Annotated in this window: 49 protein-coding genes and 4 pseudogenes (2 of these 53 only partly in view); 27 read left to right on the top strand and 26 right to left on the bottom strand. The window is 59.5% G+C overall.

The genetic code is table 11. The features are described 5' to 3' along the window. On the bottom strand, nucleotides 1-67 hold the 5' portion of the coding sequence (locus P3T22_RS05300; protein ID WP_429324431.1) for a DUF4148 domain-containing protein. It extends 179 nt beyond the left edge of the window; the window shows 67 of its 246 coding nt (coding positions 1-67); its start codon is at nucleotides 65-67; its stop codon lies off the left edge, out of view. 203 nt (nucleotides 68-270) lie between these two features. On the opposite strand from P3T22_RS05300, the pseudogene P3T22_RS05295 reads away from it, so the two are divergent. The 3 genes and pseudogenes from P3T22_RS05295 to P3T22_RS05285 all read left to right on the top strand — a co-directional run bounded on the left by P3T22_RS05295 (nucleotide 271) and on the right by P3T22_RS05285 (nucleotide 3,209). After that, nucleotides 271-1,430: pseudogene (locus tag P3T22_RS05295) on the top strand (IS30 family transposase). Nucleotides 1,431-1,884: 454 nt separating this feature from the next. Further along, nucleotides 1,885-2,424 carry a sigma-70 family RNA polymerase sigma factor gene (locus tag P3T22_RS05290; protein WP_429324430.1) on the top strand — a complete coding sequence of 180 codons (540 nt, stop codon included), beginning with the start codon at nucleotides 1,885-1,887 and terminating at the stop codon, nucleotides 2,422-2,424. Next, entirely contained in the window at nucleotides 2,424-3,209 is a 786-nt protein-coding gene (locus tag P3T22_RS05285) for an anti-sigma factor family protein (RefSeq protein WP_429324429.1), read from the top strand. The genes P3T22_RS05290 and P3T22_RS05285 overlap by 1 nt, the downstream gene beginning before the upstream one ends. A gap of 6 nt (nucleotides 3,210-3,215) precedes the next feature. Here the strand turns inward: P3T22_RS05285 and P3T22_RS05280 are convergent, their stop codons facing one another. From P3T22_RS05280 to P3T22_RS05270, 3 genes are all read right to left on the bottom strand, one after another. After that, nucleotides 3,216-4,913: an adenylate/guanylate cyclase domain-containing protein gene (locus P3T22_RS05280; protein WP_429324428.1), complete on the bottom strand. Its 1,698-nt coding sequence runs from the start codon at nucleotides 4,911-4,913 to the stop codon at nucleotides 3,216-3,218. 265 nt (nucleotides 4,914-5,178) lie between these two features. Then, the gene (locus tag P3T22_RS05275; protein WP_429324427.1) at nucleotides 5,179-6,513 is read right to left on the bottom strand and encodes an MFS transporter; all 1,335 of its coding nucleotides are present in this window, start codon (nucleotides 6,511-6,513) and stop codon (nucleotides 5,179-5,181) included. 74 nt (nucleotides 6,514-6,587) lie between these two features. After that, nucleotides 6,588-7,694 (bottom strand): porin, encoded by a 1,107-nt coding sequence (locus tag P3T22_RS05270; protein WP_429324426.1) that lies wholly within the window; start codon nucleotides 7,692-7,694, stop codon nucleotides 6,588-6,590. A gap of 646 nt (nucleotides 7,695-8,340) precedes the next feature. Between P3T22_RS05270 and P3T22_RS05265 the strand changes: the two genes are divergently transcribed. Continuing rightward, a complete protein-coding gene (locus tag P3T22_RS05265) occupies nucleotides 8,341-9,366 on the top strand; it encodes an AraC family transcriptional regulator (protein ID WP_429324425.1) in 1,026 nt (341 codons plus the stop codon). Between the two features lie 19 nt (nucleotides 9,367-9,385). Here P3T22_RS05265 and P3T22_RS05260 read toward each other — a convergent pair whose 3' ends face one another. From P3T22_RS05260 to P3T22_RS05210, 11 genes and pseudogenes are all read right to left on the bottom strand, one after another. After that, nucleotides 9,386-10,312 carry a 3-hydroxyacyl-CoA dehydrogenase gene (locus tag P3T22_RS05260; protein ID WP_429324424.1) on the bottom strand — a complete coding sequence of 309 codons (927 nt, stop codon included), beginning with the start codon at nucleotides 10,310-10,312 and terminating at the stop codon, nucleotides 9,386-9,388. Nucleotides 10,313-10,374: 62 nt separating this feature from the next. After that, nucleotides 10,375-11,256 carry an alpha/beta fold hydrolase gene (locus tag P3T22_RS05255; protein WP_429324423.1) on the bottom strand — a complete coding sequence of 294 codons (882 nt, stop codon included), beginning with the start codon at nucleotides 11,254-11,256 and terminating at the stop codon, nucleotides 10,375-10,377. A gap of 50 nt (nucleotides 11,257-11,306) precedes the next feature. Further along, nucleotides 11,307-11,813, bottom strand: coding sequence for a 2,4'-dihydroxyacetophenone dioxygenase family protein (locus P3T22_RS05250; RefSeq protein ID WP_429324422.1), 507 nt, complete (start codon nucleotides 11,811-11,813; stop codon nucleotides 11,307-11,309). A 585-nt stretch (nucleotides 11,814-12,398) separates the two neighbouring features. Beyond that, nucleotides 12,399-13,334, bottom strand: coding sequence for an electron transfer flavoprotein subunit alpha/FixB family protein (locus tag P3T22_RS05245; protein ID WP_429324421.1), 936 nt, complete (start codon nucleotides 13,332-13,334; stop codon nucleotides 12,399-12,401). A 13-nt stretch (nucleotides 13,335-13,347) separates the two neighbouring features. Beyond that, nucleotides 13,348-14,097, bottom strand: coding sequence for an electron transfer flavoprotein subunit beta/FixA family protein (locus tag P3T22_RS05240; RefSeq protein WP_429324420.1), 750 nt, complete (start codon nucleotides 14,095-14,097; stop codon nucleotides 13,348-13,350). A gap of 264 nt (nucleotides 14,098-14,361) precedes the next feature. Continuing rightward, nucleotides 14,362-15,570 carry a CaiB/BaiF CoA transferase family protein gene (locus P3T22_RS05235; protein ID WP_429324419.1) on the bottom strand — a complete coding sequence of 403 codons (1,209 nt, stop codon included), beginning with the start codon at nucleotides 15,568-15,570 and terminating at the stop codon, nucleotides 14,362-14,364. Nucleotides 15,571-15,713: 143 nt separating this feature from the next. Next, nucleotides 15,714-16,844, bottom strand: coding sequence for an acyl-CoA dehydrogenase family protein (locus P3T22_RS05230; protein ID WP_429324418.1), 1,131 nt, complete (start codon nucleotides 16,842-16,844; stop codon nucleotides 15,714-15,716). Nucleotides 16,845-16,856: 12 nt separating this feature from the next. Beyond that, entirely contained in the window at nucleotides 16,857-18,065 is a 1,209-nt protein-coding gene (locus P3T22_RS05225) for an acyl-CoA dehydrogenase family protein (RefSeq protein WP_429324417.1), read from the bottom strand. 13 nt (nucleotides 18,066-18,078) lie between these two features. Next, nucleotides 18,079-19,260, bottom strand: a complete 1,182-nt coding sequence (locus P3T22_RS05220) for an acetyl-CoA C-acyltransferase (protein ID WP_429324416.1) — start codon at nucleotides 19,258-19,260, stop codon at nucleotides 18,079-18,081. A 28-nt stretch (nucleotides 19,261-19,288) separates the two neighbouring features. Further along, a pseudogene (locus tag P3T22_RS05215) lies at nucleotides 19,289-19,504 on the bottom strand (3-hydroxyacyl-CoA dehydrogenase); the annotation flags it as partial. 265 nt (nucleotides 19,505-19,769) lie between these two features. After that, on the bottom strand, nucleotides 19,770-20,681 hold the full coding sequence (locus tag P3T22_RS05210) for a LysR family transcriptional regulator (protein WP_429324415.1): 912 nt from the start codon (nucleotides 20,679-20,681) through the stop codon (nucleotides 19,770-19,772). A gap of 408 nt (nucleotides 20,682-21,089) precedes the next feature. Between P3T22_RS05210 and P3T22_RS05205 the strand changes: the two genes are divergently transcribed. From P3T22_RS05205 to P3T22_RS05170, 8 genes are all read left to right on the top strand, one after another. After that, a complete protein-coding gene (locus tag P3T22_RS05205; RefSeq protein WP_429324414.1) occupies nucleotides 21,090-23,243 on the top strand; it encodes a sigma 54-interacting transcriptional regulator in 2,154 nt (717 codons plus the stop codon). Nucleotides 23,244-23,473: 230 nt separating this feature from the next. Beyond that, nucleotides 23,474-24,889, top strand: a complete 1,416-nt coding sequence (locus tag P3T22_RS05200) for an aldehyde dehydrogenase family protein (RefSeq protein ID WP_429324413.1) — start codon at nucleotides 23,474-23,476, stop codon at nucleotides 24,887-24,889. Between the two features lie 44 nt (nucleotides 24,890-24,933). Next, nucleotides 24,934-25,398: a nuclear transport factor 2 family protein gene (locus P3T22_RS05195; RefSeq protein WP_429324412.1), complete on the top strand. Its 465-nt coding sequence runs from the start codon at nucleotides 24,934-24,936 to the stop codon at nucleotides 25,396-25,398. A 56-nt stretch (nucleotides 25,399-25,454) separates the two neighbouring features. Next, complete coding sequence (locus P3T22_RS05190; protein ID WP_429324411.1) at nucleotides 25,455-26,183, top strand: NAD-dependent epimerase/dehydratase family protein; 729 nt, start codon at nucleotides 25,455-25,457, stop codon at nucleotides 26,181-26,183. Between the two features lie 219 nt (nucleotides 26,184-26,402). After that, the gene (locus P3T22_RS05185; protein ID WP_429324410.1) at nucleotides 26,403-26,864 is read left to right on the top strand and encodes a (2Fe-2S)-binding protein; all 462 of its coding nucleotides are present in this window, start codon (nucleotides 26,403-26,405) and stop codon (nucleotides 26,862-26,864) included. A 1-nt stretch (nucleotide 26,865) separates the two neighbouring features. Further along, the gene (locus P3T22_RS05180; RefSeq protein WP_429324409.1) at nucleotides 26,866-29,100 is read left to right on the top strand and encodes a molybdopterin cofactor-binding domain-containing protein; all 2,235 of its coding nucleotides are present in this window, start codon (nucleotides 26,866-26,868) and stop codon (nucleotides 29,098-29,100) included. Nucleotides 29,101-29,113: 13 nt separating this feature from the next. Next, on the top strand, nucleotides 29,114-29,752 hold the full coding sequence (locus tag P3T22_RS05175) for a hypothetical protein (RefSeq protein WP_429324408.1): 639 nt from the start codon (nucleotides 29,114-29,116) through the stop codon (nucleotides 29,750-29,752). A gap of 647 nt (nucleotides 29,753-30,399) precedes the next feature. After that, entirely contained in the window at nucleotides 30,400-31,932 is a 1,533-nt protein-coding gene (locus tag P3T22_RS05170; RefSeq protein ID WP_429324407.1) for a mechanosensitive ion channel domain-containing protein, read from the top strand. Between the two features lie 392 nt (nucleotides 31,933-32,324). Here P3T22_RS05170 and P3T22_RS05165 read toward each other — a convergent pair whose 3' ends face one another. The 3 genes from P3T22_RS05165 to P3T22_RS05155 all read right to left on the bottom strand — a co-directional run bounded on the left by P3T22_RS05165 (nucleotide 32,325) and on the right by P3T22_RS05155 (nucleotide 35,663). Beyond that, on the bottom strand, nucleotides 32,325-32,687 hold the full coding sequence (locus P3T22_RS05165) for a hypothetical protein (protein ID WP_429324406.1): 363 nt from the start codon (nucleotides 32,685-32,687) through the stop codon (nucleotides 32,325-32,327). A gap of 540 nt (nucleotides 32,688-33,227) precedes the next feature. Then, nucleotides 33,228-34,979 (bottom strand): aldehyde dehydrogenase family protein, encoded by a 1,752-nt coding sequence (locus P3T22_RS05160; RefSeq protein WP_429324405.1) that lies wholly within the window; start codon nucleotides 34,977-34,979, stop codon nucleotides 33,228-33,230. A gap of 90 nt (nucleotides 34,980-35,069) precedes the next feature. Further along, nucleotides 35,070-35,663 (bottom strand): TetR/AcrR family transcriptional regulator, encoded by a 594-nt coding sequence (locus P3T22_RS05155; RefSeq protein ID WP_429324404.1) that lies wholly within the window; start codon nucleotides 35,661-35,663, stop codon nucleotides 35,070-35,072. Nucleotides 35,664-35,865: 202 nt separating this feature from the next. Here P3T22_RS05155 and P3T22_RS05150 point away from each other — a divergent pair, with 202 nt between their 5' ends. The 7 genes from P3T22_RS05150 to P3T22_RS05120 all read left to right on the top strand — a co-directional run bounded on the left by P3T22_RS05150 (nucleotide 35,866) and on the right by P3T22_RS05120 (nucleotide 43,249). Continuing rightward, a complete protein-coding gene (locus P3T22_RS05150; protein WP_429324403.1) occupies nucleotides 35,866-36,372 on the top strand; it encodes a 2,4'-dihydroxyacetophenone dioxygenase family protein in 507 nt (168 codons plus the stop codon). Between the two features lie 298 nt (nucleotides 36,373-36,670). Beyond that, nucleotides 36,671-38,320, top strand: a complete 1,650-nt coding sequence (locus P3T22_RS05145; RefSeq protein ID WP_429324402.1) for a fatty acid--CoA ligase — start codon at nucleotides 36,671-36,673, stop codon at nucleotides 38,318-38,320. 25 nt (nucleotides 38,321-38,345) lie between these two features. Beyond that, on the top strand, nucleotides 38,346-38,810 hold the full coding sequence (locus P3T22_RS05140; RefSeq protein ID WP_429324401.1) for a MaoC family dehydratase: 465 nt from the start codon (nucleotides 38,346-38,348) through the stop codon (nucleotides 38,808-38,810). A gap of 48 nt (nucleotides 38,811-38,858) precedes the next feature. Then, on the top strand, nucleotides 38,859-40,565 hold the full coding sequence (locus P3T22_RS05135) for an alpha/beta fold hydrolase (protein ID WP_429324400.1): 1,707 nt from the start codon (nucleotides 38,859-38,861) through the stop codon (nucleotides 40,563-40,565). Nucleotides 40,566-40,630: 65 nt separating this feature from the next. After that, nucleotides 40,631-41,056 (top strand): phasin family protein, encoded by a 426-nt coding sequence (locus tag P3T22_RS05130; protein WP_429324399.1) that lies wholly within the window; start codon nucleotides 40,631-40,633, stop codon nucleotides 41,054-41,056. Nucleotides 41,057-41,129: 73 nt separating this feature from the next. Continuing rightward, nucleotides 41,130-41,963 carry a poly(3-hydroxyalkanoate) depolymerase gene (gene phaZ / locus P3T22_RS05125; protein ID WP_429324398.1) on the top strand — a complete coding sequence of 278 codons (834 nt, stop codon included), beginning with the start codon at nucleotides 41,130-41,132 and terminating at the stop codon, nucleotides 41,961-41,963. 116 nt (nucleotides 41,964-42,079) lie between these two features. Further along, on the top strand, nucleotides 42,080-43,249 hold the full coding sequence (locus P3T22_RS05120) for a DUF445 domain-containing protein (protein ID WP_429324397.1): 1,170 nt from the start codon (nucleotides 42,080-42,082) through the stop codon (nucleotides 43,247-43,249). 127 nt (nucleotides 43,250-43,376) lie between these two features. On the opposite strand, the gene P3T22_RS05115 is transcribed toward P3T22_RS05120, so the two are convergent. From P3T22_RS05115 to P3T22_RS05100, 4 genes are all read right to left on the bottom strand, one after another. Continuing rightward, entirely contained in the window at nucleotides 43,377-44,396 is a 1,020-nt protein-coding gene (locus tag P3T22_RS05115; protein WP_429324396.1) for an Ldh family oxidoreductase, read from the bottom strand. Then, nucleotides 44,393-45,730: a C4-dicarboxylate transporter DctA gene (gene dctA, locus P3T22_RS05110; protein ID WP_429324395.1), complete on the bottom strand. Its 1,338-nt coding sequence runs from the start codon at nucleotides 45,728-45,730 to the stop codon at nucleotides 44,393-44,395. Before dctA ends, P3T22_RS05115 begins: the two co-directional genes overlap by 4 nt. Before the next feature lie 166 nt (nucleotides 45,731-45,896). Then, nucleotides 45,897-47,072, bottom strand: coding sequence for a UxaA family hydrolase (locus tag P3T22_RS05105; protein WP_429324394.1), 1,176 nt, complete (start codon nucleotides 47,070-47,072; stop codon nucleotides 45,897-45,899). 55 nt (nucleotides 47,073-47,127) lie between these two features. Next, nucleotides 47,128-47,397 carry a UxaA family hydrolase gene (locus P3T22_RS05100; protein ID WP_429324465.1) on the bottom strand — a complete coding sequence of 90 codons (270 nt, stop codon included), beginning with the start codon at nucleotides 47,395-47,397 and terminating at the stop codon, nucleotides 47,128-47,130. 275 nt (nucleotides 47,398-47,672) lie between these two features. On the opposite strand from P3T22_RS05100, the gene P3T22_RS05095 reads away from it, so the two are divergent. Next, nucleotides 47,673-48,431, top strand: a complete 759-nt coding sequence (locus P3T22_RS05095; RefSeq protein WP_429324393.1) for a GntR family transcriptional regulator — start codon at nucleotides 47,673-47,675, stop codon at nucleotides 48,429-48,431. 185 nt (nucleotides 48,432-48,616) lie between these two features. Here the strand turns inward: P3T22_RS05095 and P3T22_RS05090 are convergent, their stop codons facing one another. From P3T22_RS05090 to P3T22_RS05080, 3 genes are read right to left on the bottom strand one after another with little or no spacing between them, the layout of a single operon-like run. After that, nucleotides 48,617-49,975 carry a dicarboxylate/amino acid:cation symporter gene (locus P3T22_RS05090; RefSeq protein WP_429324392.1) on the bottom strand — a complete coding sequence of 453 codons (1,359 nt, stop codon included), beginning with the start codon at nucleotides 49,973-49,975 and terminating at the stop codon, nucleotides 48,617-48,619. Nucleotides 49,976-50,005: 30 nt separating this feature from the next. Beyond that, the gene (locus tag P3T22_RS05085) at nucleotides 50,006-51,040 is read right to left on the bottom strand and encodes a D-cysteine desulfhydrase (protein WP_429324391.1); all 1,035 of its coding nucleotides are present in this window, start codon (nucleotides 51,038-51,040) and stop codon (nucleotides 50,006-50,008) included. 9 nt (nucleotides 51,041-51,049) lie between these two features. Further along, nucleotides 51,050-51,274: a hypothetical protein gene (locus P3T22_RS05080; RefSeq protein WP_429324390.1), complete on the bottom strand. Its 225-nt coding sequence runs from the start codon at nucleotides 51,272-51,274 to the stop codon at nucleotides 51,050-51,052. A gap of 143 nt (nucleotides 51,275-51,417) precedes the next feature. On the opposite strand from P3T22_RS05080, the gene P3T22_RS05075 reads away from it, so the two are divergent. The 7 genes and pseudogenes from P3T22_RS05075 (at nucleotide 51,418) to P3T22_RS05045 (ending at nucleotide 57,266) form a co-directional block, all read left to right on the top strand. Beyond that, nucleotides 51,418-52,329, top strand: coding sequence for a LysR family transcriptional regulator (locus tag P3T22_RS05075; RefSeq protein ID WP_429324389.1), 912 nt, complete (start codon nucleotides 51,418-51,420; stop codon nucleotides 52,327-52,329). A gap of 178 nt (nucleotides 52,330-52,507) precedes the next feature. Then, a pseudogene (locus tag P3T22_RS05070) lies at nucleotides 52,508-52,810 on the top strand (DDE-type integrase/transposase/recombinase); the annotation flags it as partial. A gap of 468 nt (nucleotides 52,811-53,278) precedes the next feature. Beyond that, nucleotides 53,279-54,028 (top strand): hypothetical protein, encoded by a 750-nt coding sequence (locus P3T22_RS05065; protein WP_429324388.1) that lies wholly within the window; start codon nucleotides 53,279-53,281, stop codon nucleotides 54,026-54,028. A 241-nt stretch (nucleotides 54,029-54,269) separates the two neighbouring features. Then, a complete protein-coding gene (locus tag P3T22_RS05060; RefSeq protein ID WP_429324387.1) occupies nucleotides 54,270-54,839 on the top strand; it encodes a TetR/AcrR family transcriptional regulator in 570 nt (189 codons plus the stop codon). A 59-nt stretch (nucleotides 54,840-54,898) separates the two neighbouring features. Continuing rightward, nucleotides 54,899-55,744, top strand: a complete 846-nt coding sequence (locus P3T22_RS05055; protein ID WP_429324386.1) for an SDR family NAD(P)-dependent oxidoreductase — start codon at nucleotides 54,899-54,901, stop codon at nucleotides 55,742-55,744. 217 nt (nucleotides 55,745-55,961) lie between these two features. Then, nucleotides 55,962-56,819, top strand: a complete 858-nt coding sequence (locus P3T22_RS05050; RefSeq protein WP_429324385.1) for an SDR family NAD(P)-dependent oxidoreductase — start codon at nucleotides 55,962-55,964, stop codon at nucleotides 56,817-56,819. A gap of 78 nt (nucleotides 56,820-56,897) precedes the next feature. Further along, nucleotides 56,898-57,266: a WYL domain-containing protein gene (locus tag P3T22_RS05045; RefSeq protein ID WP_429324384.1), complete on the top strand. Its 369-nt coding sequence runs from the start codon at nucleotides 56,898-56,900 to the stop codon at nucleotides 57,264-57,266. Nucleotides 57,267-57,414: 148 nt separating this feature from the next. Here P3T22_RS05045 and P3T22_RS05040 read toward each other — a convergent pair. Continuing rightward, nucleotides 57,415-57,671: pseudogene (locus tag P3T22_RS05040) on the bottom strand (IS1096 element passenger TnpR family protein) (its annotated part continues 115 nt past the right edge of the window); the annotation flags it as partial.

The raw sequence follows: 57,671 nt of genomic DNA, 5'->3' as shown, positions 1-57,671 counted from the left end.
TCTGGGCAAATGCGCCCGATGACATTAGAACGGACAGCGACACGGCGGTAATAGCGAGTGTCTTCATTTTAGACTCCTGATAATAGTGTGCGATATGCAATGAGTAGACGCCGCTTCGTCATCGGATATTCCCGAATCTTCGATAAAAGCATTGGCCAGACTGTCCGCGTCAGCTTGCGATCAGCGACAAATATCGGATGGCCGGTCGGGGGCTTGGATTCAACCGGTCGACGCAATACCCTAGGCTGCCTGAGCAGCGGAGGTATTGAAATGAAGCAGAGACGGCGGATCTACTACACTGAAAGCCAGAAAGCGGTAATGTGGGAGCGCTGGCGCAAAGGCGAGTCGCTGCAACAGATTGCCCAGATGTTCGATCGAAACCATTCATCGGTGCAGGGCATTCTTTCGGAGACAGGCGGGATACAACCTGCCCAGAGGCACCGATCTAGGCTGGCTTTGACGCTCGCCGAGCGAGAGGAGATATCACGCTCAGTCGTATCCGGCGATTCAATTGTTTCGGTAGCAAACCGGCTCGGGCGCGCTCCTTCCACCGTCAGCCGGGAAATCAAGCGAAATGGTGGAAGCCAGGGCTATCGGGCGAATCGGGCCGACCAGCTTGCATGGGACCGGGCACGTCGGCCAAAGACATGCAAGCTGGTCGATAACCGGCCGCTGGCGCGACTTGTGGCAAGCAAGCTGGAACTGCAGTGGTCGCCCGAACAGATTGCCGGATGGCTCAAACACGCATATCCGGTCAACGAGGACTATCACGTGTCACACGAGACCATCTATCGAAGCCTCTACATACAGGCACGCGGAGCGTTAAAGAAGGAGCTACTCGAACATTTGCGCCGTTCGCGTGCCATGCGTCGGTCACGCCATCACACGATGAAGACGGAGACTCACGGCAGAATTCGTGACGCAGTTTCGATCAGCGAACGCCCCGCTGCGGTTGAGGACCGTGCGATTCCCGGCCACTGGGAAGGCGATCTGTTGTTCGGCGACGCGAGCAGCCAGATTGCAACGCTTGTTGAACGCCAGACCCGGTTCGTGATGCTGGTAAAAACCACCGGGAAGGATACCGAAACTGTCGTCAACGCTCTGATCAATCACGCCGTTAAACTGCCGCAGGAGCTATACAAATCGCTAACCTGGGATCGCGGGAAGGAATTGGCCGGCCACAAGCGCTTCACTGTGGCGACGGATATCAAGGTCTATTTTTGCGATCCTCATGCGCCATGGCAGCGCGGATCGAACGAAAACACCAATGGGCTGCTAAGACAGTACTTTCCAAGGGAATGGATATTTCGACGTATTCGCAGTCGAAACTTAATGCGGTTGCCAGGCGACTTAACGAGCGACCAAGAAAAACACTAAACTTCCAGACACCGGCCGAACGGTTTTATCAATGTATTGCGTCGACCGGTTGAATCCAAGGGGCATGTCGGCCGTCCGCGGGGGGCGCCGTTCCACCGGCAGGGTTACGTTCGCGGGGGAGAAAGTGCGTCGTTGTGACTTTCAGCGCGGATACAATGTCTTTGAAATCGCTCATCCATCTGCCCGCGCTCGAGGGCGTCGCCAGCCGGTATTGGGGGGAATCAGACGAGGGGCGTCGGATTATGCATTGGACCGGGCATGGGGAGGACTTGACTGGCGGCTCAAGCCGGAGATAATCCACGGCGGCGGCCTTGGTTAGCTCGATGAAATAGAATCAGCCGAGGCTTTTCCCTAGGATTTCTCTGCACACGCGTATCGATCACATGACCTTCGCGAGCTACGCCAGAGTAATACTAGGCGATTTTGATCGTCGGGGAATAAAAACGACGTGCCGGCGGTCTTATAACTGTCGGTCACGGATTGCGGTTGTTACTGCAGGAATTTCACATGGCCGATCCAGTCAGTGCGCAGCGCTTTGAGAAGCTCGTGTTACCTCATATGAATTCGGCCTTCAATGTTGCGCGATGGCTGACGCATAACGACCAGGATGCCCAGGACGTGGTGCAGGAGGCGTATCTGCGCGCGTTCCGGTTTTTTGGCGGATTCCGCGGTGACGATGCGCGCGCCTGGTTGTTAAGCATCGTGCGCAATGCCTTCTACACCTGGTATCAGCAGAACCGGGGCCAGGCACCGGATACGTTGGAGTTTGAGGAAGATATGCATAGTCTTGAGACGAGTACCGCTGATCACGACGACAGTCCTGAAGCGATGCTCATACGCAGCCAGAGCCAGAGGCGGGTACACAAGGCGTTGCAGAGTCTGCGTCTGGAATACCGTGAGGTGATCGTGCTGCGGGAGCTGGAAGAATTGTCGTACAAGGAAATCGCCACCATTGTGGGCATCCCGATGGGGACGGTGATGTCGCGCCTCGGGCGCGGCCGCCAGCAACTTGCGGCGCTGCTCGCCCCGACGGATCAGGAGGCATGATGGATCACGAACAGGCCTTCGAATTGCTGCCAGGCTATCTCGACCAGGAATTGAGCCTGTCCGAGGCGCTCGAATTCGAGCGCCATATGGCAGGCTGCGAGCAGTGTCAGCAGGTCTACTCGCAGCACCGCCAGGTGAGTGCGCAGCTCAAGCAGGCGGATTTGCGCGTCGAGGCGCCCGCGGAACTGGTGAAGCGCATCAAGGCGGCGTTGCCGGGGCGGCCATCGCTTTGGCAACGGCTGGTTGAGCTGTTCGGTTGGCGCAGCGGCGGTGGGTCATTCGGCTGGGCACCAGTTGGCGCGATGGTGATGAGTGTGGTCGCATTGACGTGGAGCGCAGGGTTGTACCTTTCGGTGCCGTCGAGCGACACGCGCCTGAGCCAGGAACTCGTGGACAACCATATCCGCTCGTTGCAGTTCAACCACCTCTCGGATGTGATTTCAACCGACCGGCACACGGTGAAACCGTGGTTTGACGGCAAGCTGGACTTTGCGCCACCGGTGGTCGATCTGGCGCAGCAGGGATATCCCCTGGTCGGTGGGCGGCTGGATTACCTGGACGGGCGGCCGGTCGCCGTGATGGTCTATCGGTACAAGCTGCACCCGATCAATCTTTATGTATGGCCGGGCGACGACGCGGGCGCCACGCCTCATATCTACCAGCGGCAGGGCTATCATCTCGCGCACTGGAGTGCTGCAGGAATGAATTACTGGGCAATTACCGATGCCGGGGACATGGAGCTGAACGGCTTCATCTCGGATCTGCGAGCGCATCCCGCTTCCTAGCTGTTGTCATGCCTGAGGCATCTGGGACGCCTTGGACAGCACGCGGACGGGAACCGGGTCATGCCGGCCTTTCAGGTGTGCATCAAGCTGCGGCAGATCTGCCGCCGAAACGCCGGCATACTGGAATACCTGCTCGGACACGATAGCGTCGCAAGCGATTTCCTTTGTCAGTTCTTCAAGTCTTGAGGCCACATTCAGTGGGTCACCAATTGCCGTGAATGTCACATGCTCGCGAAAGCCAATCTCACCCATTACAGCCCGGCCGCAATGCAATCCAATGCCAAACCGGATAGGCGTTTGCAACTGCTGTTCGAGCGCAGCGTTGAGTTGATCAATGTTGGCTGCCACCAGCGGCACCGCGCAGAGCGCCTGGCGACAAGCAATGGCTGGCTCGCCGCGTAAGCCAAAGATCGCGAGCACAGCGTCGCCCATGAACTGGTTTGGTATACCGCCCGCCTGGACCACCGCTGCACAGACAGCGCTCAGGAAACGACTGACTACGAATATGCTGTCGAACGGTAGTTGCGCCGCCGCAAGCTGTGTGGAACCTCGCATGTCCACGAACATGAACGCCGCGAATCGCTCTTGCGGCATGACGTCCTGCTGACGCCGTTGCAGGAAAGCCGTGGATGCGGCCGGCGGCACCAATGGCCACACGGAGAGATCGTGGATCGGCCGCAACTGGCACGCAAGGCGCACGGTCTGCGAGTCAACGCCCAGTCGCTCCAGGACGCGCCGCTCCGCCTCGGCTGGGGTGGGCAGCGGCACATCGCTGAGTACGCGCACCCTGCACAATGTGCAGCGAGCACGGCCACCGCACGTGCTGGCATGGGGCACTCCGGCCATCCGGCTAGCTTCCAGCACCGAGAATCCGAGCGGTGCGAATACCCTACGCCCCTCCGGATACAAGATGCAGAGCCGTCCGTGCCGGCGCTCCCGGACCGTGCGCAGCAGCCGCGCCCCGAGTACCAGCAGCAGCGCGCCACCATCGAAGAGCAAAAAGTCGTTGCGCAGATCGGCGAGCCAGAGATTTTGCAATCCTGTCCCGACGACTGTTGACCGAGTCGCCGCAGCGCGCCAGACGGGATCCTGCGCAAGCGCGATCACTTCCCGTCCGCCTTGCAGGAAGCCTAGCAATGCGAGCACCGGGAGCAGCACGGCGACACTCAGCAGCACGCTGCGCCACGCTCCAAACCATGGCTTCAACCGCAACCAGAACCAGACGCCGCAACATCCATGCGACCAGGCGACCACCAACAGCACCAACTGTGCCCGGCCGAAGAACGGCGAAGCGATCCAGAACGAGTACAACAACTGCGCGTAACCCTTGTTCAGGCCGAACGCGGCAAATGCGACCCGCGTATTGGCGAGATGGTTGGCTAGCAGCGGCGGAATGCATAGACCGAGGACGAGCTGCGTCGCCTCACCCCGATTCCAATGCACCGAGCGCCGCTCATACAGAGCCCACAGCCCCAGGAAGAAGTGCGTCACGAGCGCGCTGTATAGCACGCCTGTTCCCAGCCATCCCTGCCAGATAAACTTCTGTACAAGCAGACCACGCTCCAGCCACGCGAGCGAGATATTCCCTAGCGAGTGATTCAGGAGGTGTGCCGCTACATAGGTGAACAACACCAGTCCGGTGGTCAGCCGAACCGATCGCACTCCCGCCGGCCGCCATCTTTGAATACTGGGAAAGCGCAACATGCTCTGCTCTCCACCCTCTCGATCAAAGGCATTTCGTTAGGAGATCGACCGGCGAGGCTCGGTTCGATGTGGTTGCAATGGGTGTTTAGTCATGCATCCATCGTCTTGTCGCCAAGGTCGCGGAGTTCTTTGAGAAACACCAGCTTGGACCGGGCTTGCTTGCGACGCCAAATCGGGCGACTACGTGCCTCGACACTTCTACTGTGGAGCTTGATCTTTCAAAGCGTGCCTTCAAGAATATTACTACTGTCGATCAAGCGACTGACTAAACTGAGCGCACGCCCTTTGCTGAACGCACCGAGACTAGCAGGATGATCCCGGCCAGCAGGTACTGCGCGACCACCATATACATGCTGTAGACCATACTGCCGCTGTGCTGTGTGATCAGCCCGTTGATCGCCGGGCTCGCCGCTGGACCAAGGTTGCCGAGGCTGCTGACGAGTGCGATGCCTGCGGCGGCAGCCCCTGCGGACAGAGACTCGCTAACGAGCGTGAAGAAAACTGGCGTCGCAGCAGCGATGCCGATCACGGCGAAGGACAGCGCCATCAGCCCGCCCACCAGGTTGCCCTGAAGCAGCGTGGTGCTCCACAGGCCGAGTGCCGCGACGGCAACACAGGCCGCGAAATGCCAGCGGCGCTCATGCAGCCGGTCAGAGCTGCGCCCAATCAGGATCATGCCAATCACGCCACATCCGTTCGGGAATACCGCCAGGGTGCCGACCACCAGTACGTCCTTGACTCCCCAACTCTGGATTAAGGTCGGAGCCCAGAACACTATTGTGTAGGTCGCCCCGAGCAGCAGAAAATACACCAGCGACAGCAGCCAGACCTTAGGATTGCGCAGGATCTCCCCCAACTTCGCGTGGATCTCGCCATGAGCATCATTTCTGTCGTGTTCGAGACTGTAATACACGAGGTCCTTCTCGGCGGGCAAAAGCCATTTCGCGTCCGCTGGTTTGTCCTCCAGAAACAGGAAAACAAGAATACCGAGTACTACCGCGGGAAGTCCCTGAAGCAGAAACAGCCACTGCCAGCCGGACAAGCCGTTGACACCATGCAGGTACTTCAGGATCGCGCCGTTCAGCGGCCCCGCGATCACGCTGACAATGGTTGTCGCCGACATGAAGATTGCGATCGCCTGGCCGCGACGCGCCGACGGATACCACCATGTGAAGTACAGAATGATGCCGGGGAAGAAGCCTGCCTCGAAGACGCCAAGCAGGAAGCGGGCGATATAGAACTCGGTAGGCGTTGCGACGAACATTGTCGCCGCAGCGACGATGCCCCAGCACACCATGATCCGCAGCAACGTCTTGCGCGCACCGATTCTCGCTAGTAGCAGGTTGCTTGGAACTTCGAAAAGAAAGTAGCCGAGAAAGAAGATGCCGGCGCCGAGGCCATAGACCGCGTTGTTCCACGGCAGCGTCTGTTTCATCTGTAGCTGCGCATAGCCGATGTTGACGCGATCCAGGTAAGCGATCATGTACGAGACCACCAGTATCGGCATAATCCGCCAACTGATCTTTAGAAACACTGCATCGGTCGCCTTGGCCAACGAGGATTGCGATGGCGGAGCGCTAGTAATTGCGCCAGATTTCATGACTTGTCTCCTTCCGGGCTTAAGCCTGGTGTCGTCGCGGCCGGTATACCCCGACCGCTGTCGTCTGGGAACGTTCAGAACGAGTGGCGAATGCCGAGGTCGGCGGCGAACTGGGAACCAGGTACGCCAAAGAGCGCGCCGTTGATCGCGAGGCCGGTGTTCATGCCCCCATGATTGTTGACGTAGGCGACCTGGCTATAGAGCGTGGTGCGCTTTGACAGCGAGTAGTCAACGCCGAGCGAGCCGAGGATCGAATGGTTGTTCGAGTTGTTGCCGTCGCGGGTATACCAGGCGCCGCCGTCGAGGGAGAGGGCGGGTGTGAGCTTGTAGGCGAGGCCGCCGGAGATCACGCGGTTGTCGAAGGAGCCGGCGACCTTGTAGAGCGTGTAAGTGGCTTTGACAGTCAGGCGGTCGAAGTAGTAGGTGGCGCCGATGTTGCGCCCGGAGAAGGCGATGGTGCTAGGGTTCGGGATGGTGGCCGCGGAGCCGCCGGAGTTGCCGTTATACATTGCGGCGGTGATCAGCAAGCCGCTGTAGTGATATGTGAGCCCGGCTGAATACTGCTGTCCGGCCTGGAAGTTACCCGGAGACCCACCGAATGCGTACATCGCGCGGCCCTGGATGCCAGCGATCTCGGGCGACGTGTACATAACGGAGTTGGGGTTGAAGAGGCCGGTGACGATCACGTTATCGACGTAGCTGACGAGCCCGCTGCCAAACTGCTTGAGGTCCCGGGGGTCGTTCGCGAAGATGGACAACAGGAAAGGCGAAAACTGAAGGCCCGCGGTGAGGGTGCCGAAGCCGCCGGTGACGCCGACCCAAGCTTGGCGGCCAAAGAAGTTGCCGTTGGAGTTCCCGAATCCCCCGTTGGAGATGTCAATGCCGCTTTCGAGGGTGAAGATGGCGGCGAGTCCGCCGCCGAGATCCTCGGTTCCGCGCAGGCCGAAGCGCGACGCGTTTTCGCCTGCGGATTCAAAGGAAAACTGGTGTCCTTCGCTGGCACCGGTGGCGAGGTTGGCCGTCTTGCTGGTATAGAGGATCGAGGCGTCGGTGATGCCGTAGAGGGTGATACTACTTTGCGCCTGAGCGGCGGGTGCGCTGGCGAATGTGACGGCTAGTGTGCAGGCGCCGCCGACGGCGGCGTCTCGAATGGCACGAATGGTGGGAATCTTTTTCGTCATGAAAGGTGTCTCCTTTAGTTCATAGTATGTAAATGAATGGCGTGATACCGGGGTGAACGGCGGTGTGATTCGGTGTTGTCGCGTTGAGTGGAGCGTCGCGGGTAGACGCGATCAGACTGACAATCTGTATATGTCGTCGTACACTTTGGATGCCTAATCATGACCAAACAACTTGCCGTTCTTTTCATCCGCGGTTTGGCAGATCAAATCGGAACTGAGTACCCGCCACCTGACAAACAGTCCCGCGCAAAACGACGAATCTCCGTGTTCCTTCTTTTACTGCCAAGAGATCCAGACCACGTGGCGCGACGATCATCTTGCGTAGATCGTGGTCGATTCGACAGCGTTGCCGTTGCACAATCTCTGGTTCCTATTTACGCGCAATTCACGCGTGGGAACTTGACTCGTGCCGCCGGAATTTGTACTTTGCGCGCCACATCTCGTCAGGCAGCGTGCCAGCTAGCCGGATCATCTTCGACGGCCCCGTTCAACACTTGCGTCGCGGCATGCGGCAAGCCCTGCAAGACAAAATGGTCGCGAATGAGACCCCGCGCCAAATGTGCATACTCTTTCATTCGACAACGCGATACCATCGGGTAAATTCCCTCTCGTAGCGAACCGTCTCAAGTGACGATCTGTATATAGAATGCAAGGCTACCTACCCAGTGTTGTGTTGACCGGAGCTGCTGCTCTGCTTGAGGTACTCGGCGTTCAACCCGAGTTGGTTGCGGCCGGAACGGATCTGCCGGAGCTAGCGCTCCGTTCCGCGGATGTGCCGATCCGGGGTGCGCAAGTGCTTCGATTCCTTTCGCTAGCTGCCGAAGTTACGCAATGCCGGAACTTTGGACTGAGGCTCGCCGAATATCAGGGCCTGGCGGTCCTGGGGCCGATTCTTGTCATGATGCATGGTGCGCGTACCATCGGAGAGGCAATGGATACGCTTGCGGAGTTCTACGTACTACATACATCGATGTCTTCTGTACGGGCGGTGCGGGACGATCAGGGGATGGTTTTGACTTACGATCTTGAAAACGCTTCCGGTCCCGGAGAGGTTCAGGCAGTTGAACTGGGTCTCGCTAACGGTATGCAGTATTTGCGTACCATCTGCGGTACCGCCTGGCAGCCGGCCGTTGTGCAATTCCGTCATTCGGCGCCTGCGGACTGCACAATGCACAGGCGCACGTTCGGAGCATCCCTCGAGTTCGATCAGGACAGAAACGCGATTGTCCTCGATCGCGGTACGATGACGCGTCCGGTGACACAACTTCGCCGTAACGCGCATCGTGTGCTCGAGGCACATTTGCGGCGAGAAAGAGCCCGGGTGGAGGCGCTTTGGGTGGTGCGCACGCAAACGATGATTCGCGCACTTTTGCCTTTCACCGACAGTTCGCTCAACGCCATAGCGCGAGCGCTCGCAATGTCTCCGCGCTCCTTGCAACGTCGGCTCTCAGAGGCCCGCACGACGTTCGATGAACTGCGAGAACAAGTTCGTGAAGATCTCGCACTGAAGTATGTGCAGCAGTCGAACCTGCGTCTCGCTGAGATCTCTGAACTGCTCGGTTATTCGCAGCAAAGCGCGTTTAGCCGTGCGTTCAAGCGACTGCGGGGCGTCACGCCCCGGCAGTTTCGCGCGATGCGTCACGGAGCCGACCCCGGACGCTCTGCTGAGTAGCAATAGGCCGCCTTGGGTTTCACGCAACGACGAACGTTGGATTCAGGAATGCCGGATCAGGATATTGATAGAAACCGCGTCCCGCCAGTTCACCGAGATGCCCTGTGTCTATGAAATGAGTTTTCACGTATTCCGCAATGCGCCCATGCGTCGAATCACCCGACCGTTCCGCAAGCGCGCGGGTCACGTTATAGACGGTCGTCATGCCGATCCTGTCGAGAACGCCGAAAGGGCCAATTCGATCCTCCTTGGCAATCATCCACGCCTTGTCGATCGTCTGAACATCTGCAACTTCGTTGACCAGCAGACCCAGCGCGGCGACCAGCATAGGCACGAGCATTGTGTTCAGCAGGCAGCCGGGCTGCTCCTTGTGCAGCGGCAAAGGGACCATGCCGATGCGAGGTGCAAACTCAACCACGCGCGCGAATACGGCGGGGTCGGTGCCCGCATGCCCCATGATTTCCGCAATATTGTGCTTCCAGATCTCGTTCGCGAAATGCAGGCTCAGCACGCGCTCGGGCCGGTCGGTGAACATGGCGAACTGGCTCGGCACCAGTGTCGACGAGTTGCTCGCAAAGATGGTACTGGCCGGCGCTACAGCCGACAGCGAACGGTAGAAAGACTGCTTGATTGCCAGATCCTCGGGGATCGCTTCGATGACGAGGTCCGTGTCGGCGACGGCCGAACCGAGGTCGGTATTGCCCGCGATGCGTGCCAGCGTGGCTTCGATCTGCTCGCGAGACGCGCCGAGGTCCGCAGCGTAGACGCGCCCTAGCGCATCAAAACGGGCGTTCGCGCGATCGAGGCAGGCGGTATCGACGTCGTAGGCTACGACGTCGATACCGGAAAACGCGCACTGAAAGGCGATCTGCGCGCCCAGCACGCCGGTGCCGGCCACCATGACGCGTGCGATCGGCTGATTGTCGTTTGGGGAATGAGTAGGCATGAGTGACGGGTAGGGTGCGTATCGTAGATCGGATGGGTCGGATCTTTTGCCGGTGAGAGAATTCACGCCAACGGCGAGGCGGCGAGATGGTCGAGCAGCAATGGGATGATCCGGTCCGGCGCTTCTTCCGGGAGCCAGTGACTTGCCCCCTCAAGTATTTCGAAACGGTAGGGCCCGTCGACAAAGCCCCCCGTGAGCAGTGCGGCTTCGCGGCCCAGGGCGCGGTCTTCGGATCCCCAAACGTAGAGTGTCGGGACGACAATGCGGCCTGCGGGATAAGTCAGGTCGTCGGGGAGCGCGCGATACCAGTTCAACGTCGCGGAAAGCGCGCCTGGTTCGCTGAGACGCCGCACGTTTTCGTCCACGAGCGAAGTTGGAACGCGTCCGGCGTATGCGGCCCGCAGCGCCGCTGCTCCGTCCGCCAGCAGGCGTTGCTCTGCTGCACCCCCTGGTTGACGAAAGGCACGAACATAATCCAGGCGCTGGTATTGGTCTTCATGTTGGAGCGCCGCTTGCAGCGCTAACGGATGTGGCGTCGCCAGCACGGACAGCGAATTCATGCGGTGTGCATGTGTCGAGGCGAGCCCCCATGCAACCAGTCCGCCCCAATCGTGGGCAATCAGATGGAAGCGTCCTGCGCCCAGTTGATTGGCGAATGTCAGGGCGTCCGAGTGGAGATGCCCGGCTGCATAGGACGCAATGTCTTTCGGCCGGGCGTTTTCAGCGTAACCGCGCTGATCCACAGCGACTGCCCGGTAGCCTGCTGCGCCGAGCGCGGCCAGAATCTCGCGCCAACAGTCGGCGAATTCCGGCCATCCATGCAGCAGGAGAACGCACTCCCCGCTCCGCGGCCCCGCGGCCAGAGCTGTGTGGGTATGCGGCCCGCAGACCAGTGTCAGCTCTTCCACGGGCGGAAGCGGTGCTGAGGGTGCAAGGTGAGTCATCGGCGTGATCTCCGTGAGGCAGAAGCGTGGATCATGTGTGTCGACGTCGCTTAACGGCTACCCTGGCAGCCGATCAGGTCGATCTCGGGCAACTCATTGGCTTTGCAGTAGTCCTGATAGCGGCTCAAAGCCGTCCGCCACGTCTCGACGAACGTGACCTTGCCGTCTTCGTCGAGGAAGTGGAGCTCACCGGTCGACACCACGAGCGCCATACCATTGTCGTCGTCGGAGAGATTCGTGAACGAGTGTGACGACTCCGAGGGCTCAAACACGAAATCGCCGGCTTGCGCGATCCAATCGTGCTGGTCGTATTTCCAGCGACCACTGAGGGTGTAGACCATCACCGTACCGGTATGGCGATGAATATGCGCGCCTTCGCCTTTGGCCGCCTTCATGAGCAGGACCACTTCGCCCGTGACGGGGTTGATTTTGAAGTACTTGAGTAGAATCTTGTCGTTGATCGGCGCGAAGGGAACCCACGGTGTGGAGTTTCCACCGATATGGACCGTGTCGATCGCGGAAACATCGTTGAGGGCTTGAGTAGCTTCTGCGTTCATGGAATGAGTCTCCGATTGTGTTGGGGGCTGGGCGTGCGCAGCGTGAACCGTGCGCAATCTCCAGTGCCTATTCAATCGCAAATCGTCCGTGGGAACTTGACCTGTGCCGCCCGATTTTGTACTTTACGCGCCAGGTCTTTCTTCCCTAGACCGGAAGGAAAGTGCGGTCCTGTAAAAGCCGATCGGTGAGCGCTCCATGGAAGTGGAGCCATCTGTCAATGTGAAGCTGGCGACATATGTAAGCGCCTAGCTCGATTGCCATCCTCCTCAATATCGCGTCAAAAGCTATGGTGATAGTGCAGAGGATTATTAGCGAGGTGGACGCGGCGGCGTAAAGTAGTGAGCTGCCTGTACGCGGAGCTCGCCTTGATTGAATCGATGAGGGTCTGCTGCATGGATGTCTCCAACCTGTGGCCTGCTGACTTCGCGGTGGTTATGAAGGGAATGAGCTCCGATGGCTTGATGCAACTGCTTTGCCGGTTGCCTTCGTGCAGCACCCATTGTTATGGTCGGGTGCCCGGTGGGGTGAAGGTGGCCGTTCTGGCGCAGCGGTCTCGTATTTGATCCGCCGCGCGCCTCTGTTGTTTATCCCAAGTCGCTCGCCAACTCCGGCACCACGGTGAACAGATCGCCCACCAGACCATAATCGGCGACGCTGAAAATCGGCGCTTCCGGGTCCTTGTTGATCGCCACGATGGCCTTCGAGTCCTTCATGCCGGCCAGATGCTGGATCGCGCCCGAGATGCCGACAGCAATGTACAGTTGCGGTGCGACGATCTTGCCGGTCTGGCCGACCTGATAGTCGTTCGGCACGAAGCCAGCATCTACTGCCGCACGCGAGGCGCCCAGCGCTGCGTTCAGCTTGTCCGCCAGTGGCTCCAGAACCTTCGTGTAGTTCTCGCCATTGCCAAGACCCCGGCCACCCGAGACAATGATCTTCGCCGAGGTCAACTCCGGACGGTCCAGCTTCGTCACTTCACGGCTCACGAACTGCGACAGGCCCGTGTCAGCTGCGGCTTCGATCTTCTCGACCGTTGCGCTGCCGCCTTCTGCTGCCACCGGGTCGAAACCGGTCGTGCGAACCGTGATGACCTTGATCGGATCAGCCGATTGAACCGTCGCGATCGCGTTACCCGCGTAGATCGGGCGCTCGAACGTATCGGCGCTGTCCACTGCGGTGATGTCGCTGATCTGCGCGACGTCGAGCTTCGCGGCGATACGCGGCGCGATGTTCTTGCCGTAGGCGGTCGCCGGCGTGAGGATGTGCGTATAGTCCTTCGCGATGTTCATCACGGTTGCCTGGACGTTTTCCGCCAGACCCGCTTCGAGTTGCGCTGCGTCAGCCAGCAACACCTTCGAAACACCTGCAATCTTCGCTGCAGCATCCGCCGCAGCCTGTGCGTTGTGCCCTGCCACCAGCACATGGATATCGGCACCAATCTTCTGCGCGGCTGCAATCGTGTTCAGCGTCGCGGCCTTGATCGACGCATTATCGTGTTCAGCAATTACCAGATTCGTCATTTCGTCCGTCTCCTCACAGCACCTTGGCTTCGGTCTTCAGCTTCTCGACCAGCGTCTTCACATCCGGCACCTTCACACCGGCGGAGCGCTTCGGCGGCTCGACGACTTTCAGCGTCTTCAGGCGCGGCGTCACATCAACACTGAGGTCTTCCGGCTTGATGACTTCCAGCGGCTTCTTCTTCGCCTTCATGATGTTCGGCAGCGTCACGTAGCGCGGCTCGTTCAGGCGCAGATCGGTGGTGATCACGGCCGGCAGGCTCAGCGACAGCGTTTCAGCACCGCCGTCCACTTCGCGCGACACAGTAGCCTTGCCGTCAGCGACGACAACCTTCGAGGCAAACGTAGCTTGCGGCAGGTTCGCCAGTGCAGCCAGCATCTGGCCGGTCTGGTTCGAATCGTCGTCGATGGCCTGCTTGCCGAGGATCACCAGCTGCGGCTGTTCCTTGTCGACCAGCGCCTTGAGCAGCTTGGCGACCGCCAGCGGCTGCAGGTCTTCGCCCGACTCGATCAGGATCGCGCGGTCCGCGCCGATTGCCAGCGCCGTGCGCAGCGTTTCCTGCGCTTGCGTGACACCCGCCGACACGGCGACCACTTCGGTCGCCACGCCCGCTTCGCGCAGACGCACGGCTTCTTCAACCGCGATTTCGTCGAACGGATTCATCGACATTTTCACGTTCGTGAGATCAACGCCACTGCCGTCGGACTTCACTCGAACTTTCACGTTGTAGTCGACCACTCTCTTGACTGGCACCAGTATCTTCATGCTGCTCTCCTTAAATTGATGATCGACGTCCGCACGATCCGTGCGACGTCCATAAACTTGGATCAGTTGATTCCCCCCCGCGCCAGCGCCTGCCGCACGTCGCATGTCGTTCTCATGCGATTCAAAATGTCGGCGAGCGGTTAGATCCGGTCGGCGAACGCGAGCGACTGCCCCGCGGCGAGCAGACCCTGCGACCCGTCGCCGGAGGCGCCCATTGCGAGGGCCGCGGCGAGTTGCGAACCTGTAGTGAGGCACAATGCGGCGTCAAACGACGCCGTCAGCCTTCAACCGTGAGAGCCGTTCGTCCGACAGACCGAGCAGCGACTTGAGAACATCCTTCGTGCCTTCCCCGAGTTGCGGCGGTGCGCTTCGTACCGGCAAGCGTGCACCGTCGAAGCGGTACGGCGGAGCGAGGACGTGCGTGCTGCCGGCCTCCGGATGCGGCTGCGTCGTCACGAGCCCGGCGTCCGTCGCGCGCTTCGAGGTGAGCGCCTCGTGAAGACCGAGCACTTCGCCACAGGGGATGCCGGCCTGAACCAAGCGCTCCAGCAACACCCCGCGCGCTCTCCGGCCGATCTCGCGCTTGAGTTCGGGCACGAGAGCCTCGCGGTTCGCCGCACGGCCGATGTTCGTCTGGAAGCGCTCGTCTTCGGCAAGGTCCGGACGTCCAATCACGTCGCGACAGAAACGCGTGAACTGACTGTTGTTGCCGACCGTGATGACGAGCGGTCCATCGGTCGCATCGAATACGCCGTAGGGTACGATCGAAGGATGCGCGTTGCCGTAACGCGGCGGGTCTTCGCCCATGATCAGCGCTTCCAGCCCGTAATACGACGTGATCATCAGGCCACAATCGAACAGCGCCATTTCGATGTGGCGTCCCTTACCGGTCTTCTGGCGCTCGAACAGCGCTGCGAGTACCGCCTGGGCCGAGTACATCCCGGTGAACAGGTCAACAACAGCAACGCCGAACTTCAGAGGCGGTTGATCGGCTTCGCCGTTGAGCGCCATCAGCCCAGCCTCGCCCTGAACCACCAGATCGTAGCCGGGACGCGCAGCTTCCGGTCCTGTGCGGTCATAGCCGGAGATCGAGCAGTAGATCAGGTCCCCATGTTCCCGTTTCAGTTGCTCGTATCCGAGGCCCAGCTTTTCCGCGCCGCCGAACTTGAAGTTCTGGATCACGACGTCGCACTTCTGCGCCAGCTCCCGCGCGATCTGCTGGCCCTCGGTGGTTTGCAGGTCGAGGCTTACGGAGCGCTTGTTGCGGTTGACGCTGTTGAAATACGCCGTCTCGGTCGAACCGACGCGCAGGCCCCAATCGCGGGTATCGTCGCCGCGCTTCGGGTGCTCGACCTTGATAACTTCGGCGCCGAGGTCGCCCAGCACCATGGCACACCACGGTCCGGCAAGTATCCGGGAGAGATCGAGAACGCGAATGCCGGCGAGTGGCAGTGAGGAGGGAAGGTTAGACATGGCAAATCCAGGTTGACAGGGGGACATAGCGAGGAGGTCACTTCTAGTGCGACTGCTCGGCTGTCTCGCGACGCAAGGTGAAGAAGTCGGCGAAACGTTTGTCGAAGAAGGTGCGAATGCCTGCGGCGGCCTCGTCCATGGTCTTAACTCCGGCCGAGCGCACTATAGCGCTCGAGATGATGGTCTTCGTCGCCCAGTTGATGGTCGATCATGACGAGGCGCTTGGCGTAATGCGCGAGCGGCAGTTCCCACGTCATGCCGATGCCGCCATGCAACTGAATACACTCCTCGGCGACGATCGCTCCGATACGGCCGATGCTGTACTTCGCTGCCGACAGCGAGCGCTCACGCGCGACGCAGCCCGTACCGAGCGCGGCGGCGGCGTTGATGACCGCCGAGCGCGCCTGCTCGATTTCCAGCAGCAGATCGGCCATGCGGTGCTGCAGTGCCTGGAAGCTGCCGATCGCGACGCCGAACTGCTTGCGCATGCGCAGATATTCGAGCGTGAAGTCCTTCGCGACATCCATCGCGCCGAGTGCCTCCGCACACAGCGCCAGCACGCCGAACCCGATGCTGTGTTCGAGTGTCGCGAATCCCGCGTCTTGCGGGCCGAGCAATGTACCGTCGCCGACATTTACGTCGTCGAGCACGACTTCGGCGGCCCGTCCGCCATCGATCTTGCGATAACCTCGTACCGTGAGGCCCGCTGCATCGCGCGGGACGAGAAAGAGCGAGATGCCGTCTTCGGCACCGTCGGCGCCGCTCGTGCGCGCTGAGACGAGCAGGACGCCGGCCTCTTCGGCCTGCTGCACGACAGCCTTGGCACCGGCCAGTACCCAACCGTTCGCACGGCGCACGGCACGCGTTGTCACGTTGGATAGCTCGTAATGCGAGCCGGGCTCGTCATGTGCGAGTGCTGCGACAACGCTGCCGTCAATCAGATTCGCAATGAGCGCTTTCTGCGCATCGTTGCCTGCGTGGGTGATAGCCTGTCCGACGATCAGTGCGCCGAGGAACGGTTCGACCACAAGGCCGCGTCCTAGGCTCTCGAACACGACTGCGATATCGAAGCCGTCGCCGCCGAAGCCCCCCTCGGCCTCGTTGAACAACGCGCCGATAATGCCCAGCTCCGCGAATTGGCCCCACAGTTCGCGGCTAAATCCCAAGTCGCTGCGCGCGAGCCTGTCGCGCGTCTCGAAGCCGTACTGTTCGCTGACAAATCGGTTCAACGTATCCGCCAGCATGCGGCGGTCTTCGGTATGTTGAAAATTCATGGAGAGCGCCCCTTACAGTCCCAGGATCATCTTCGAGATGATGTTTTTCTGGATTTCGTTGGAGCCGCCGAAGATCGACAGCTTGCGGTTGTTGAAGTAGAGCGCGGCCGCGCTCGCGGCTTCTTCGGGGCCGACGGGCGGTTCGTCGTAGCCGTCGTGAAGCGCGTCCTCGATGAACGGCTGCGCATACGGCCCCATCGCACGGCGCAACAGCGACGAGATCTCCTGGCGAATTTCGGTGCCGCGAATCTTCAGCATTGAGCTTTCTGCGCCCGGCACGCCGCCACCCGCCACCGCCGCGATCACTCGCAGGTTGGTGGTCTTCATGTTTTCCAGGTCGATCTCGACGCGTGCGAGACGCGTCGCGAAGAGCGGATCGTCGGCAAGCGGCCGGCCGTTGCGCAGAACCTTCGCCGCGACCTTGCGCAGACGCTCCAGCGCTGCGGCCGAGAAGCCGACCCCCGCGATATTGGTGCGCTCGTAAGTCAGCAGGTACTTCGCGTAGGTCCAGCCCTTGTTCTCTTCACCGACGAGGTTTTCCAACGGCACGCGCACGTCGGTGAAGAACACTTCGTTGATCTCGTGTTCGCCGTCGAGCGTGATGATCGGGCGCACTTCAACGCCCGGGCTCTTCATGTCCACGAGCAGGAAGCTGATACCTTCCTGCTTGCGCGCATCGGTTGCCGTGCGCACCAGGCAGAAAATCATGTTTGCGTGCTGGCCGAGCGTGGTCCACGTTTTCTGGCCGTTGATGATGTAGTGCGAACCGTTCGCATCGGTGCCGCGCACGGCGGTGGTCTTGACCGCTGCGAGGTCGGAGCCGGCACCCGGTTCCGAATAGCCCTGGCACCACCAGTCGGAACCATCGAGAATGCGCGGCAGCCAGTAGCGCTTTTGAGCGTCGCTGCCGTACTTGATGAGCACCGGCCCGAGCATGTTCACGCCGAACGGCACGATGCGCGGAGCGCCCGCGAGTGCACATTCGTTCTCAAAGATGAACTTCTGCACGGCGTTCCAGCCCGGGCCGCCGTATTGCTCGGGCCAGTGGTTGGCGAGCCAGCCCTGCTCGTTCAGGATGGCGTGCCATTCGACCATGTCGGCGCGCGTGAGCCGCTTGCCGTGGCGGACCTTGTCAGAGAGCCGCTGCGGCAGCTTTATCTGCAGGAAGTGCACGATGCGCTCGCGAAAGGCTTCCTCTTCGCGCGTGAAATTCAGATCCATGATTTGGCTTCTCTCAATAGATTTCGAAGAGCCCTGCGGCACCCATACCGCCGGCGATGCACATCGTGACGACCGCGTACTTCACGCCACGTCGACGGCCTTCGATGAGGACGTGTCCCGCGAGGCGCGAGCCGGTCATGCCGAACGGGTGGCCAATGGAAATCGCACCGCCGTTCACATTCAGGCGTTCCTGGGGAATACCGAGTCGCTGCTGGCAGTAGATCGCCTGCGATGCGAACGCTTCGTTGAGCTCCCACAGGCCGATGTCGTCCATCGTGAGGCCGTGGCGCGCAAGCAGCTTCGGCACGGCGAACACCGGGCCGATGCCCATTTCGTCCGGTTCGCAGCCTGCCACCGAAAGGCCGCGGAACGCGCCGAGCGGGGTAAGGTTGGCGCGCTCGGCGGCCTTGGCTTCCATCACCACGCAGGCGGACGCACCGTCGGACAGTTGCGACGCGTTGCCCGCCGTCACGAACCTTTCCGGCCCCTTGACGGGCGCGAGCTTCGCGAGCGCCTCATAAGTCGTACCGCGGCGGTTGCAGGTATCGGCGGTGACCGTGGCCTCGCGCTGGCTGACGGTGCCGGTTTCCTTGTCGGTGACGGCCATCGTGGCAGTGACTGAGACGATCTCATCGGCAAAACGCCCGGCGAGTTGTGCCTCTTCAGTTTTGCGCTGGCTTTCGGCCGAGAAGCGATCCTGCGCTTCGCGGCTGATGCCGTAGCGCTGCGCGACGATGTCGGCGGTATCGATCATCGCGAGATAGAGCGCCGGCTTGTGCTCGACGATCCACGGATCGAGCCCGCTCGCGCCGTCCTCGCGGGTGCGGATGCCGGAGATGCTTTCGACACCGCCCGCGATCATGGCTGGTGCCCCATCGATCACGATATGGCCTGCGGCAATCGAGATTGCCTGCAGGCCGGATGCACAGAAGCGGTTCACGGTGGCGCCTGCGATCGAAAGCGGCAACCCAGCGCGGATCACGGTCTGGCGCGCCACGTTACGGCCGGTGATACCTTCTGGGTAGCCACAGCCGAGGATCGCATCCTCGATCAGTTCCGGGTCGATACCCGCGCGTTCCACGGCGGCGCGCACGGCGAAAGACGCGAGCGTCGGGCCAGGGGTGATGTTGAACTCGCCGCGATGCGCCTTCGTCATCGGCGTGCGTGCGGTAGAGACAATGACGGCTTCGCGCATGGTCGGAGTCCTCAAGCGGATAAATGGGTTAAGCGGAATGATTGAAGCTGGCAAAATCGGCGCCGCGCTCGGCGATGAGCGGCGACGGTTGCCAGAACAGTGGGTCTTCCCGCGCGAATTTGCGGATGTCGGCCAGCACCTTCGCGAGGCCGACGCTGTCGGCGTACTTCATCGTGCAACCGCGATAGCGCGGAAAGCTCTAACCGTAGAGGGACGTCACGTCCAAGCCGAGCAGGTGCAGTGCGAACGTGACGACGTCGTTAGACAATTGGGGATTCACTATCCCTGTCTCCGTGTATTGGCTTTTGCTATGGACGGATCTTGAGATGATCTGGCCATGTTGACAATTCCATTGCGAATTGACGAACTGTTAACTAAAAATTGACATAAAGCGCGCGACAAAGCCTTGCCGGTTGAAATGCTTCGATATGGGGATTTGCGGCCCGACTGCGTGCTGCGGGTCAGATGGCGGATTCGAACGCGGCGACGGACCGCTCGAACGCACTACTTCAGGCCCATGTCTGTGCGAGCGAGAGGATTTCGTCTCGCAGGTAGTCGATCAGGGCTTGCGTTGATGGCGATGGATAGCGATTGGGCAGGGTGACGATATACAGGGTGTTCTGCTGACCGGCGACACGGTATTGCGGCAAGATCGGCAGCAGTTCCCGGGTCATCGGCGCATGCGGCACGTAGGCCGGCAATAGCCCAATACCCATGCCCTGACACACGGCCTCCGCCAGGAACGGGTAGTCCGACGACTGCAACGCGGGTTGCATCGTTATGGTGTGGACATCGGCTTCGTTCTCCCGGTGCGTGAGCGTCATCGTCACACGCCGGCCCGGATAGGGCGATCCGACCAGTGTCTGCCTTTCGAGGTCTTCGGCACACACGATCGGACCGTGCTTCTCCACATAGCCGGCCGATGCATACAGGTTCCAGTCAATCGAGCAGATGTTGCGCGCCACGTAGTCCAGCGGGGGTGTCGACGTGATTTTCACCGCCACGTCGACTTCGGCGGCAATCAGGTCGTCGATGCGATTGTTGAACGTGACATTGAGCGTAATGCCCGGATGCGCGCGCGCGAATTCAAGCAGCTTCGAACCGATGAACATCCTGCCGAAGCCGGTCGGCACGCTGATCCGCACCCGGCCGCGTAGTGTCTGGCCGAGGCTGTCGATCGCGGCTCGCGCCGTGCCCAGGTCCTCAAGCATCCGCTGGCCGCAGTCGTACAACGTGTGTCCGGCTTGTGTGAGTTCGATACTTCGCGTCGAGCGACGCAGGAGTTGTGCGCCGGTTTCGCGTTCCAGCAGCTTCAGCCGCTGGCTGATGTTGGCGCGCGTCATGCCGAGTTGGCGCGCGGCGGCGCTGAGGCTGCGCGATTCCACGATCTCGACGAACAGGCCGATCAGATTCAGGTCCATAGGGCGGTTGTCAATTCAGCCTGAACAGGCGTCGCTATATTAGGTCCATTGTCGCCGCTTGGATAGCAGCCGTCCTGAAAGGCCCAGTCGCGCCAAGTGCGTATTGGCGTCTATTCGCAAGATCCTGGTTCCATGGCGCTCAATTTTAGTCGTCGAATAGAAGCTGTTGTGTTTCAGCATTTGCACAACTCGCCCATGCGCCTACTGAGCAAGGCGCAAGTGACGGAATCTACAGATGTTTAACCCACCAATGATTGGCGAAATTTCGCCAATAACGATATGCTGAAGAACAAACGCAGTGTCACCGGGAGGCGAGAGTTCTGTCATTGCGACTGACTCCCGGAAACCGGATGGCACGCGCCTGAACAATGGTCAACGCACTCACCGGTTCTCACCGAGGGCTGCATCATGAATGACTTCACCAGGGAATCGCTGCAATTCACTCTAAATCTGATTCCGGCGCACACTTGGTACGCGGATCCGTCCGTGGCCCTCACGTTCCTGAATGAGCGAAGCGCGGATTACCTGGGTCTTGCGAAGGACCATCCTCTTCGGTTCGGCATCGAGACAGGCGCGGCGTGGGACTCCCATCTAGCGTTTCTCCATCCCGACGATCACGAGGCGGCACGCAACGTCTGGTCAGAGTGCGTCAGAACGGGATCCGCAGGTGAAGTGACTTTTCGGGTGCGTAACGCTGAAGGCGGATATCGCAGGTTCCTCAGCCGCGCTGAACCTCGCCGGGCGAATGATGGAACGCTACATGGCTGGATTGGCATCAACCTCGATATTGAAGAACGAAAGCGGGCCGAGTTTTACCTGGCGGAAGGTCAGCGCCTTGCGCACATCGGCAACTGGGCATTCAACGCTGCCGGCTTTGAATACTGGTCTGCCGAGTTGTTCCAGATCCACGGCCTTGAGCCGGGCGGCAAGGCGCCGAGTATTCCGGAATATATGGCGCTCGTGCACCCCGGTGATCGGGACTTCGTGGTGCACGAAATTCAGAAGATGCTGGCAGACCATCGTGGCTTCGACTTCACGAAACGGATTGTGCGGCCCGACGGAGCCATTCGTCATATCCGTTGCGTCGGTACGCCTGCGACCGACGGCGAGACTTTCCAGGGACTCGTCGGAACGGGGATCGATGTAACGGAGCAGGAGCAACTCACGCAGGCGCTGCGCAAGAGCGAGGAGGAGCTCCGGCAGATTGTGGATCTCGCGCCACAACACGTAGCCGTACTGGGCTCGAACGGCGAGCGACTCTACGCGAACCGCACGGCGCTCGCCTATCTCGGCACCCGTCTGGACGATTGGTTGCACGGAGCCATTGGATCTCATGTTCATCCTGACGACCGCGAACGGCTAATAGCGTTTGCAAGTCGTTTGTCGGCCGGTTCAGTCCCTGAGCTGGAATTGCGCCTGCGTAAGAACGACGGAAGCTATCGCTGGTTTCTGGCTCGTTATAACCCGGTCTGCGACGAGCACGGACGGCTGCTCCGCTGGTATGTTGCATGTACGGATATCGAGGAGCACAAGCGAGCCGAGGAGAGGCTGCAACAGGAAAACGTGGCGCTTCGCGAGGAAATCGACAAGACCTCCATGTTCGAAGAGATTGTCGGTACGTCGCCCGCTCTGACGGTTGTGCTTGGACGAGTTTCCAAGGTCGCAGCCAGTGATTCGACGGTATTGATCACTGGCGAGACCGGGACCGGCAAGGAACTCATCGCCCGTGCGGTTCACCGGCGGTCGCGCCGCTCCTCGAGGGCGTTCGTGGCAGTGAACTGCGCCGCGATTCCGCGCGAGCTGATTGCCTCAGAACTGTTTGGGCACGAGAAGGGGGCCTTCACAGGTGCCACCCAGCGGCGACTCGGCCGCTTCGAGCTCGCCGACGGCGGAACGATTTTTCTGGATGAGGTCGCCGAACTGTTGCCCGACACGCAAGTCGCGTTGCTGAGGGTGCTGCAGGAACGCGAGTTTGAGCGCGTTGGGGGCAGGGAGGCTATCCGCGTAGACGTTCGCGTTATCGCGGCCACCAATCGTGATTTGAGTGAAGCCGTGGCCGATGGAAGCTTCCGCCAGGACCTCTTCTATCGCCTGAACGTTTTCCCGGTTGAGATGCCGCCGTTGCGGGAGCGGATACAGGACATTCCCCTGCTGGCGGAATATTTCATCGACCACTATGCGCGTAAGGCGGGTAAAGCATTCAGGCGCGTCAACAAGCGGACACTGCATCGCCTGCAATCCTATCCGTGGCCAGGGAACGTGCGCGAACTGCAAAACGTCATCGAGCGCTCAGTGATTGTATGCGACTCCGAAGAATTTACGATTGACGACAGTTGGCTACCGACACGACCATCGGTAGACAGCAGGCTTGCGCTATCCAGCACGCTCGTGGCACATGAAAAGACAATCATCGAGGACGCGCTACGCGTCTGTGACGGCCGGGTCTATGGACCCTCGGGTGCGGCGACACGGCTCGGCATTCCTCGCTCGACGCTCGAATCGAAGATCCGCGCGCTGAGGATCGACAAGAGCCGCTTTCGGCCGCGGCCTGCGAACCGTTAAGCAGTCGGCCGTTGTACAGGAGTTCGCCATTGGCGAAATATCGCCAATGTGCGGACTTAAAAGTCCTTGTAAATTCAATATATTGCGGTTGGCTCAGTAATTGCCTTAGACATCGCCATGAGCCCTGCTGAAGCATCGCAGCGGGGCAGAGCCGGCGATCGCGAGGCATTGATTGGTTCGCTCGCGCCATTGTCCTTCATTCCGACCGCAAGTCATTAAGGAAAGGTGCGATGAAAACAATCACTCAACACTACATCGATGGGGCTTTCGTTGAATCCCACGGCCGCGAGGTCATGGTCAGCGTCAACCCGGCCAACGATACAGCGATCGCCTACGCAATGTTGGGCAATGAGGAAGATGCGCGGCGCGCCATCGGCGCAGCGAGACATGCTTTCCCCGGCTTCGCCCGGACGAGCAGGGAAGAGCGCGCGACGTTGTTGCGCCAGCTGCACGAGGTCGTTGCGGCGCGCATTGACGATCTGACGGTGGCCATGGTCGATGAGTATGGCGGTACCGTCCAATTCTCCTCGCTCATTGTACGGATGGCCGCCGACTCGTTCTTGCACGCAGAGAAGGCGCTCCACCAACTGCCGTTGGTTCGGACCTGGGGTCAGACGACGGTGACCCTGGAGCCGGTCGGCGTCGCCGGTCTGATCACGGCCTGGAATTCGAATGCGCTTTTTATCTGCCTCAAGCTGGCCTCGGCCATTGCCGCCGGGTGCACGGTCGTTGTCAAGCCCAGCGAGCTCAGCGCGTTGCAGACGCACGTGTTGCTGAAGTGTCTGCACGAGGCACGACTGCCGCCGGGGGTGTGCAATGTCGTCACGGGCCGCGGGGATGACGTTGGGGCCGAGCTGGTACGCAATCCTGACGTGGCGAAGATCTCATTCACGGGTTCGGTTGCCGTTGGCGAGAGAATCATGCGCGACGGCGCCGCGACGATGAAGCGGGTCACCCTCGAACTGGGTGGCAAGTCGCCCAACATCCTGCTTGACGACGTTGTGCTCGACAAGGCGATTCCGACTGCCTTGGGCATCGCCTTCCTGAACAGCGGTCAAGCCTGCGCAGCAGGGACGCGGCTCCTCGTGCCGAAGAGTCGGCTCAACGAGGTCAAGCGCGCCATTGTGGATGCGATCTCAGCCTTTCCCGTTGGCGATCCGGCCGACCCGAAGACTGCTGTCGGACCGATGGTGACGCAGAAGCAGTACGAGCGCGTGCAGTCCTATATCCAAAAAGGTATCGCCGAGGGCGCAGAAGTACTGGTCGGCGGCGAAGGCCATCCGCCGGGTCTTGAGAAAGGTTGCTTCGTGAAACCGACGGTATTTGTCAATGTGACGAACGACATGACGATTGCCCGGGAGGAGATTTTCGGTCCTGTCCTGTGTGTCATCGCCTACGAAACCGATGAAGAGGCGATCAGGATTGCCAACGACTCACGATACGGCCTCCACGCGTTCGTGAGCGGGACCAACATGGAACGCGCACGCCGCGTGGCTTCTCAGCTCCGCGCTGGTCGCATTGCAATCAACGGTATGCGTGATGACCCACAGGCCCCCTGGGGTGGATTCAAATATTCTGGCGTTGGCCGGGAATTCGGCACGTACGGGATCGAGGCGTTTCTCGAACCACGGGCCATCCTGGCGTGACCATTCTTGCCGTACCAGAACGAATCGAATAAGGAAACCCATTCATGATAAAGCACGCATCCATCTCCCCCAGCGAAGCTGCGGATCGACTCGCCATCCGCGAGCTTATCGAAGCCTACGCATACTGCGCCGATCGTCGCGATCCGACAGGTCAGATGGCGCTCTTTACGGCGGACACCCATTTCGTGGTGTACATGAACGCAAAAGATCCGACGCCCTCAATGGAGTTGCACGCGCGCGAGGCGCTTGCTCCGGTCTTTGCGGACCTGAACCAGTACGACGCGACCACGCACTTCGTCGGACAGAGCACGATCTTCACGCTGACGGATGACCGAGCCACGGGTGAGGCCTACTGTATGGCATATCACGTAAAGGTCGACGATGGAAACCGACGCTTGATGCTCGCCTCCCTTCGCTATCACGACACATTTGCAAAAATAGATGGCCTGTGGCTATTTGCGGAGCGCCTGTTATACGTCGATTGGCAGGAGGATCGCGCAATGTCGTGAACACAAAACTGACCTATGGATTCAACGGGCACCTTTAACGAAACTTCGGGGCATAGATGAATACTCTGACGGCAGGCCAAACACGGCTTGTTATTGTAGGCGCGAGCGGGATGGTCGGCGGGTATGCTCTGCGCTACGCGCTCGATGACCCTGCCATCGGGAGTGTAACGTCGATAGGCCGGAAGAAGCTTGGTTTCTCGCATCCCAAGCTGAACGAGGTTCTGCATCAGGACTTCGCGGACTGCTCCGCACTCGCTGAAGTGCTCTCGGGTCAGAACGCTGCCGTTTTTTGCCTGGGCGCGTACACCGGGGCGGTGTCTGGCTCAGAGCTCCGCACAATCACCGTGGACTACACAGTCGAGTTCGCGCGAGTTCTCCGCGACAGCAGTCCTGATTCAGCGTTCTCCTTCTTGAGCGGCAGTGGCGCGGATCCGACAGGGCAAAGTCGGATGGCCTTCGCACGCTACAAGGGGGAGGCCGAGAAGGTGCTACTCGCGGCCGGGTTCCCTCGCGTTTACATCTTCCGGCCAGCGTACATCTACCCCGTGGAGCCACGGAAGGAACCAACTTTCAGCTATCGCTTTTTGCGCTGGATTTATCCAGTGTTTCGGGTCCTATTCCCGAAACAGGTGATTCGAGCCGACGACCTGGCTCGCGCTATGGTCAATGTCGTCGTCGAGGGAACAGGCAAGACACCCAGCATGATTTTCGAGAACAGTGACATCAGAGCTATGGCTGTGTCGCCAGGTACCCAACAGGGCGATGCAGCGAATGGGCGCATATGAGAAAACGCGCGGAGCACGACGGTTGTCAAGCATGATCTGAACTTACCCTGACGAGTACACCTGTCGTCAGTGAGTGGTCTGCCCGCATTCCGGTTGATGTAGCTGCCGCGATAGACCCGATGCAACTTGTACTGGGGCGCCAGGTGGGCGGACCATGTTGTCATCGGCCCGCAACGTTTCGATGCGTTTATTCATCTCCAACAAGTCCGGAGGCAGACCGTGATCGAGCTAACAGTCAATGGAAAAATGCGGCGGGTGGAAGTTGTTCCCGACATGCCCCTGCTCTGGGTGTTGCGGGACGAGTTGGGCATCACGGGGCCGAAATACGGCTGCGGTATCGCACAGTGCGGCGCCTGCACGGTGCATATCGACAAGCACGCGGTGCGATCCTGCCAGATGCGGGTCGGTGATCTCGGGAAACGGGAGGTGACCACGATCGAAGGGCTGGGCGCGAAGTCCCTGCATGTCGTGCAACTTGCGTGGATCGAACATCAGGTGCCGCAGTGCGGTTACTGCCAGACCGGACAGATTATGCAGGCCGCTGCGCTGCTGTCAGCCAATCCGAGGCCGTCAGACGACGACATTGACGCAACCATGTCTGGCAACCTGTGCCGCTGCGGAACCTATGAACGTGTCCGCGCCGCGATCCATGCGGCCGCCACGAAACTGGTGGAGAACTGAAATGGACGAGATCGTCAGCAAGCCTGGTCGCCGCTCGTTCCTCATCGGGTCGGTCGCCATCGTAGGCGGCGGTGTCGTTTTCGGGCCCTATGTCTTCGCCAACACGCCAAAGGCCGCGGCGAAGCCGGTCTCGATCACTCCGTGGGTCAAGATCAGCCCAGACAAAATCACCCTGATCACGCCGCACGCCGATGTTGGCCAAGGCGCTGTCGCGGGACAGGCGATTCTGATCGCAGAAGAATTGGACCTCGATCTCGGTCAGTTCGATACCGATTTCGGGCCGACCGACAAGGCCTACTACAACACCGCGCTCGCGGATGAGCTGGTTCCGTTCCTCAGCATTGACGACGGCCCCGAAGCCGAGGCAGCGCGCGCCGGCGCCACCAAGATGTTCAAGGACGCCGGCCTGCAGATGACTGGCGGATCGAGCACCATTCGGGACAGCTTTACCAAGCTGCGTGAGGCCGGTGCGGTTGTGCGCGAAACCTTGAAGGCCACTGCGGCCAAGCGCACCGGCGTTTCTGTAAACAGGCTGCGTACCGCGTCCGGGGCGGTGATCCTGCCCAACGGCAAGAAGATTCGCTATGTCGATCTGGCCGCAGAGTCAGCCAAGGTGCCTCCGATGCAGAACGTCAAACTGCGCGACCCATCAGAGTGGCGCCTTATCGGTAAGCCTACGCAACGGCTGGATGTCGCATCGAAAGCCACCGGCAAGCTCAAGTTCGGCATCGACCAATCTGTGCCGGGCATGGTCTTCGCAACGGTCAAGTTGAATCCGAACAAGGGCGCACCTTTGCAGTCATTCGACGCGAGCAAAGCCGAGCGCATGCCAGGGGTGAAGGGGATCCTGCCGATCAATAACGGATTTGCCGTCATCGCGACCAATACCTGGTATGCGATGCAGGCAGCGGATGCGGTGGAGTGCAAGTGGGCGGCGGCCACCGACTATTCACCCGAGCAAGCACAGCATTGGGCAGCCGTCGAAGCCGCATTCGCGCCTAACAACGTCGAAAAGGTCTGGCGCAATGACGGCAACGTGAACGGCGCGTTGCAAGGTGCCAGCGTGATTGAGGCCGAGTATCGCGCACCGTATCTCGCGCATCAGCCGCTTGAACCGCTGAATGCGATCGCCATCGTTCGCGACGACGGAATCGAGCTGTGGACCAGTCACCAAATGCCTGACTCGGTTCAGGCCATCGCCGCCTCCGTCACCGGACACAAGCCCGAGCAGGTCATCCTGCACAACCAATGGGCCGGCGGCAGCTTCGGTCATCGCCTGGAATTCGAAAACATCCGCGCGGCGGTGCAGATCGCCAACAAGATGCGCGGCACGCCGGTCAAACTGGTGTTTTCGCGCGAGGAAGATTTCCTGCAAGACTTCCCGCGCCAAATCGGCGCAGCGCGCAACCGCGGCATGGTCAAGGATGGCAAGATCGTCGCGGTAGATTTTTATGTCGCCACGAGTTCGGCCGTGCGGTCGCAGTACAGCCGCATGGGAATAAAAATGGCTGGCGCGGACCACCAGAGTCCGCTCGGAACGGGCGACCTGCAGTACAACATCCCGAACTTCAGAATGACGAGCTACTCCGTCAAGGGTACCTCGCCGTGCTCGTCGTGGCGCTCGGTTGGAGCTTCCACCGGCGGCTTTTTCGGTGATGCTTTCATTGATGAATTGCTGCACGCTGCAGGCGTCGATCCGCTCAAGGGGCGAATCGACATGTGCACGAGCGAATTGCACCGCAAAGTCCTGGCAGCCGTCGGCGAAATGTCCGGGTGGAACGGCCCGCGGGCGCCCAACGGTGGGGGGCGAGGTGTGGCTTTTATCGAATCCTTTGGCGTTCCGGTAGCCGAAGTGATCGAGGTTTCCGTGACGGAAAAGGGGGCCATTCGCCTCGAGAAGGTCTGGGTAGCTGCCGCTGTCGGCAAAGTCATTGACCCGGTCAACTTCGAAAATCTTGTCCAGGGTGGTGTCGTCTTCGCGCTGGGCCACGCGATGAATTGCGAGCTGACTTACGCAAATGGCCTCGTGCAGCAGCGCAATTTCAACCAGTATGAGGGCATGCGCATGTTCCAGTGTCCGAAGATAGAAGTGCGCGGAATCGAAGCCGGGCCGATACGGGGGATCGGCGAGCCACCTGTGCCCCCAGCAGCGCCGGCGCTAGCCAATGCGATTTTCGCCGCCACTGGCAAGCGCCTGCGCGAAATGCCGTTCAACAAATTCGTCGAATTCGTTTGAGGGGGGCGCAAACATGAAACGCATTTTATTGGGATGCTTTTTTGTTGCCGCCGCAGTCATCGCCGCTCCGATCGCAATTTCGGCTGCTGACGACCCGAAGACCGCCAGCGACTTTCCGCCTCCAGGAAGCGTCAGCAAGGATGAGGGTCTCGAGGCGTGGCAGCGCATCCAGGCCGTTATCACCCATCCGCGCTGCGTCAATTGTCACGTTGGCGCTGACAACGTTCCGAGGTGGACTATTGCGGGGGAGACTAACACCCGGGTGCATGGGATGGATGTCAACGCCGGCTTCGGTCGCGCCGGTATCCCGGGACAAACGTGCACAACTTGCCATGTGACTTCGACCGCGCCGAATCAAGTACCACATGCTCCACCACATGTCGGCATCGCCTGGCAATTGGCCCCTGTGCAATTTCAGTGGATCGGTAAGAGCGGCGCGGAGATTTGTCAGCAGTTGCGCGACCCCAGGCGTAATGGTGGTCGGGACGCAGTGGGATTGGTAGAGCATCTGCGCCACGATGCCTTTATGCATGGCTTTATCCCCTGGAGCTGGAATCCGGGTGGGGGGCGCAGCACGCCACCTGGCACATTCGAGTCGCATGTGAAGGACGTGGCGATGTGGGGCGCAGCGGGTCAGCCTTGTCCCGAATAAGATCAGCTTACAAAACGCCCCCGGGTTGCCCGCGCAAATGGCGCAGCAGCGAGGGGTGAGCGGCGCAACGTGAATGTCGGTGCGCCGCTCGAATCGAGTACGCTGTTTGCCAAAAGCAGACACATGTTGAGTCACGTGGAGCGCAACTGGTGAGGAAGCTGCGGCCAGCAAAACGCGATGCCAAGCATAAAAATACGATCGAACTAACTACTGGGCGATCCGGCTAACGCAGCCTATCCGCACGAGGTATCCACGGAACGCCGGTACAACAACGGGCGACATGCGCGGATTGAGTGGCGCACGCATCACCAATGTACGGAAAAGGAAGTCGCCCCGCGCCAACTTGCTACATGTGCATGAGGAACTGGCGGCTGCTCCGCAGCGTGTCTGCTATCGACCAGACGACGCTTTACCGATACATTGCAGGGAGATGACCTTTTACTTCATTAGACATCAGTTCGGCGACGCATTGCGCCATGCGCACGCTATGGTTCGGTCCGGTAATCGCTTTAACAAGACCAGGTGTTCTGCTCGTAAGGCCGTAAGTCCGTCTCCAGATCCAACTGGCTGGACGCGCTCTCGTGCCAGGCAGTCGTGACATGCGTTTGCATCGTTGATGCGCACCGTCCGCGTGGAATGCTACTGACATGTTCGGCGTCGCTGTTTTTAAGACCGCCGAGGGCGTGTCCGTACAGGTGAGGGGAATACGAATGTCATTTTTGTCCTCGACATCGGCGTGGTACCCGTGCTTTGCGGCCGTGCTCAACCTCGCAGTACTTGCATCAGGATCCGGGTACCGTCTTGTTCGAACGTTTGCACGTTGCGTGGCGATCGCGTTGCTGACGGCCACGATGTACTTCGCCCACATGCTGCCAACCGGACACGCCGAACTTGCGGGGCCAGCAGAACGTCTGGTGTGGGGTGTGGTTGAAATTGCGTGGTGGCTGTTGATGGCCAGCACGTTGAGTGCGGTCGCGCGTGCCTACTACACGCTCGGCGGACGGTTCAGGCAGCAGCAGTTCATGCTGGACGTGGTTGAGACGATTCTTTATATAGCCGCATTCTTCGCTATCGTCACTGACGTCTTCGGCCTCCCGCTCAAAGGGGTACTCACCACCTCAGGCGCTCTGGCAATCGTGCTGGGTCTAGCCCTGCAGAGCACACTTTCGGATTTTTTTTCGGGGCTTGTGATTAACATTACTGCACCCTACCGGGTCGGCGATTCGATTGCAGTCGACGATACGACGAAAGGGAAGGTGGTAGAAATCACATGGCGCGCGACGCATCTTGCGAGGCCCAATCGCGACCTGATAGTGATACCGAACAGCGTGATTGCGAAGGGGAGAATCGTCAATTCGAGCGCGTTGGGTGGCCCTCATGGTGCGATAGCCAGTTTTCAGTTTGCGCCGCCGCTTCGACCTTCGACCGTGACCGACGCGTTACTTATGGCCGTTCAGAATTGTGTGAATATCGTGGCAGAACCGGCCGCGACGGTCACAATCACAGCCGCGGCGTGGCAGGCGATTGACTACGAGGTTACGTTTTTCGTACAGGACGCCGACAAGGTGTCCGATACGCTCAGCGCTCTCTACGACGCCGCGCATCGGCATCTGGAGTCGTTTGATCTGCTGTTTAATCTGTCCGGCAGCCCAGAGGGGGCACCGACCGGGACTCCAGAACGTCGATTGCTAGATGGAGTCGGCGTATTTGGTTTGCTATCTGCTCAGGAGCGCTCGGACCTTGCCGCTGCAATGGTTATGCGTGAACTGATGCCCGGCGCCGTCGTACTCAGGACGGGTGACGTGTCGGATGCCATCACCATCGTCGCATATGGTATTTTGTCTGCATCAGTTCTCCAGAATGGGGAGCCGACCGATGTCATGCGTTTCGGGCCGGGCGAATTTGTCGGAGAAAGCGGGCCGGTCATGGGCGTTCCGGTTCAGTCGGACGTTAACGCCAGGACCTATGCGATCGTGTATGAGCTACCGGGTAGAGCGATCGGTGCGTTGTTCAGGTCCAGACCGGAACTGTTGCATGTGCTGGCGGCGAAGCTGGCGGAACGCATACGCGAAGGCACCGCTTTGATTCAACCCGTACAGCAAGTGCATCACGAGCATCATGGATTGATCTCCTGGATCGCCTCATGCATCAGTGCACTTCATTCTCCGGAGAAGAACTAGAATCATTTCTTTTGACAGAATCTCAACGCGCCCGTAACGCAAATTGATGGCACCTTTCGCGCCAATGACCTTTGGCTCCGATGCCACCGTCTGACGAGTAATTCCAAGTATCATCGCAGACGTGTCCTGCAATACGGTTATTCTCCCGCGAATCTGCGGTGCCATGGTCGCGTCACTGTATGCGGGGAGAAAAGTCTCCGGCGATTCTTGGGCGTCGAATTCAGCGTGACATCCTGCACCACCCGATACAGTCAGTTAAAATATATCGGTTGCAGATCCACGACGGTGTCGAAGAACGTGATGTTTTTCATCAGGGTGTCGAATGCCAGTGGCTCGACCGCAAAGATTGTTGACTCATCGAGGGCCACCGCGCGTGCGCGGCGGCCGCTGGGTCATAGACGCCAAGTCAAACCAATTGCCTGCTTTGAGGACGGCAAGAGTAGCTTTATTGCCATCTTCACGCACGGTCGATGCCTTCGGGCGCTCACGATTGAGTCAGTAAAGGCCATCAGGCGCGCCTCCTCGGGGGTGGCCGGAATCGCTGCAACCAGCAGGCGCCGCATGGTGTGCCGAAAGCGCTTGCCTTCGGGGTCCTCTTCAGAGAGTGTCATTTGCAGTGCATTGAAGAAGTGCGCACCGAGCACGAGAAATGTCTGATGGATCGTTCCGCGTGATGCCTCAGGCTGCTGCAGATGAAGACGTGTAGAGGTGGCGCTCTCCAGATCCCGCTCGATCTCCGAGGTGGCTGAGCGCAAATTTGAATTAGACGGTGCTTGAGCGCGTAGGTCGTACCGGAGACGCGCGTAGCGGCTGCGATTAGCAGGTCGATGACAGAGGTTACGCGGTTCCTCGTGGTTCCTTCCTGCTCCATCGCTTCCACAAGACGACCAATGAAGCGGGCCTTGTAGCGACGTATTGTGTAGAGAATGAGGTCGGTCTTGCTCTCAAAGTAATCGCGCCGCGGCGTCGACCTTCGACTGTGACCGATGTGTTATTGCTGGCTTTTCAGAATTGCGCAAATATCGTGGCCGAGCCAGCCGCGACGGTCACAACCACAACCACAACCACAACCACAACCACAACCACAACCACAACCACAGGGTAGCAGGCGATCGACTACGAGTTTACGTTTTTCGTGCAGGACGCCGATAAGGTGTCCCATACGCTTAGCGTTTTCTACGATGCCGCGCATCGGAAAGCTATCCCGCTTGCAAGGCGAGTAACACGGTCAATAAGCTGTGTGTGTCGGTGGCAGACACACATATCTATAGGGGGCATCAGGCTTTCCTTATGCGTCAGCCGCGCACCGCGCTGAAAAAAACGCCGAGAAACTTGAACAGGGACGGACGCGCCTGAAATGCCAATAATTTGCGAACGGTCGCGGCGGAGTTCCGGTTACTAATGAACCACGGCGGTCGGGGCAGCATGGCGAAACTTCCGTGCAACAATGCTCTCGGAAATGGTCGAAACGGCGCGCGGACCACAGACCGCTGTGGGCGGTCGAATAGAAAACAGTTGTGTACGACCCCGCGTCCACTTTGGATGTCATTCACGGGATGGTCAGGAAATGCGCCCCAAGGCGTCTGAGCCAGCAGGAATCCAAGACCAGTCCAGGCATTTACCGCAATGGTGCCGTAACGGAGATCAGTGAGTAGGGCTTCGAAGCGCGAGCCTAGTGCTTTTTCAGTCGCAGGATCGATGATGACGTTTGCGCCGAGTGTGCCGTGAAGTTTCGTGTTGGCAAAGTCGATTGCCGATTCGAGGAACGCTTCAGGTGCGGCGCCCGGCAAGAACACGACAGCGAGAGCCGGACCGAAAACTTCGGTTCGGAACGCATAGTCATCGTGTACGCTGGTGCCATCCAGGATTGCAACCAATCGTGGTGCATCAGGGTCGCGGGCAAGCGACAACGCTGCTGGATAATGCTCGTGGAAGGCCGCCAAACGCTCGCTGCTTCCTGGGTAGTAAAGCGGTCTGGTCCGCGTGGAAGAGAAGATCTTCTCCAATTCCGAAAGTAGTGCTGATGCGTGCGGCCAGTCCTGCGGCAGGATAAGGACTTGGCTTGCTACGCAGTTGAAACCGGAATTGTGTAACTTCTGAGTCGCTATATGCTCAGCCTGAAAGCGAATGTCCGCGGCTGTCCAGTTCCCTGGGACGACAATCGTCGGACAGACTGCGCCGAGTTCGCTCGTAATGGGGCGCGTGTTCAAACGGATGTCTTGCGCCTTGCGTTTCGCCCCTTCCTCTCCAGTGCCAAAGACAATTGCGTCGTGGGACGCTGCACTCCCGGTAATGTGCAATGTCTCCACGAGGGGGTGACCTGTGAGAAAAACGCCGACATCCGTGCCTCCGTTGACAATCGCAAACACGCCCTCGTCAATAAGGGCTGCAAATATTTTCTCGAAAACAGGCAAGAGGTACGCCGTAACCGGATTTAGCTTGAGGACGACAACACTGTGTTCGGCGTACAGCTTGTACAGAGCGTCTAACGGCGCGATGCTGGTAATGTTGCCGGCTCCGAGAACCAGTGAAAGTGAGCCGACGCTGGATTGGCGCATGGGATCATAGGCGCTGGCAACGAATCGGCGAAGGTTCGACGGCAGTACGCCCGGTTCCATCCAAACCTCAGCGCTGACACCACTCAACAGCAAGCGATCAGTCAGCGTCGTGGGAAACACTTGCACTACTGTCTGGTTAGTCGCGGTTGTGCGTACTTTCATTGCATCCAGAAAGCGAAGACCATCCAGCTGCGTTAGCGTGCAAAGCAGCACATCGATTGCCGTCAGGGCTGCCCACGGCCCCGAGGTCCATTCTTCACCGACGAGCGGGGAATCCGCGGGCAAACCCTTTGCTGTGGAAGCGAGCCTGACCCATTCATCCGCGTTTTGGACTAGCGCTTCACGGATCAGCTTCAATAGCTCAACGCGACGGCCCACCGGCGTCGTCGCCCATTTTTCCTTATTCGCTGATACGGCAACCACAATCCGTTCGACCGGGTGCAGGCTGGAGGTGAGTGCGTCGTCCGCAACGTGCGTGGAACTCTTCATCGATCTGATCCCTAACCCGAGTCTCGAGCGCCCGAGGTTCGGAATTATTGGGACGATCGTCCTAATTTGTCAATTGTTTGGACGATTGACCTATTTTGTGGTGGTCGGAATCGCTGCAACCAGCAGGCGCCGCATGGTGCGCCGAAATCGCTTGCCTTCGGAGTCCTCGCCAGAGAGGGTCATTTGCAGTGCATTGAAGAAGTGCGCATCAAGCAGGAGAAATGTCTGATGGATCGTTCCGCGTGATGCCTCAGGCTGCTGCAGATGAAGAAGTGTAGAGGTGGCGTTCTCCAGATCCCGCTCGATCTCCGAGGTGGCCGCGCGCAAACTTGGATTAAACAGTGCTTGAGCGCGTAGGTCGTACCAGAGACGATGAATCTTCGCGTCGCGCGTAGCGGCTGAGATTAGCAGGTCGATGACAGAGGTTACGCGGTTCTTCGTGGTTCCCTCCTGCTCCATCGCTTCCACAAGACGACCAATGAAACGGGTCTTGTAGCGACGTATTGTGTAGAGAATCAGGTCGGTCTTGCTCTCGAAGTAATAGTGCAGCTGCCCTAAGTTGATTTCTGCAGCTTCCGCGATGTCGCGCAGCGACGTTTCAGCGTACCCGTGTTCCGCAAAGCACCTGATCGCGTGGTCAGCGATCTCGATCCGACGATTTTCGCGCTTTTCGGTTTGTCGCATGTCGTAGTATTCCCGTTGTTTGTGCCTCGCTCTCTGGCCTTTCGCACACTATCGGAAAGAACAGGCGAGTGGCGCGTAAAGTACAAAATCGGGCGGCACAGGTCAAGTTCCCACGGACGACTTGCGATTGAATAGGCACCGGAGATTGCGCACGGTTCACGCTGCGCACACCCAGCCCTCAACACAATCGGAGACTCATTCCATGAACGCAGAAGCTACGCTAGCCCTCAACGATGTTTCCGCGATCGACACGGTCCATATCGCTGGAAACGCCACGCCGTGGATTCCCTTCGCGCCGATCAACGACAAGATTCTACTCAAGTACTTCAAGATCAACCCCGTCACGGGCGAAGTGGTCTTGCTCATGAAGGCGGCCAAAGGCGAAGGCGCGCATATTCATCGCCATACCGGCACGGTGATGGTCTACACCCTCAGTGGTCGCTGGAAATACGACCAGCACGACTGGATCGCGCAAGCCGGCGATTTCGTGTTTGAGCCCTCGGAGTCGTCACACTCGTTCACGAATCTCTCCGACGACGACAATGGTATGGCGCTCGTGGTGTCGACCGGTGAGCTCCACTTCCTCGACGAAGACGGCAAGGTCACGTTCGTCGAGACGTGGCGGACGGCCTTGAGCCGCTATCAGGACTACTGCAGAGCCAATGAATTGCCCGAGATCGACCTGATCGGCTGCCAGGGTGGCCGTTAAGCGGCGTCGACGCACATGATCCGCGCCTTTGCTGCGGATCAGCGCGGCTACGCTGAGAACGCCCGGCCGAAAGATATTGCGTCCTACGCAGCCGGGCATCGTCACTCGGACGCCCTGGCATTCGCCAATCAACTGGGCGTAGGACGCTTCCATCTGATTGCCCACGACTGGGGCCATGCCCTTAATAGTATGCCTGCATAGCCCGGCGCGAGAGCGTCGTTGAGATGCCACTACGCGGACGTCGCTGGTGGATGCATTCGTGAACCGGGTACTAACTATCAGAACCAAGGAGATGTAGATGCACGACCAGGCGATGAACCCGACGCCGTCAGCCTATGCTTATCCACTGCTGATCAAGCACCTGCTGCATACGCCGCTCGCCCACGCGCCCAACCAGGAGATCGTCTACAGAGGGCAGAAACGGTTGACCTACAGGACGCTGGGCGAACGCATTGCGCGGCTCGCCGGCGGTCTGAGCGGACTCGGAGCGCAGCATGGCAGTACCGTCGCGGTCATGGACTGGGACAGTCATCGCTATCTCGAATGCTACTTCGCCATACCGATGATGGGTGCCGTCTTGCAGACGGTGAACGTGCGGCTCTCGTCTTCAGAAATCGCCTACACGATCAATCACGCCGGCGCGGAGATCCTACTCGTTCACACCGATTTTCTACCTGTGGTGGAAGCGATCAAGGACAAGCTCGAAACGGTGCGCACATTCGTCTGGATCGAAGAGGATGGCAGCGAAGCGTCCGCGCACACGATTCCGTTCTCCGACGAATACGAAAGCCTGCTTGCCAGGAGCGCGTCCAGTTATGCGTTCCCGGATTTCGACGAGAACACGCGGGCCACCACGTTTTACACGACAGGCACCACCGGCTTGCCCAAGGGCGTCTACTTCTCACATCGGCAACTGGTGCTGCACACGATTACCGCCATGGCTGCGCTGGCGAGCCCGGTGTCGGGGCAACGTTTTCATCGCGGTGACGTCTATATGCCGCTTACTCCGATGTTTCATGTTCACGCCTGGGGCATACCCTACATCGCCACGGTGCTCGGTGTGAAGCAGGTTTATCCAGGACGCTATGTGCCGGAGCGGCTGGTGCAACTGATACGCGACGAAGCAGTTACGTTCTCGCACTGCGTCGGCACGATTCTGCACATGCTGTTGGGCTGTCCAGAGGCAAAGGATGTCGATCTGGGCAAGTGGAAGGTCATCATTGGCGGCGGCGCATTGCCTCACGGCCTCGCGCGCGCCGCGCTCGACCGTGGCATCGATATCTTTACCGGCTACGGCATGTCCGAGACGTGCCCCATGCTGAGCCTCGCGCAGTTGAGGCCGGACAGCGGGCAGATCGACACGGAAGAGGAGGTGCGCCTGCGCTGCAAGACCGGTTATCCCGTGCCGCTCGTCGACTTGCGCATCGTGAATGAGGACATGGAAGACGTCGCGCACGACGGCAAGGCGTTTGGCGAGATCGTCGTGCGCGCACCGTGGCTTACCCAGGGCTATCTGAAGAATCCGGAGGCGTCCGGGCAGCTCTGGGAAGGCGGTTATCTGCATACCCAGGATATTGCCAACATCGACGCTACGGGCAATCTGCAGATCACCGATCGCATCAAGGACGTGATCAAGTCAGGCGGCGAGTGGGTTTCGTCGCTCGAGATCGAGAGCCTGATTTCGCAGCATCCGGGCGTCGCAGAAGTTGCCGTAATCGGTGTCAAGGACGAGAAGTGGGGCGAACGGCCCGTGGCGCTGGTTGTACCCAGGAAGGGCTTAACCACAACGCTTACCGAGGAGGATGTCAAAAAGCACGTCCTCGCGTTCAGCGAGAAAGGGCAGATCTCGAAGTACGCGGTACCGCAGATCGTCAAGCTCGTCGAGGCGCTCGAAAAAACAAGCGTCGGCAAGATGAACAAGAAGCGCCTGCGTGAACTGTTTATCTGACCGGTGAAATTGAGGAGACGACACGATGAGCATCCAGGGCTATAGCGTGGCAACGCTTGACGAGTTCGTTGGCGAGGAGTTGGGCGTATCGGATTGGGTGACCATCGATCAGGCGCGCATCGACGCCTTCGCGCAATGCACGGGCGACAAACAATGGATCCACGTAGACGTTGAGCGTGCGGCACGCGAGAGCCCGTTCGGCGGCACGATTGCCCACGGTTATCTGACGCTTTCGTTACTTGCGTCTCTGGCGATGGAAGTCGGTCTCATCCCCGCTGACGCGTCGGCGGGTTTGAACTACGGGTTGGACAACGTGCGCTTCATCACGCCGGTGAGAGCCGGTGCCCGGGTGCGAAGCCGCATCGTGTTGCTCGAGGTCGAGAGGAAGGACAAGGGCCGCGTCATCCTGAAGACTTCAAACGAATTGCAGATCGAGGGCGCGGACAAGCCGGCGCTGATGGCAGAAACACTGGCGTTGCTGGTGACGTGACGGGAGCAGAAATTGAGGAGGGCAGTGATAACGGCTCAGGAGAGTGACATGGCAACAGTCGAAGCGCCCCCGTCGCAAGGCGGTGAGCGCCAGGAACTCGCGGATCGTGCGACCGGCGGCATGACCGGCCTCAACCCGTTCGTCGGAGTGCGTCCGTGCGATATTCTCGCCACCGCCCAGCAGATCGGTGCGCAAGCGATCCGGCATCCCGCGCTGCTGCTTGAGCAGGAAGCGGCGTTGGCGCGCGAGCTGGTTTCTATATTCAGCGGCAACGCCGCATCCACCCAGCCACAGAGCGACAAACGCTTCGCTGACGCCGCCTGGCGCGACAATTCGCTGTACCGCAGCACGCTGCAAGGCTATCTGGCGTGGCGCAACGCGCTGACGGGCTTTGTCGATCGTTCGGCGCTCGACGAAAAGAGCAAGGAGCGCGCGCAGTTCGTGCTGTCGCTCGTCACGGATGCATTGGCGCCGACGAACACGCTGTTTGGAAATCCGGCCGCCATCAAGAAGATCGTCGATTCAGGAGGCGCAAGCCTCGTTGCCGGCCTGAAGAACATCCTCACGGATACGCTGACCAACCGGGGCATGCCTGCTCAGGTCGACAAGGCTGCATTTGAAGTCGGCAAGAACCTGGCCACCTCACCTGGCGCGGTGGTGTTTCGCAACGAAGTGCTCGAGCTCGTTCAGTACGCACCGGCAACCCCGAACGTCTATGCCCGTCCGCAGTTGATCGTGCCGCCGCAGATCAACAAGTTCTACATTTTCGATCTCTCCAAGGGCAAAAGCCTTGTCGACTATCTGGTGAAGCACGAGTTCCAGGTGTTCGTCGTGAGCTGGCGCAACCCTACTTTGGCGCAGCGCGACTGGGACATGGACACGTATGCCGCCGCGCTGCTTGAAGCAATCACAGCGGTGCGCGACATCACCGGCAGTGCGGACGTGAACCTGCATGGCGCCTGCTCCGGCGGGATGACGATTGCCGCGTTGCTTGGCCACCTGGAAAGCCGTGGTGAAAACGTAGTCAATGCCGCCACGCTGATGGTGGCCGTGCTCGACAGTATGGCCGACTCACAAATAGGTCTCTTTGCCACACCCGAAGTCGTAGCGGCGGCGAAACAGAACAGCACGGCGAGAGGCGTGCTGGCGGGGGAGGAAATGGGGCGCGTGTTTGCATGGATGAGACCCAACGATCTCATATGGAACTACTGGGTCAACAACTACCTGTTGGGCAATGCGCCTCCGGCCTTCGACATTCTCTACTGGAACAACGACGCCACTCGATTGCCTGCCCGGTTCCATGGGCAGTTGCTCGACATTTTCACGGAAAATCTGTTCAGCAAACCTCGTGCGCTAACTATTCTGGGTACGCCGATCGACCTCTCCGGTGTGAAGTGCGACAAGTACGTGGTGGCTGGCGTCACCGATCACATCACGCCATGGAAGGGCGTGTACAACACGGCGCGCGCGTTCGGCGGGAAGACGCGCTTCGTGCTGAGTTCGAGTGGCCACATCCAGAGCCTGATCAATCCTCCGGGCAATCCAAAGGCGAAGTTCTTCCTCAATTCTGAATTGCCGGCGAGTCCCGACGAATGGCTCGCTACAGCCAAACCGGAAGCGGACTCGTGGTGGAGCGACTGGCGACAGTGGCTTGCCGAGCGTTCCGGCGAACGCCGGCCTGCGCCAGAAACGCCAGGCAACGAACGGCACCCGCCGATTGCCGATGCCCCCGGCGCCTACGTCGCTGAAATGTAACGTCTGGCTTTACGTCAGTTTGAACACTACGACTTTCATTCACTCACCCCTTCGGAGTATTTGACATGGAATCAGGCAACAACAAAAGCCTTTTTGCCGACTACACCCGGTTTTTCGGTCAATTAAAGTTGCCCGGCTTCGACCTCGCCGCCATGCTGGAGCGGCGGCGCAAGGACATCGAGGCGTTCGCGGCGATCAACACGACCACGCTCGCGGGCGTGCAGTTGCTCGGTCAAAAGCAGGCGGACATGTTAAGCACGACGGTGACCGGCCTGCAATCGATGGTCACAAAGCAACCCGACACTTCAGTACGCAAGCCTCTTGAAAGCACGCGTGAACTGGTTCAACAGGTATTGCACAGGGTCTTGTCGAACGCGCAGGAAGTGGCGAGTACGGTTTACACGACGCAGTCCGACAGCTATGCGATCGTCAGTAAGCGCGTCGCGGAGAACGTCGAAGATTTGAAGACATTTCTGCAACCGGCGAAGTAACGCAGCATCGCAATACGAACAGGCGCCGACGCTCTGCGCGGCGCCTCGCATGACAGTCACCCGGAAAAGAAAAATGCCAAATTACCCTGAGTCTGTCTGCAACATGCACATCCAGTCAGTCGATCTGGATGGTCAGACGCTGCGTGTCGGCATCCGGCGTGGCAGCGACAATTCCCCGCCCTTGCTTATCTTCAACGGCGTCGGCGCGAACCTTGAACTGGTTGAGCCGTTTGTCTCGGCCCTGGAAGACGTGAGCGTCATCGTCTTCGACATCCCCGGCGTCGGTGGATCGCCGGTTCCGCGCGTGCCGTATCGCTTCTCGACGCTCTCGGTACTCACTGACAGGCTGTTGTCGAAGCTGGGCTATGAAGAACCTGTCGATGTGCTCGGCGTATCGTGGGGCGGCGCGCTCGCGCAGCAATTTGCGCATCTGTTTCCCGTGCGTTGCCGCCGGCTGATTCTCGCGGCGACCTCGCCAGGCGTCGTCATGGTGCCGGCCAGGATATCGGTGCTCGCGAAGCTCATCGGCCCGCGCCGCTACACGGACCCGGCATACCTCGAGGAGATCGGTGCCGAGATATACGGCGGAGCATACCGGCGCGACCCTGCGTTGCTGAGGGAGCACAGCCGTCATATCCGCGCGCCGCGGGGGCGCGGATACCTCTATCAACTGCTGGCCGCCTGGGGATGGAGTAGTTTGCCCTGGCTCGGCAGCTTGCGCCAGACGACGCTCGTCATGCACGGTAACGATGACCCGATCGTGCCTTTGGTCAATGCAAAAATTCTCGCGGCCCGTATTCGTCATGCAACGTTGTATGTCATCGACGACGGCCATCTGTTCCTCGTCGCGCGCGCAAAGGAAGTTGCTCCCGTGGTGCGAAAATTCCTCCGGCAGGAGACGAATTGAGTTGCCTCGCTGACAATGACGAAAGCCTGCAAGCCGTAGCATCAGACGAGCGGGGGATCCGAAAAGAGGATCGTTTTAGGCACATGCAGCGAATAGCGACGTGCTTGCTGGGAGCCATGGTGGTGCTGCTGTTTGTATGCGTCGTCTTTCAGGCCGACTATCACTGGCTGGCGTGGCCGCGAGCGTTTGCGGAGGCTGGCACGATCGGCGCGATAGCGGACTGGTACGCGGTGGTTGCGTTGTTCCGGCATCCGCTTGGTTTGCCGATCCCGCACACGGCGATTATCGAGCAAAACCAGCATCGGATCGCTGAGAGCCTGGGCAGCTTCGTCGAGGATAATTTCCTGACACCGGAAGTCATCATCGGCAGGCTGAGCGGCCACGACACAGCCAAGGCAATGGCGGAGTGGCTTGTAAAGCCGGCGAACAGCCGGGCGATCGCAGACGTGGTTGCAGACTCGCTGCCTGGTTTGCTTGACGGGATCGACGACGAGGATTTCGCGGGATTCCTCGATCGCCTCGTAATCCCGCAACTGCGCACGCTAGATTTGTCTCGCGTCGCGGGCAATATCCTGAAGGTTGTGACCGACGGCAATCGACATCAGCCCCTGCTGGATCATGGACTTGAGGCACTGGAGCTTTGGCTGACGACCAATGCGGGCATGCTCAAGGCGAAGTTCAGTGCGGCGTCGCGCTACACGCCTGCGCAGCTTGACGCCTACATCGTCAGCAAATTCGTCGAAGGAGTCATTGCGCTGCTTCACGAGGTGGTCGCTAATCAGGATCATGAGCTTCGTCGCCAGTTCGATGAAGCGCTTCAGGATCTGATTCTGCAACTTCAGACATCCCGCACCCACCGCCGATTTGGTAAGACGTTGATGCGCGACTGTCTTCGGCATTTCAGGAACGGGCGTCACGCTAGCGCACTTCTGAACCACATTCGCACGCGCGTGGTAGCCGAGGTCCACCGCAAGCAGTCGATTGTTCGAAGCATTGCGGCCGACGTACTGGTTTCGCTAGGTGAGAGCCTGGGGCGCTCACCCGCGGTCCAACAGAAGTTAAACGCGTGGTGGCTGAATCGCGCGCACCAGCTCGTGGTGCGCTATCGGCGCCAGATTTCGGAGCTCATCACCGGCGTGGTGAAAGGCTGGAATGCCAAGGAAGCCAGCCGAAAGATTGAAGCAGAGATCGGCCGCGACCTGCAGTACATCCGTATCAACGGGACGTTCGTTGGTGGCATCGTCGGCGTTTTGCTGCATGCAGTCACGTTGCTTTTGAGCGGGTGAAGCGAGCATGGCTCAATTGCGGAAATGGCAGACACAGTTGCTTTATAGCGCGTCGCGAGAATGGCCGGGCAGGCTGTTGAATTTTGTGGGCAAGCGAGTGTCCTCGCCGCTATTGCGTCGCGGACAATTAAAAGTGACAGTGGCGTTCCAGTTGCGCAAGCAGCGTCGCCGGTATCCCGATGCCGTCGCGTGCAGCCACCTCGGCCACCTTATCTCGCCGATAACCCGGCAGGCGTACACTGTTGTCCACGAGCATCAGGTCGATCAGCGTCTCGATCCGCTCTTCGTATATCGCGTTACCCGCGAGCGCAGCCGGGTCGATGATCCAGAAAAGATGTCCGACGCGCGAACGCGCGCCCTCGGCGGTGAGAAACGATCCCGCTTCCGCGCCGAATTGCGCGCCCGATAGCGCGGCAGCCAACAGTTCAACCATCAGCGCGAGCATCGCGCCCTTGGCACCGCCGAACGGCAACATCATGCCGTCGAGCGCGGCCTGCGCATTAGTTGTCGGCTGGCCGTCCGCAGTTGTCGCCCACCCCTGCGGAATCGGCTTGCCATCTCGCGCCGCAACCATGATCTTGCCGCGCGCCACTTGCGATAGCGACAGGTCGATGGTGAGTGGGCGGCCCCTCGAGCGAGGAAACACTGCAGCGATCGGGTTTGTGCCGAACAGCGGTTTCTTGCCGCCCCAGGCCGGCATCGACGCAGGCGCATTGCTGAATGCGAGCCCGACGAGCCCAGCCGCGCCGATCGCTTCGAGGTGATACGCCCCCGCGCCAAAATGATGGCTGCGCACTATGCTCGCCGCTGCCGTACCGAACTGTCGCGCACGTTCGATGCCGGTCGCAATCGCCAGCTCGCAGGCCGTGAACGCGAGGCCGTCGGCGGCATCAATCAGAAACGCTGCGCCCTTGTCGCGTACGATGCCCGGCACGGCGGCCGGATCGACCCGGCCGTTGCGCAGTTGCGCGATGTACATCGGCAGGCGCGCAACGCCATGCGACGCGAGCCCGTGCGCGTCCGCGTAGACGAGCGCACGCGCCGTAGCGTCGGCGGTCGCAGGCGTCGCTCCCGCTCCAAGCAAGGCCTCGCGAGCCAGTCTGGTCAGTTCATCAGCCGGAAGGTACCGCAGGTTCGGATCGCTCATTCGCGACCGTCGTGCATCGCCTGACGCGAAGACAGCGGCATCATCCTGCCGTCCACCCCATCTGTCCTTTCCAGCGGCGCTTCGTTGCGCGGCGAGGCAAGCACGGCAAGGGCCGTCTCGACGTCGAACACGCCTTCCCAGCGCGCGACGACTAGTGTTGCCACCGCATTGCCTATCATGTTCACCAGCGCGCGCACTTCGTTCAGCACGCGGTCGATGCCGATGATGAGCGTGATGCCCGCCACCGGAATGATCTGGTGCGACGAGAGTGTCGCCGTCAACGCAACGAGCGCTGCCCCCGCGACGCCGGCTCCCCCCTTCGACGTCACCATCAGGATCGCGAGCAGTCCGACCTGCTGCATCAGCGTGAGGTGTGTGTTGGTCGCCTGTGCGATGAAGAGCGAGGTCATCGTGAGGTAGATCGCGGCACCATCAAGGTTGAATGAATAACCGGTCGGCAGCACGAGACCGACAACCGACTTCGGGCAGCCGAGCCGTTCGAGCTTCTCCATCAGGCGCGGCAGCACGGATTCGGTCGTGGACGTGCCGAGCACGATCAGCAGTTCTTCGCGCAGGTATTTGAGGAGCGGCCAGAGACCCACGCCCGCCCAGCGGCAGGCCATACCCAGCACGATTGCGACGAACAGGACGCTCGTGATGTAGAAGCACAGGATCAGCAGGCCGAGCTGCTGGAGACTTGCAATGCCGTACTTGCCAACCGTGAATGCGATCGCGCCGAAGGCACCGAGCGGCGCGAGCCGCATGATCATCTCGACGATCCGCATCAGCACGTCACCGAACTGCTCGATGCCGCGCTGGAGAATCCGGCTGCGTCCGGACATGATCGACAACGCTATCCCGAACAGCACCGAAAAGAGTAGAACCTGCAACAGGTCACCGCGCGCGAACGCGCCGACGACCGAATTCGGCACGATCTGATCCAGGAAACTCGCCTGCGACTGCGTGTGCGCTTCGCTCACGAAGTGCGAAACGCCGCTCGCATCGAGCGTCGCAGGATCGATGTTGAGCCCCGCGCCTGGATGCACGACGTTCGCGATCACGAGGCCGATGACAAGCGCAATCGTCGTCACGACTTCGAAATAGAGAATCGTCTTGAAGCCCACGCGCCCGACCTGCTTCAGGTTCTCCATGCGTGCGATGCCGACCGACACCGTGCAGAAGATCAGGAGCGTGATCAGCATCTTGATCAGACGGATGAAGGTGTCGCCGAGCGGTTTGAACTGAACGCCGAGTGACGGCGCGAAATGACCGACGAGAATGCCGGCGGCAAGTCCGATCAGGACCTGCACATAGAGATGCTTGAGCACGCGCACGATGGTGTCTCCTCCACTCGCTGCTGCCAGAAGATAGACGGGCGCGTCGCACGGCACGCGCCGCTTCGTCGAGCGGTGTCGTGCCAGCGCGCGCACCGGACGGGGACTTCGTTTTGCCCTGCTGCTTCTATCGGTATTGCAATGATGCGTCCGTGCCCGCGGCAAATCAGGCGCTTTCGAACAGGCGCGTGAGCACGAATTCTCGATGGCCGAGCGTTTCCGCCGAAGTCCAGCGGCCGTTCGCCGTAGCGAGCATGCATTCGAGCAGGCGGTCTCCGGACTGGTCGAGGTTTTGCTCGCGTTGCAGGATGCCGGATACGTCGACATCGATATGCTCACTCATCGTGCGCACAGTGCGCGGGTTCGCACAGATCTTGATGACCGGCACGATCGCGTTGCCGATTACGTTGCCTTGCCCCGTCGGGAAAAAATGAACCGCGAAACCCGAGGCCGCACAAAGTGTGACCATCTCGGCCGCAGCGGACGACGAATCCATGAACCAGAGGCCCGGATGTGTTGGTATTTCGGCCTTGTCGAGCACACCGTCGACCATGCACTTCTTGCCGATTTTCTGGATGTTGCCGAGCGCCTTTTCCTCGATTGTCGTGAGGCCGCCCGCGATGTTGCCCTTGGTTGGCTGCGACTCCGAGAGGTCGTCAGTCTTCCAGCGATTGATCATGTCCTGGTAGCGATCGAACATGAACTGGAAGCGCTCGCGCACGCCGTCGTTCGCGCAGCGCGCAGCCACAATCTGCTCGCCGCCCGTCAGCTCCGATGTCTCGCCGAACACGAGGGTGGTGCCGAGGCCGTACAGCTTGTCGAACGCGTTACCGACGGTTGGGTTCGCGCCGCAACCGGACGTGGTATCCGACTCGCCGCATTTCGTCGATACCCACAAGTCGCTAATCGGGCACTCCTCGCGCTCCAGCGAGGTCGCATATTGCACCATTTCCTTCGCCGCTTTCGACGCGCGCATGACCGTGTCGTGGTCGCCATGCAGTTCAATGCCGAAGCCCATGACCGGCTTGCCCGACGCCGCGATGCCGTCGACCACGCGCTTGGTCCAGCCTTCCTCGATTCCGATCACGACGACCGCCGCGACGTTCGGATTGCTTCCCGCACCGATCAGCGTGCGAAAGTGCAGGTCGAGGTCCGCACCGAACTGCAGACGGCCATACGGATGCGGCAGCGCCATCGTGCCCTTGATGTTGTTCTCGACCGCCTGCGCAGCAGCGTTCGACAAATCGTCGACCGGCAGGATGATCACGTGATTGCGTACGCCCACGCGGCCGTTGCTGCGGCGATAGCCGCGGAAAGTCGTATCCAGTTCAATTACGCTCATGGTGTCTCTCTCGATATGGGGAAGCAAAATGCTTGTCGCGTATGGGGGGCGCAGCTTACCAGCGCTTCGTCTTGATGTTATGCACATGGGCGTGCTCGCCCGCAGTGATCGGTGCGACCACCTTGCCGATATCGACGCCGTACTTGAACACGGTGTCACCGACAGCCATGTCCTTGAGCGCCACCTTGTGGCCAATTGGAATGTCCTGCTTCGCGGCCACGGTCACGATCTCGTCCTCATCCATGATCCACGCGTTCAGTTGTGTTCCTGCCTGAATCCCTTCGACGACTGCCACGCCCACCGTATCCTTGGCCTCGTGCAGCACGATGTGGATCGTCTTGCGTTCACCCGTTTCTGCCGCCGCGCTCGCGGCGCCATTCGTTTCTGCTGCTGCATAACTCATCTGCGTCTCCTGGTTGATTTCAATAAGTGACCGGTGGGTGGCCGGGCGGCGAACCGCATGCCGCCGCCGCTGCGTTGTGTTGAAGTCATCTTAGGCAGCAAATTCATCCATGTCAACTATATCATCTATATGTGTTGAATGAGTTAGTTATGCCGTAAAATCGGGGCAACACGTTTCAGAAGAATTCAGGGAGAACCATGAGCACCATGACGGAGACGCCGGCCGCCGTTGGCGGTACGCGGTACAAGGAAGTGAAGAGCGCGCTGCTAGCAGCGCTCGCGGCGCAGGAATGGAAGGGGGGCGAAGCGATCCCGGCCGAAAAACGTCTCGCGGAACGCTTTGGCGTCTCGATCGGCACGCTGCGCAAGGCCATCGACGAACTATGCGCCGAGAACATACTCATCAGGCATCAGGGGCTCGGCACGTTCGTCGCTATGCATCAGCGCGATCGGCATTTCTTCCGCTTCTTTCGCATCGTGCGCAACGATGGGGACAAGACCTATCCCACCGTGAGCCTTGTTCACTTCCGTAAAACGAAGGCAACGCGGAAAGTCGCGGCGCGGCTGCGAATCAGCGAGGGGGTGCCTGTCTTTCAGTTCACGAATCAGCTCGCACTACACGGCGTGGTTGTGATCGTCGAGAACATCGTGGTGCCGGAGGCGCGCTTTCCTGACCTCACTGAAGCCGCACTGCGCAATCGTCCGAACACGCTCTACAACTTCTATCAGGATACGTTCGGCATCAACGTGGTAAGCACAGACGAGCGGGTACGCGTTGGACAGGCGAGCGAGCTCGAGAGCGGATTGCTCGAACTCGCCCCGGGGTCGCCCGTGCTGGAAGTCGAGCGGATCGCGTATTCGTACAATGAACAGGCGGTCGAGTACCGGCTCTCACATGTGAACACGCAGGAATACGATTATGTATCGAGCTATGCACGCCCCTCGAGCGGCGGATAAACATTGAGAAAAGCGGGCTGGGCCGCCCGTTAGCGTTGACAAACGCGCTCGAGATTTGAAGAGGTAACGCGCAACGGCGAAAAGCCGTTAATTTTTCGGAGAGTCGGCGGCAGCGTCCTCGACGACTCTTGATTTCGCCACAGCGCGGAACCAGCAATATGGTCATTTGCCTTCCAAAGACAACATCATCGCGGTTGCCCGGCATGGGGAAAGGATGCAGTCACCGCCGGCACAACAGACGAATCTTCGTCGGGAGGAAATTTGGGGGTTGCCGTTGCTGCAACCTGGAATTGCGACACCGAGGTGTATTCTCGACCTGCCCATGGCTGAAGCGCACCTTCCCATTTTGCGATTGCGGCTGCGGCGATGCAATTGCCCACGACGTTTGTCGTGGTTCGGCCCATATCGATAAACTGATCGATCGCCAGCAATAGGACGACACCTTCGACGGGCAGGCCAAACAGTGGTAGCGTCGCTGCAATCACGATAATCGCGGCACGAGGAACTCCGGCAACTCCTTTGCTAGTCAGCATCATGACCAACAGCATCCCAAGTTGCTGGCCGAAAGACAGATGAATGTTAGCGGCTTGCGCAATGAACAGGGCGGCAAAGGCCTGATACATCATTAAACCGTCAAGATTGAATGCGTAAGCCAACGGCAGGATAAGATTGCTGATCCGGGGACTGATTCCAAAGCGAGCGAGCTGTTCCAATGTCTTGGGATATGCGGCCTCACCGCTTGCTGTACTGAAAGCGACAATCATTGGTTCACGAATCAGTTTGAGCAGAGAAAACACGGATCTTCCCAAGACCAGATATCCGGCCAGTATCAGAATGCACCACAGGATCACCATGCCGACATAGACGGAACCAATGAATTTCCCATAAGTTAGCAGGACCCCCAGTCCTTGAATGGTGACGACGGAAGCAATCGCACCAAATACACCGAACGGTGAAAAGCGCATCACGTAGGACGTGATTTTTAGCATTAACATGAAGGCGCCATCAATGCACGTAATCAGGGCCGTGGGCAACACTTCCTTCATTGCGCCAGCAGCGATGCCAAAAAACACCGCGAATACCAAGATCGGCAAAATTTCATTTGACGCCATCGCCTGGAAGATGCTTATTGGCACGACGTGGGAAACGAAATTCGAGAGATTGAAAGCAGTCGTGCTGATCGATGCACCGGCCGAAGGCTCCGGCAGGTGCACCGAATGACCGAGGTCAAGGAAGTTTGCCAGAAGCATTCCGATCAACAGCGAGACAAACGACGCACACACAAACCAGCCAAATGCGCGGAGTCCCACCCGGCGAACGACTTTTGCGTCGCCAACTGCTGCTAACCCCGAAACAATACCGCAGAAGACCAGTGGTGCGATTACCATCTTTATTAGGCGCAAAAAGATGTCCGAGATCAACGTGAATTGTCCCGCGATAGATTTCGCCGTTGCTGCGGACGTAGTCTGGTGGCACACATACCCGACGACAATGCCGGCAACCATACCAACAAAAATGGCGAGTCCAAGACGACTTTGCTTCATGCTTCCTCCCTTGGCGGTGCGCGGCGATCTTTAGCGGATATTGCGCGTGTCGATTTCGTTTGGCAGCTGTGCCTGGAAAGCATCCATGTAGCCGAACAATGCCGCGCTACCGCCTGTATGCACGAACACGACGTTTTCGTCGGGCTTGAAATGACCTTTCCGGATCAGGCCGATCAAACCGGCCATCCCCTTACCCGAATAAACCGGGTCCAGAAGAATGCCTTCGGTACGGGCTAGCATTGTGACCGCCTCCACCATGCCGGCAGTCGGTATGCCGTAGCCATCACCCACGTAGTCACAGTTGGCAACCACGCGTTCGCGGGCAACAGCGCCCGGCATATCGAGGTACTCGGAAGTCTCGCACGCGAGCCTGAAGACGCTCTGCTCCTGAGCCTCACGCGGCGCACGCACGCCGATGCCGAGAACGTTGATACCACTCTGACTACCCTCGAAGCCAGTCACAAGGCCTGCCTGGGTGCCTGCACTTCCCGTCGCATGAACAACGTGGTGTACAACCAGTCTCTGTTGATTTGCCTGCGTTAGGATCTCGAGCGCACAGTTGACGTAACCCAAAGCACCGATGGCGTTAGATCCACCTCCGGGGATGATGTAGGGTTTCCCACCACTTGCACGCACTTCGTCCGCGACGACGCGCATCGCGTCGTTCATGTCGGTCCCGCTGGCATAAATCCGGGTCGGCGCTCCCATGAGGCGTTCGAGGAATACGTTACCCGAGTGCAGATAGCTGGGGTCTCGGGAGCCAGTACGATCTTCAAGTAAAAGGACGCAGCGCATCCCCATACGCGCAGCCGCTGCCGCGGTCTGTCGCGCATGGTTAGATTGAGTGGCGCCCTGCGTGATGACCGTATCTGCACCTTTTTCTAGCGCATCAGCGATAAGAAACTCAAGCTTGCGCGTCTTGTTTCCACCTGTCGCCAAACCCGTGCAGTCGTCGCGCTTGATGAAAAGTTTTGGACCCCCAAGCAGATCGCTCAGACGGGGCATTGGCTCCAGAGGGGTATCGAAATGGCCAAGCTGGATTCGTGGAAATTTTGAAAGATGCATGAAATACCTTTACTGGTTGAAAAAGCAGGAAAGAGGACGGCCACAAGCTGTGGTGATCGCGCGGTTGCGATCAGGGACCTTGGGATTGGAATCGAGAGGCACACGCAGATGGTCCTGCTCGCAGGTAAATGGCGTTGCAGCGAGAAGCTTCGACAGGAAGTCAATGCCTGCCTGGGGACCCATGTCGCCAAGGACCCCGATTACCATTTCTTCAGACCTAGGGTTTTCGCTCATCTCTGTCAAGGCGTCCAATCGACATCGTTGGACTAAGGATAATTTTTGACAAAATTGAGCGCCAATTCTGGTTTTTGATAAAACTATGCAAATATGGAATGGTCTGGTGGAACTTATCCTTGTGCTGTCTAAGGGAAGATCAAATGGAACTGAAATGGCTTGAAGACTTTGTGTCGGTAGCGAAGCTGCGCAACTTTTCTCATACTGCACAGGCGCGGCACGCAACGCAGCCTGCCATCAGCCGACGCCTCAAGGCGCTGGAAAACTGGTACGGCGTACCTCTGGTGGACCGAAGCACTTACCCGGTCGCGCTGACCGAAGCGGGTGTCGGATTCCTACCTCTCGCCGAGGCGGTTGTCGCAGATCTGTATCGAAGTCGGCGCGAAGCTCGAGCGGCCCATGAACGGGCGGGTAAAACGATCCGTTTTGCACTGCCACACTCACTAGCCGGCTCGTTCTTCGCAAACTGGTGGCGCGCGCAGCACCGCCCTCGTGGAGTTACTGCCGTCATTACCGCGGCCGACTTCGACGAATGCGTCGAAATGCTCCTCTCCGGTGCTTGCCACTTTCTAATCTGCTATCAACATGCAGCAGTTCCGGTCGGATTCGAGGCGAATGGAATATCATGCACACGGATCGGTGCTGATCGTCTCGTCCCTGTATCGGCATGTGGCGACGGTGGAGGTGCGATTTTCGAACTTTTCGGGGAAAAACGTATTGAGCTTCCGTTGCTTGCATACACGAGGACATCGTTCCTCGGCCGGGTCGCCGGCCCGTTGCATGCACGACTTGAAGCCCATACAGACGTTGTACTTCACTTCGAAACAGCGCTAGTCGAAGCGTTGAAGGCGGAAGTTCTATTGGGAGAAGGGGTCGCGTGGCTTCCGGAATCGATGGTCGGGGTGGAGTTGCAGTCGGGAAAGTTGCAGATCGTAGGCGATGTGTTTTTAACTACACCGCTAGAAATTTCGCTCTGCAGAACAACGGGATTGTTTGTCGGTCCCCGCGATTTTCTAAGTGAAATCTGGACCAAAGCTTCCGAGGACATTGGCTAGAAATGAATAGCGCCGCAGCAGGAAATTATCCGGATCGTCGCCGTTGGGCCGCGCAGGGTAGGGTGCGGTGTGATAGCGCGACTGTGACTGCGTACCCTTGGAATCAGTACCGGGCAGTCTGCAATTTATTCTGCTCGGTTTTGGCTGCGGTTGCTGAGTTGACACTTCATGGTTCTGGTTGGACGGCTACGCGGCATCTCATCGGGCGGTCTGCGAGATGAAGACCAACGAGTCGCTACCCCGGCGAACAAAATTGCGATCCTCGAAGTACCTGAACAACGTGATAGAGCAAGATCACTGCTACATCAAATCGCGGGTGAACATCATGCTCGGGTTCAAGCAGTTCCAGGACGCGGCCGTTACCCTCTCCGACATTGAACTGATGCACCGCATTCGCAAAGGCCAGTTCAATCTCACCAGTTGGCACCTCAAAGACACCACTTTGCCCTCGATTTGGAGGGCGGTTCTTGCAGCTCGTTGAGGTCTTCGAAAAATGAGCGATTTTCGCCCACCTACCGAATGTGCACCACAACCCCGCATCCCGTCGAGTCAGGGAATAACCGGCACATGCTCGCGGTATTACAGGCATGGCACCCGAAATGGGAGATCAAAATGGACATCATCGATATGGCACGTGCGTCGGGATTGACCGTTATCCTCGATGGCAGGATTGGCCGCGAGGAATACCAGAGCGTATGCGGTTCGGTGTCGGCGTTACAGCGATTCGCTACGTCGCTACGGCTATGCGCGGCGCATCAGCATAACAGCGCCCCGCATCGGTCATCGGCGGCCAGCGTGTTTGGCCGGTTACGCCGGCGCATCAGCAGACTTGCGAGGATAGCGGGCGCCATGGCGACGCCCTCCCGACGCATGTCGCGCCTCGTTCATCGGAGACAGAAGTGAGAGGCTTCGGCGGGACGTCCGCCCCACCGGAGAGGTGAAGATCAGGATGCAAGCCGTTCTGCGCCGTCTTCAACTCGCCTCGGGCCTCGTGATGCTGACCTATCTCTTTCTGCATCTGGTCAATCACGCGCTCGGGATCTGGTCGCTCGACCTTGCGGGACGCGGTCTCGTACTCGCGCTGCGGCTGTGGCGCAGCACGCCTGGAACGATCGCGCTGTACGGTGCCGCGTCCCTGCATTTTGCGCTGGCGTTGCACACGCTATACGGGCGGCGTCACTGGGCGCTGCCGCCCGCCGAATGGATCCGCCTCTGGGCCGGGCTCAGCCTGCCGATGCTGCTGATCCGCCATGCGGTGACGACCCGGCTTGCGTCTACGCTCTATGGCTTCGAGCCCGACTATGAGCGCGTCATCGCCGTGCTGCTCACGAGCGGCACACAGGGTCTGCAGCTTGCGCTGCTTGCACCGGGCTGGATACACGGATGCCTCGGACTGTGGTTCCGCCTGCGCCACTATGTGTGGGCGCGCCGCGTGAAGCCCGCGCTGCTGGCGTTCATGGTTCTGTTGCCGCTGCTGTCCGCAGCGGGCTTTGTGCGGATGATGCGAGCCGTCGAGGGGAAGCGCCTCGGACTTCCGCACGCCGATCCGACGCTCGTCGCCCATCAGGCAGCACTCGGTGCCTGGCGCCACAATTTTCTCACCCTGTATCTCGCCCTGGTTGCCAGTGCGTTGATCCTGGGCCAGTGGCGCAACGGCCTTGAACGTCGAAGGCTGCGAAAGAGTTCACTGAGTTCCTGACGGGTTGGGACTGCACGCGAGATCCCCACGCCCGCATATTCGTCAAAGATCGGGCACATCTGGCGAAGGCTGCACCGGATGGTTTCGTTCAGAGGTTCGGATTCATGTTTCGGGAAGTAAAGCGTGCTCTGAAAGAGTACCCAGCATCTTCCCAGTAGATTTTGGGCAAACCGAAAGATTGCCTTACGTCAAAAAACGCGTATAATTGAGTGACTACTCACTCTATATATGCAGAAAATCCATGGCACGCCCTTTGAGTCCGGAAAAACACAAAGCCCTGTTAATGTCTGCAACGCAGGCCGTTGCTGAGCAGGGCGTGCTGGCCACCACGGCGAGCATTGCCCGGGGCGCCAGCGTGGCTGAGGGTACCTTGTTCACGTACTTCGAGAACAAGGAAGTGCTGTTTCAGGAGGTCTATCTGCACCTCAAGCGGAGCCTCGCGGAAACCGTGATGCCGGACTATCCTGATGAGGCGGACTACCGGCAACGCATGGAGCACGTTTTCCAGCGCTATGTGAACTGGGGGCTCTCCAATGCCGCCGGGCGGTTTGCCGTCGCACGGCTCTCGGCTTCGGGGCATATACTGGACGAGACTAGGGCGCAGGGTATGAAAGCGTTTCTGGCGGTGTCCTGGATGATGGAGGCCGGAGTGCGTGACGGTGTGCTGGTGGACGCGCCAATCACCTTTCTTTCATCGGTGATCGAGCACATTGCCGATACCACAATTGAGTACGTGAACAAGTATCCAGAGGATGCCGAACGTCACCGCGCACTGGGATTTCGGGTTCTATGGCGGGCGATCACGGAGTAAATATTTTCGACTTTAATTGAGCGCGTAGGCACTCATTTATTTCCAAGGAGAACAGAATCATGTCCAGTCAGAAGTGGTTCATAACCGGCGCGTCCAGTGGTCTGGGGCTTGCCCTCACTGAAAAGGTGCTCGCAGAGGGGCACCGTGTGGTTGCAGCGGTGCGCCGTGTCGACGCGATGCAGGAGTTGAAACAGAAATACCCGGCGCTGCTCGAGGTGGAGTCGCTCGATTTGACCAATCGCGAGCAGGTGCAGGCTGTCGTTGCGCGCCACGCAGATGTCGACGTCGTCGCCAACAATGCGGGTGGCGCAGTTATCGGTGCAATGGAGGAAATGACTGAAGCATATATCCAGCAGCAGATCGCTCTGAACCTGCTCGCGCCCATTCATGTTACGCGTGCGTTCCTGCCAGCGATGCGTGCGAAGAACAGCGGCACGCTCCTTTATGTCAGTAGCGTCGGTGGGCGCGCAGCCTTCCCGAGCGGTTCCATGTATCACGCCGCGAAGTTCGGTCTGGAAGGCTTTGCTGAATCGGTGAGCCAGGAAGTCGCCGAGTTTGGCATCAAGACGATCATCATCGAGCCGGGCTCGATCAAGACGGGTTTTGTGGCCAATATCCGCTGGACCCAGGAACTCGACGCCTACAAGGACGGCATAGTTGGAAAGCTTCGCCGCCAGATTGTGGAGGTTGGTGAGGAACAGGCTTCGGGTGACCCCGTGAAAATGGCCGACGCCATCTATACGGTAAGCCAGATGCAGGAGCCGCCGCTGCGTACTGTCCTTGGCGGGGATGCCTATGCGGTGCTGGACGCTGGTTACTCGCGAAGTCTCAAGGCGTTGCAGGCGCAAAAGGAGCTTGCCGAATCCGTGATGTTCGCAGGTAAGGCTGGATTCAATCCGCAGTAAGCATTGTGACCGCTGCATCGCATGCCGCCGTGAAGCAACGTGCTTTGCCGACGGCGGCGGCCAGGAGTGTGCTGGAGGGACTGCCGCATGGCAGAAACGAAAACCGCGTCGGGTTTGCAGCGGCCTGTGTCTGCGGGCGATGCCAATTAGTTTTGGGATCGCCCGCAGCTCTGTCAAAAACGCACCAAGATCGGTGCATCTCAAAGGTCGAACGATCATGTCCAAAGTCTGGTTGATTACAGGTGCGTCCCGAGGTTTGGGCCGCTCCATTCTCGAAGCCGCGTTGCAGGATGGCGGCAAGGTACTGGCGAGCGCGCGCGACAATTCGCGATTCACCGATTTGCAGGCGCGCTACGGCGATTTCCTGGCAACGTTTGAACTGGACGTCACGAATGAACAGCAGGCGAAGGAGGCCGTGTCCGAAGCGGTGCGCCTCTTCGGACGGCTGGACGTGCTGGTCAACAATGCCGGCTATGGCCATATTGAGCCGTTTGAGTACACGTCCGCTGAGGATTTCCGGGCGCAGATTGAGACCAATCTCTTTGGGGTGGTGAACCTCACGCGTGCGGCCATTCCGGTCATGCGAGCACAAGGCGGCGGGCACATTTTTCAGGTTTCGTCGGCAGGCGGCCGTATCAGCACCCCGGGACTCTCGGCTTATCAGGCGGCCAAATGGGCGGTGGGCGGATTCAGCGATGTAGTCGGCAAGGAAGTCGCGCCCTTCGGGATCCACATCTGCACGCTGGAGCCCGGTGGCATGCGCACCGAATGGGGTCATGAGGCTCGAGCGACGCTGCAGAATCTGCCGCAAGAATACCAGGCATCGCTGGGAGACTTCAAGGCGCTCATTGATGCCTACGTCGGCCATGAAGTGGGGGATCCTGAGCGCATCGCAAAGCTGATCGTGGCGCTAGCATCGCGTGCAATGGTTCCAGCGCGCCTTGTGCTGGGTTCAGACGCCTGGCAGGTCGTCGAAACCGAGGAACAGGCACGCCGCGACACGATGCAGCGCTGGAAGACCGTCACCCTCGCTGCCGATTTCGGAGCAGCATCGCCCGAGTGGCCGTCGGAGTGACACCATGCGCGTTGTCCTGATCGGAGCGACCGGCATGGTTGGCCACCCACGCCGTCTTTTCCGGTCAACGTGGTTGCATTGGAAAGGCTGCGCGCGGCGATTCGTGCGCGACGCCGCCTGGAAATCGTCTATGCCGATGCGGCTGGGCAACCGTCGCGGCGTGTGGTTTGGCCCGTGCAGATCGGCTTCATGGACAGCGTGCGCGTGCTTGCCGCTGGGTGTGAGTTGCGCGAGGCCTTCCGCACCTTCCACACCGACCGAATACTCGAAGCGATCGAGGGACTGTACTGTCCGGCCAGCCGCAGTGAGTTAATACGCGGACTGCGAGAGCAATTGGCGCCTTCGGATTGCATTACCTTCGTGTTCACCAGTATCGACCGGCGGCGTACGCTATATCGGCGTGCTCGTCGAGAGCGGTGCTCTACCTGCGGAACGTCGGATACCTAATACCCGACAAAGGTGGCTAATGGGGTTCTAAGGAGAACTCCCTGATTGGGTCAAACTGCGCCTGATGGCGCAGTAGACAACCCTCCTTAACGGTCGGGCTGAAGTAACTATGAACGGCTTGCGATGAAACCGAAGGCGGTTGCTTGAGCTACTGTCGGGCCCAGTTGGTCCATGCTATGCGCAGGAGCGCTGCGTTGGCCGCTCTGCAGTCGAACGGTTCGGGATCGAGGTCATCGTCCGCCCAGGTTCGGTAGTCGTGCACCTCGTTGCTGTCCGGCTCCTGGCTCAGCATACGCAGCATCTCTTTATATCCGCATATGCCCCCGACATCTTGCGGAAGACACGCATGTTATCCAGCAAGGATTCGTGCCTCGCTGTAAGGCTCCCGGTCGGTGCGCGCAGCCT

The sequence above is a fragment of the Paraburkholderia sp. GAS348 genome, assembly GCF_050434205.1.
Classification (GTDB): domain Bacteria; phylum Pseudomonadota; class Gammaproteobacteria; order Burkholderiales; family Burkholderiaceae; genus Paraburkholderia.
This window is presented reverse-complemented; position numbering and strand designations above follow the sequence as displayed.

Bases quoted from the DNA above. Each gene is read 5' to 3' on its own strand.
- P3T22_RS05290 (WP_429324430.1), top strand. From the start codon at position 1,885: ATGGCCGATCCAGTCAGTGCGCAGCGCTTTGAGAAGCTCGTGTTACCT.
- P3T22_RS05285 (WP_429324429.1), top strand. From the start codon at position 2,424: ATGGATCACGAACAGGCCTTCGAATTGCTGCCAGGCTATCTCGACCAG.
- P3T22_RS05280 (WP_429324428.1), bottom strand. From the start codon at position 4,913: ATGTTGCGCTTTCCCAGTATTCAAAGATGGCGGCCGGCGGGAGTGCGA.
- P3T22_RS05275 (WP_429324427.1), bottom strand. From the start codon at position 6,513: ATGAAATCTGGCGCAATTACTAGCGCTCCGCCATCGCAATCCTCGTTG.
- P3T22_RS05270 (WP_429324426.1), bottom strand. From the start codon at position 7,694: ATGACGAAAAAGATTCCCACCATTCGTGCCATTCGAGACGCCGCCGTC.
- P3T22_RS05265 (WP_429324425.1), top strand. From the start codon at position 8,341: ATGCAAGGCTACCTACCCAGTGTTGTGTTGACCGGAGCTGCTGCTCTG.
- P3T22_RS05260 (WP_429324424.1), bottom strand. From the start codon at position 10,312: ATGCCTACTCATTCCCCAAACGACAATCAGCCGATCGCACGCGTCATG.
- P3T22_RS05255 (WP_429324423.1), bottom strand. From the start codon at position 11,256: ATGACTCACCTTGCACCCTCAGCACCGCTTCCGCCCGTGGAAGAGCTG.
- P3T22_RS05250 (WP_429324422.1), bottom strand. From the start codon at position 11,813: ATGAACGCAGAAGCTACTCAAGCCCTCAACGATGTTTCCGCGATCGAC.
- P3T22_RS05245 (WP_429324421.1), bottom strand. From the start codon at position 13,334: ATGACGAATCTGGTAATTGCTGAACACGATAATGCGTCGATCAAGGCC.
- P3T22_RS05240 (WP_429324420.1), bottom strand. From the start codon at position 14,097: ATGAAGATACTGGTGCCAGTCAAGAGAGTGGTCGACTACAACGTGAAA.
- P3T22_RS05235 (WP_429324419.1), bottom strand. From the start codon at position 15,570: ATGTCTAACCTTCCCTCCTCACTGCCACTCGCCGGCATTCGCGTTCTC.
- P3T22_RS05230 (WP_429324418.1), bottom strand. From the start codon at position 16,844: ATGAATTTTCAACATACCGAAGACCGCCGCATGCTGGCGGATACGTTG.
- P3T22_RS05225 (WP_429324417.1), bottom strand. From the start codon at position 18,065: ATGGATCTGAATTTCACGCGCGAAGAGGAAGCCTTTCGCGAGCGCATC.
- P3T22_RS05220 (WP_429324416.1), bottom strand. From the start codon at position 19,260: ATGCGCGAAGCCGTCATTGTCTCTACCGCACGCACGCCGATGACGAAG.
- P3T22_RS05210 (WP_429324415.1), bottom strand. From the start codon at position 20,681: ATGGACCTGAATCTGATCGGCCTGTTCGTCGAGATCGTGGAATCGCGC.
- P3T22_RS05205 (WP_429324414.1), top strand. From the start codon at position 21,090: ATGAATGACTTCACCAGGGAATCGCTGCAATTCACTCTAAATCTGATT.
- P3T22_RS05200 (WP_429324413.1), top strand. From the start codon at position 23,474: ATGAAAACAATCACTCAACACTACATCGATGGGGCTTTCGTTGAATCC.
- P3T22_RS05195 (WP_429324412.1), top strand. From the start codon at position 24,934: ATGATAAAGCACGCATCCATCTCCCCCAGCGAAGCTGCGGATCGACTC.
- P3T22_RS05190 (WP_429324411.1), top strand. From the start codon at position 25,455: ATGAATACTCTGACGGCAGGCCAAACACGGCTTGTTATTGTAGGCGCG.
- P3T22_RS05180 (WP_429324409.1), top strand. From the start codon at position 26,866: ATGGACGAGATCGTCAGCAAGCCTGGTCGCCGCTCGTTCCTCATCGGG.
- P3T22_RS05175 (WP_429324408.1), top strand. From the start codon at position 29,114: ATGAAACGCATTTTATTGGGATGCTTTTTTGTTGCCGCCGCAGTCATC.
- P3T22_RS05170 (WP_429324407.1), top strand. From the start codon at position 30,400: ATGTTCGGCGTCGCTGTTTTTAAGACCGCCGAGGGCGTGTCCGTACAG.
- P3T22_RS05160 (WP_429324405.1), bottom strand. From the start codon at position 34,979: ATGAAGAGTTCCACGCACGTTGCGGACGACGCACTCACCTCCAGCCTG.
- P3T22_RS05155 (WP_429324404.1), bottom strand. From the start codon at position 35,663: ATGCGACAAACCGAAAAGCGCGAAAATCGTCGGATCGAGATCGCTGAC.
- P3T22_RS05150 (WP_429324403.1), top strand. From the start codon at position 35,866: ATGAACGCAGAAGCTACGCTAGCCCTCAACGATGTTTCCGCGATCGAC.
- P3T22_RS05145 (WP_429324402.1), top strand. From the start codon at position 36,671: ATGCACGACCAGGCGATGAACCCGACGCCGTCAGCCTATGCTTATCCA.
- P3T22_RS05140 (WP_429324401.1), top strand. From the start codon at position 38,346: ATGAGCATCCAGGGCTATAGCGTGGCAACGCTTGACGAGTTCGTTGGC.
- P3T22_RS05135 (WP_429324400.1), top strand. From the start codon at position 38,859: ATGGCAACAGTCGAAGCGCCCCCGTCGCAAGGCGGTGAGCGCCAGGAA.
- P3T22_RS05130 (WP_429324399.1), top strand. From the start codon at position 40,631: ATGGAATCAGGCAACAACAAAAGCCTTTTTGCCGACTACACCCGGTTT.
- phaZ (WP_429324398.1), top strand. From the start codon at position 41,130: ATGCCAAATTACCCTGAGTCTGTCTGCAACATGCACATCCAGTCAGTC.
- P3T22_RS05120 (WP_429324397.1), top strand. From the start codon at position 42,080: ATGGTGGTGCTGCTGTTTGTATGCGTCGTCTTTCAGGCCGACTATCAC.
- P3T22_RS05115 (WP_429324396.1), bottom strand. From the start codon at position 44,396: ATGAGCGATCCGAACCTGCGGTACCTTCCGGCTGATGAACTGACCAGA.
- P3T22_RS05105 (WP_429324394.1), bottom strand. From the start codon at position 47,072: ATGAGCGTAATTGAACTGGATACGACTTTCCGCGGCTATCGCCGCAGC.
- P3T22_RS05095 (WP_429324393.1), top strand. From the start codon at position 47,673: ATGAGCACCATGACGGAGACGCCGGCCGCCGTTGGCGGTACGCGGTAC.
- P3T22_RS05090 (WP_429324392.1), bottom strand. From the start codon at position 49,975: ATGAAGCAAAGTCGTCTTGGACTCGCCATTTTTGTTGGTATGGTTGCC.
- P3T22_RS05085 (WP_429324391.1), bottom strand. From the start codon at position 51,040: ATGCATCTTTCAAAATTTCCACGAATCCAGCTTGGCCATTTCGATACC.
- P3T22_RS05080 (WP_429324390.1), bottom strand. From the start codon at position 51,274: ATGAGCGAAAACCCTAGGTCTGAAGAAATGGTAATCGGGGTCCTTGGC.
- P3T22_RS05075 (WP_429324389.1), top strand. From the start codon at position 51,418: ATGGAACTGAAATGGCTTGAAGACTTTGTGTCGGTAGCGAAGCTGCGC.
- P3T22_RS05065 (WP_429324388.1), top strand. From the start codon at position 53,279: ATGCAAGCCGTTCTGCGCCGTCTTCAACTCGCCTCGGGCCTCGTGATG.
- P3T22_RS05060 (WP_429324387.1), top strand. From the start codon at position 54,270: ATGGCACGCCCTTTGAGTCCGGAAAAACACAAAGCCCTGTTAATGTCT.
- P3T22_RS05055 (WP_429324386.1), top strand. From the start codon at position 54,899: ATGTCCAGTCAGAAGTGGTTCATAACCGGCGCGTCCAGTGGTCTGGGG.
- P3T22_RS05050 (WP_429324385.1), top strand. From the start codon at position 55,962: ATGTCCAAAGTCTGGTTGATTACAGGTGCGTCCCGAGGTTTGGGCCGC.